The following is a 57,671-nucleotide window of genomic DNA, read 5'->3' as shown; positions in this document are numbered from 1 at the left end:
GATCATTAAACAACCTGGACGATAATGACGTTTTAGTTGGTAAAGTTGTAAGATTAACTGATAAAGAAGCTATCGTAGACATCAACTTCAAATCTGAAGGTGTTATCTCTCTTAATGAATTCCGTTACAACCAAGGCCTTAAAGTAGGTGACGAGGTAGAAGTAATGGTTGACAAGAGAGAAGACAAAACCGGACAATTACAGTTATCTCACAGAAAAGCTAGAACGCTTAAAGCTTGGGATAAAGTAAACGAGCTTCACGAAACTGGAGAAATCGTTAACGGTTTTGTTAAATCAAGAACTAAAGGTGGTATGATCGTTGACGTTCACGGAATCGAAGCATTCTTACCTGGTTCTCAAATTGACGTTAAGCCAATTAAAGATTACGATCAGTTCGTAGGAAAAACTATGGAGTTCAAAGTTGTGAAAATCAACCCTGAGTTCAAAAACGTAGTAGTTTCTCACAAAGCATTGATCGAAGCAGATATCGAAGGTCAGAAAAAAGAAATCATCGCTCAGCTTGAAAAAGGTCAGGTTCTTGAAGGAACTGTTAAGAACATTACTTCTTACGGTGTATTCATTGACTTAGGAGGTGTAGATGGATTGATCCACATTACAGACCTTTCTTGGTCTAGAGTGAACCACCCATCTGAAATCCTAGAAGACGGACAAACTGTAAAAGTGGTTATCCTTGATTTCGATGATGAGAAAACAAGAATCCAGTTAGGTATGAAGCAATTAGAAGCTCATCCTTGGGATGCTCTTTCTGCTGACATGAAAGTAGGAGACAAAGTAAAAGGAAAAGTAGTAGTTCTTGCTGACTATGGTGCATTCGTAGAAATTGCTCCAGGTGTTGAAGGATTAATCCACGTTTCTGAAATGTCTTGGTCTACTCACTTAAGATCTGCCGGAGATTTCGTAAAAGTAGGTGATGAAGTAGAAGCTGAAGTATTAACTTTAGATAGAGAAGAAAGAAAAATTTCTCTTGGTATCAAGCAATTGTCTAAAGATCCATGGGAAAACATCGAAGCTAAGTATCCTGTAGGATCTCAGCATGTAGGAACTGTAAGAAACTTCACTAACTTTGGTGTATTCGTAGAGTTAGAAGAAGGTATCGACGGATTAATCTACATCTCTGATCTTTCTTGGACTAAGAAAATCAAGCACCCATCTGAGTTCTGCGCAGTAGGTGATAAATTAGACGTTGTAGTTCTTGAATTAGATATCCAGGCTAGAAGATTATCTCTAGGTCACAAGCAATTGACTGAAAACCCATGGGATAAATTCGAAACCAAATATGCTGAAGGAACTATCCACGCTGGTAAAGCCGTAGAAGTTCACGATAAAGGAGCTTCTGTTCAATTCGAAGATGCTGAGGTTGAAGCATTCTGCCCTTCAAGATTATTAGAGAAAGAAGATGGATCTAAAATCAAAAAAGGTGAAGATGCTCAATTCAAAGTAATCGAATTCAACAAAGAATTCAAGAGAGTAGTAGTATCTCACACAGGTATCTTCAGAGACGAAGAAAAGAAAAACGTTAAAGAATCTTCTTCTAGAAACGTAAGTTCTTCTTCTAACAACGAAGAAAGATCTACTCTTGGAGACATCGATGCATTAGCAGAGTTGAAAAGAAAAATGGAAGAAGGTAAATAATCTTTGAACCATTGATAAATAAGGAGCCGCTCAAATGAGTGGCTTTTTTTATGCGCATAGGGCAGGAGTGTAAAATGTAATATGACCTTCAAAAACAAAAACTATAGGGTAAAATAGAAAAAACTGATTTCTGTTGGTGTCGAAAATTTATATTCATTAAAATGACTTATGAATAGAAAATGTTTGTATTAAAAAAATAAATAATATGGCAAACATAAGGTGCTAGGCATAAATATAATTCAAAGTTCTCGATATTGAGAAATATGTAAATTGATTTTATAGTTATTTTTTTTATTTTTATGTGTTTATGGTTTAATTTTTACTATGAAAATTATTAAAGTTATGTGAATTATTTGTAGATTAGCGGCTTTAATAATGGATATGAAAAATAAATCTCTACCTATTTTATTTGCGGTATTTTCTGCATTTCCGGCAATATTGTTCGGGCAGGATAATGAAAAACTGATTAAAGATTATATTTCTCAAAATAAGATAAGGGAATATAAAAAATCTGATCTGAATAATATTATTGTTGATAATGTAGATCCTTCAAAATCATTGAATGGTAATGTTGTTAAATTTTTACAGACTTATAACGGTTTGCCGGTATACAGTTCTGTAGGAACAGCATTGATTCAGGACAATAAAATTGTTTACTACACAGATAATTTTGTAAAAGATTATACTGCATCTACATCAGGTACAGCTGCTATCAGTAAAAGTACAGCACTTCAAAAGATTGCTGAAGATCTGAAGAATCCTGATATTGCGAATTTCACTATTCTTGAGTATCTTGAAAAGACTCAGAAAAAAGCTACTTCAGCGAATCAAAGACTGGTATATGCAACTGATGAGAACGGAAACCTGCGTTTGGCATATGAATATACCTTAATGGAGCCAAAATCGCCTAATTACTGGAATATTGTAGTAGATGCCAATAATGGAAATATCCTGTTGAAAAATAATCTTACATTATCTTGTAATTTTCATCACGATGCTTATTCATCCGATGCAGAATATACCCACGCCGATCATTTTGAAAATACCTTGGCGGGGCCTCAGAATAATATAGCTCAGAATAATAATATTCCGTTGCTTTTACCTGATAATGCTTCATATAATGTGTTTCCATTGCCTATTGAGGCACCCACTTTTGGTTCAAGATCAATTATTAACAACCCTTGGATACTGAGTGCTTCTCCTGAAGGATGGCATTCTGACGGAACCAATCATTACACTATTACAAGAGGAAATAATGTTTTTGCCTATGAAGATTCGGCTGGAACAGCTTTAACAGCACCTGATTATCTTACAGGAACTCCGGCAGACGGAGGGGCAACAAGAAATTTTGATTTCCCTTTTAACATCAATGAAACTCCGTTAAACAACAGGAACGCTGCCATTACAAATTTATTTTATCTGAATAACAGAATTCATGACATTTTCTATAAATTTGGATTTACAGAATCTGCCAGAAATTTCCAGCAGAACAATTTTGGTAACGGACCTGTTGGAGGAGATGATGATTCTGTATATGCAGAGGCGCAGGATGGAAGCGGATTAAATAATGCGAACTTCTCTTCAGGGCAGGATGGTTATAATGGAAGAATGCAGATGTATCTTTGGTCTCCGGTTGGAAGAGTCTTTTTCTATAATGCACCAAGTGCGGCTGTAACTCGTACACCGGGAGCCGGAACTGCACAGTTCGGTAATCCATTACCTATGAACGGATTAACAGGAGATGTAGCACTTTCATCAATTTTAGATGGATGTACGGCTTTACCTGCAAGTTCATTGACTAATAAAATAGGACTGGTTGAAAGAGGAACATGTTCCTTTGCTATTAAAGTAAAAAATCTTCAGGATGCAGGAGCTAAAGCGGCTATTGTATATAATAACGTTGCAAATGGTGCTACTATAGGAAATATGGCCGGTAATGATCCGACAATTACGATTCCTTCGGTACTTATTAACAATGCAGAAGGAGAATATATCAAAACTCAGCTTGCGGCAAGTACCACAGTAAATGTTACCTTAAAAGGAAATATGACTCCTGACGGAAGCTTTGATAACGGAATCGTAACCCATGAATATGGTCACGGAATATCCAACAGAATGACAGGTACCGGATACAACTGTCTGAATTCAGGAGTAAGTAAAGAGCAGATGGGAGAAGGATGGTCTGACTTCTTTGCTTTAATGCTGACTAACAAAGCTGGAGACGATGCAACAGTAGCGAGAGGTACTGGTACTTATGCAATAGGACAGCCTATTACAGGTGGCGGTATCAGACCTGCAAAATATTCTACAAATTTAACGGTTAACGGATTTACATACGGAAATACCAACGGAATGGAATACAATAACGGATCAGCAATTGTTCCGGATGTACACTCAATTGGTTTTGTCTGGGCAACAATGTTATGGGATCTTCACTGGAAATATGTTGAAAAATATGGTTATGCTTCAGATGTATTATCAGCGACACCAAACGGAAGCACAAAAGTATTACAGTTAGTAACAGATGCTCTTAAACTTCAGGGCTGTAATCCTAGCTTTATTGATGGAAGAAATGCAATATTGGCAGCTGAGATGGCAACTACTCAGGGACAGGATAAATGTATGATCTGGGGAGTTTTTGCAAGAAGAGGTTTAGGAGTGAATGCATCAGCAGGCGCTAAAAATAATATCAATGATCAGGTTCAGGACTTTAACGTTCCGGAAGCATGTTTATTGGCTACCAATGATGTAAAGGCAGATAAGAACAATAATATTTCTATCTATCCAAACCCGGCTAAAGATGAGTTCTATATCAAATTCCCAAGCAATACTTTAGGGAAAGTAAGCGTAGAACTGTATGATATGTCTGGAAAGCTGGTTTCTTCTGAAGATAAAATTTCACCGGATGCTAAGAAAGCAATTTCTACAAGTAATCTTGTCAACGGAACTTATATGGTTAAAATCAAAGGACTTGGTTTTGAAGCTTCTTCAAAAGTAATGGTTAAAAAATAATTTACTTTTATAATTAATCTCAAAATCGCCACAAGCAAGCTTGTGGCGATTTTATTTATCTATCACCATAACACTTCAGATAGGTTTAATTTATATGTTGTACCTTTGCAGGCTGTTAAAAAATTATGAAGAAGAAAAATATACTAAAAGGTGTTTTATTTGTAGGAATTGGAGCTAGTATATACGGTATGTTGGCCACTTTTGTAAAAATGGCTTATCACGATGGTTTTACAACCTCAGAAGTAACTACTTCCCAATTCGTATTAGGTTTGACAGGACTTTTGATCCTCAACTTTATTCAGACCCTAACCTCAAAGCAGAAATTATCGCTGCCAAGTTCTAAAGAAGTAAGATTGCTCTTGCTTGCAGGAACTTCCTTGGGGGGAACAAGTTTATTCTACTATATTGCGGTACAATATATCAATGTTTCTATTGCTATTGTATTACTGATGCAGTCGGTATGGTTCAGTGTAGTGGTAGAAAGTATCCTTACTAAAAAATTACCCAACGCAAGAAAAGTGGTTTCTGTGGTTATCGTTTTGTTGGGAACAGTTCTGGCAACCAATCTTATTAATATGGAAATAGAACTAGACTGGCACGGAGTATTCTGGGGGCTTATGGCAGCCGCTTCATATACTTTGACGATGTTCACCTCTAATACGCTGGCTACTCATCTTCCGGTTTTCAGGAAGAGTATTATTATGCTGGCAGGAGGCTCAGTAGTGGTATTTGCATTTTTATTCTTTGCTCAGATAGGACCCATGTATTTTGATGGTTTAAAATCCTTATACCTGAATTTTACAGATAATACAGAACATATTCATCCCTTTAATTATTCAATATTCCTTACATATGGCTTTGTATTAGCCCTTTTTGGAACGATTATTCCACCCATCTTATTCAATGTTGGGTTTCCCAATGCAGGATTGGGACTTGGAAGTATTGTTTCATCACTGGAACTTCCGGTTTCCGTTACCATGGCTTTTGTTTTGCTGGGAGAGAAAGTATTTTTCATCCAGTGGGTAGGAATTGTCCTGATTCTTTTTGCAATTGTTTTGATGAATTTACCTTCAAAAAAAGAAAAAGATGTTTCAATGGCATAATTATATAAAAAATATTTAACTAAAAATAACAATTGAAACCGCTCCAAAAGGAACGGTTTTTTTAATTTTAATCCCTAAAATAAAGTCTCATGAAACATATCAGAAATATAATGACCGCATTTGCTTTGTCGGTCTCTGGTTTTATATTTTCACAGATAAAGCCTCTGGATGCAATGCTTTCTGATTATCAATATCCTTATGAAGTACATTTTCTTAGTTTCAGGTCTCAGGGTGAAAATTTGAAAATGGCCTATATGGATATACAGCCACAAAAATCCAATGGAAGAACTATTATGCTTCTCCACGGCAAAAACTTTAACGGAGCTTATTGGGAAAGAACGGCTAAAGATCTTTCTGCTAAAGGATTCCGAGTAGTGATTCCTGATCAGATAGGATTTGGAAAATCCTCAAAACCTCATGCGTACCAGTTTTCATTTTCGCAGCTGGCAGAAAATACAAAAGCAGTTCTGGATGAACTGAAAATAGATAAAGCCATAGTACTGGGACATTCAATGGGAGGAATGATAGCGACCAGATTTACATTGTTATACCCTGAAAAAGTACAGAAACTGATTCTGGAAAACCCGATCGGATTGGAAGACTATAAGACTTTTGCAGCCTACCAGACCATAGATCAGGCCTATCAGTCTGAACTTAAAAATACAGCGGAAACCTATAAAAATTATCAGCTGAAATTCTATTACGACAACAAATGGAAGGAAGAATACCAACCCTGGCTTGACTTAATTGCAGGATGGACACTTCATAAAGAGTATCCTCAGGTAGCCTGGGACGCAGCACTTACTTCGGATATGATTTACAATCAGCCGGTATGTTATGAATTTAAAAATATTAAAGTTCCCACATTGCTTATTATTGGAACAAGAGACAGGACAGCAATAGGAAAGGACCGGGCACCTAAAGAACTTCAGCCGAAAATGGGTCAATATCAGGAATTGGGAAAGAAAACCCAACGTGAAATTGCAGGTTCAAAGCTGGTAGAGATTGATAATGTAGGTCATCTTCCTCATATAGAAGTATACCCGAAATTTTTTGAAGCACTGTACAATTTTATACAGTAAAAGAATAAAAATATTTGAAACATTAAGTTTAATAAAAAATAGTTAAACTTAATGTTTCTTATTTTCAAGGAAGAATAAAGTACAAACTCCAATTCCTGAAAACAGTACACAGGAAATTCCCAGATTCTGTATAAATCCAATACTTACCAATCCTAAGCCTATCAGAACATAATAAATTAATCCTAATAAAGCACCGGCACTCCCTGTTTCGTTCTTATAATGAATCAATGCAGTACTTAAAATATTGGGAATCGCAATGCTGAATGCCATCACAATGAAGAAATAGGGAATAATAAAATAAATTCCTGTACCTGCCAGAATCCAGATAAAAACAGAAGCAGCTAATGTGGAAAATGTACTCATTTTAATTAAATATTCAGGATGTATATTCTTCAGTAACAGAAATCTGTTAAGCTTTGCTCCTGCAAAGGTGCCGCAAGCCAGTATTATACTGCTGTATCCAAAAACATAAGAGGAATAATGATTTTCTTTAAAGATAAATGGAGCGAGTGAATAGTATGAAAATAACAGAACATTAAAGCTCATGATCAGCAGGCAGCACCTGATAATTTCCTGGTCCCGAAACATTCGCATAAGTAAGCTCACCAAAACCTTCAGGTTAATTTCCTTTGTGAAATGATGAGTTTCTGAAATTTTTTTTCTGGAAAGTATTAAAAAAATTATACTTATGATAAACAATGTAATAAATACACCTTGATGTCCGCCGGAGGAAGCCAGTATTGAACCTGTAATCATTCCTATTACTGGACTTATGGATAACCCGATTCCGATCCAGGAAAATACTTTACTGAGATTATCTTTGTCAAAAGTGTCTCTTAAAATGGTCTGCGTCACAATGGAACCTACAGAAATTCCAAATGCAGAAATAATTCTCGCTCCAAGAAGGATTATAAAATCAGGAGCAAAAACAGCAGTCAAAGTTCCGATTCCATAGGTGATGAGGCCGTATTCCAATGATTTTTTCCTTCCGATCCTGTCACATTGCACTCCCCAGAATGCCACACCCAGTGCAAATGCTATAAAATATAAACTGATTGTTAAGGTAACTGCTTCTTCATGTACTCGAAACTGTTCCTGTACCATGGGCAAAACAGGGCTGTAGATGGTTTCCACAAACTGCGGAAGCATCACAAGAACCGTCAGCAGCCAGATAGGATTTGTCTTTTTCATTTTTTTTTCTGCAAAGTTTCCAAAAAATACTGTATATTTATAATGATATAAAAACAAAAAATATCAGAAATAGGACATGGCTGTGCTGAAACAAAATCAATACTTTGATGCAGATTCAATACCGGAAAAAGTAATTGGAATAGCTTCTGACATGGTGATGCATGATTCTGGTTTTCATTTCCATACAACAAAAGCCCAATTGTTATATGCGCCATCCGGCTGTATGACGGTTACAACTTCTGACAGACAGCTGGTTCTTCCTCCGTTCAGGATGCTTTGGATTCCTGCCCGTGAAGTTCATCGAGTGAATTTCAGAAATATTGTGGCCTACAGATCCATTTATTTTGATGAAGATTATTCCAAAAAGTATATAAAACCGGATCTGAAAGTTCTTCATGTCAATACCTTGTTAAAAGAAATTATAGAAAGGATTTGTTGTTGGGAATGGTCAGCTCTCAAAAATGATCAAACCAATCTTTTAAAAGTATTCTGGGATGAAATGCAAAGGGCTCCGGAAGAAAAACTGACACTTACAATGCCACAGGACAGACGTTTTAAAAAAACAGTTGAAGAATGGACACAACGTTATTCCATGCCTCCAATGCTGAAAGATCTTGCAGCAAAAACCGGAGCAGTGGATAAAACAATCAGTCGTATTTTTAAAAAAGAAACCGGACTATCTTACCAGGATTGGAGACAGCAATGGAGGTTGCAAAGGTCTATTGAGCTTTTGGTGGAAGGAAATTCAATAGGAGAGGTGTCGCATATCCTGGACTTTTCATCAGACAGTGCTTTTATTGAGTTTTTCAAAAAACAGACAGGCTCAACACCTTTGCAGTATCTTATGAAGAATGAATAGTCTTTGTGCAGCTTATAAAAAGTACGATTGTGAACCGTGTCAAGGTTTACAACCTTGACACGGTTGGTGTCATACAATATTTCTTGTCCTATGAAAAGTATGATTCATAGTAAATTTCATAAAATTGTACTACCAATACAATAATTTTATGAAAACGATTAATACAAATAGTGTTGAGAATTACATGCATATACTTGAGGTCAACACTACTGCAGATAAAGTATATTATGCTTTGACTTATGAAATTCCTCTTTGGTGGACTGAATTGTTTGAAGGTTCCTCTTCCAAGGTTGGAAATCTTTTCACTATAAGATTTGGAGATCAGATTCACAAAACAATGCGGGTAGAGGAATTAACTCACAATACAAAAATTGTGTGGCTGGTTGAAGACTCATTAATTGCTCTTCCCGAATTAAACAACCAGACAGAATGGATCGGGACAACAATTGTCTGGGAAATAAAGGAAAAGAAAGAAATTATTCAGATAAAACTTACTCATATCGGCCTGAATCCGGATATTGAGTGTTATGAGATCTGCTCGGGTGGCTGGCTGCAATTTCTTGGCAGTCTGAAAAAGTTTCTGGAAACCGGAAAAGGAACTCCCTATAAAAAGTAAAAAAATATTGAAAAAAAAAGAGACTGTTTATAAGTAAACAGCCTCTTTTTGTATGTATTGTTGTCTGAATTATTTCTTCTTGTAAGCAGCGTCTTTGATTCTTGCTTTCTTACCTCTAAGGTCTCTGAAGTAGTAAATTCTAGCTCTTCTAACTCTACCTCTTCTATCAACTTCGATTTTTTGAAGTGCAGGCATGTTAATAGGGAATACTCTTTCTACACCTACATCACCACTCATTTTTCTGATAGTGAAAGTTTTTGTAGAACCAGTACCTCTTAATTGGATAACTGTTCCTTTGAAGAACTGAGTTCTGGTTTTTTGTCCTTCCTTAATTTCGTAATACACAGTAATTGTATCACCTGCTTTGAATTCAGGGAATTCTTTTTTCGCAATGTACTTGTCTTGTACGTACTTTAATAAATCCATTATTAATAAAATAAAATGTTAAAGCTAAGCAACTTACACGTTCTTCGTCAGAGGTTGAATAACAGGTTGCAAATGTACAAAATAGTTTTTGAATATTCCAAATATTTAATGTACTAAAAACTATAATTTTTTCATTCCGGTTTCGCTAAAAAATTAACGGTTTCTTTAAAGTACCATCAGACAGAGTTTATATGGGAATTCTACTTTTGCCCGAAGTAAAAAATCCAGATAACAGTTTTTTAAATTCCTGATTCACAACTTAAAACTATATGTTATTTTAAAATTAAAGCTATTATGAAACATTATTTTTTCTTTTTTTGTTTCGCGGTCCAGATGGCTTTCGGGCAGGCTTTGTATCCTTATTTACAAAACCCGACTCCGAATTCTATGATCGTCAATTGGAAAACAGCTTCCAATAATGAAACAACCTTAATCTACGGAGATTCTCCGGCAAATCTGAACGTGACAGTAACCGGAACTACCAATATCTTCTCGGATACCGGATACAACAACAATTATTATTATCACACCGCAAAGATTACCAACCTTCAGCCGAATACCAAATATTATTATAAGATCAAAACCGGAACCAGTGAGTCGGCCGTTTATAATTTCAGAACACTTCCTTTACCAGGACAGGCTGTAACTGCCAATGGAAAGATCCGTTTCCTTATTATGGGAGACAACCAGATCAAAGCAGAACCGAGGTATGATACACTTACTTTGAATGCCTATAAAAAACTAAAGGAAAAATTCGGGGCTACATCAGATCCTTCCGATAATATTGCGCTTACTTTTATGGTAGGTGACCAGGTAGACGTAGGTACATTGGACCACTATGAAAATGTTCACTTTAAAAAGAATATCAAATTATCACCTTATCTGCCTATTCAGACAACGGTAGGAAACCATGAAACCTACGGAACGATGGGAATGAATTCTTACTATGCCCATTTTTATATTGATGAAATCAGTTATAAAGGGATAAGTTCTGGAAATGAGAATTATTATGCCCAGCAGGCAGGAAATGTATTGTTTGTAAGTTTAAGTTCCGAACATACCGGATCAGCACAGCAGACATGGCTTCAGCAGATCTTAACGGCAGCCAACAATGATTCTACAGTAGACTGGATTATTTCTTTGAGCCACAGACCATATCAGGCTGAGCAGTATGTAGGCGATATTTCTACCTGGGTAAGAGAAAATGCTGTACCGCTTCTGGTAACTTCTGACAAATATCTAATGCATGTAGGAGCACATCACCATCTGTATCACAGAGGACAGCTTAAAAATACACCAAATTATCAGATTATTTCCGGAGGAACAGCCTGGGATCAATATTGGGGAATGTCTAATGAACAGGATTTTGATGATGTTCAGAAAACTTTGACAGACTGGACCTATCAGATAGTGGAAGTAGATGTCCCAACCGGAAAAGTAGATGTTGAATGTTATTCAATAGGCGGAGTTTACAACAAGAAAAACAATGTATTGGTAGATTCTTTTCACAGGTATAAAAATCAGCCTAAACCGGCAAAACCCTCCATTACAAATACATTCTCAGGTCCAATTACATTACCTTTAACATTGAATGGAAGTACGTTTTCATCTTCTAACGGAGAACTTTTAAATACAACACAGTTCCAGATCAGTAAAGCCTCAAATTTTTCTGTGATTGAGAAAGAATTTTACCGCGATTTTGAAAACTGGTTCGGAAAAGACGGAAACGGAACTCCGGATAAAACCAAAAACCTGAATGATGGAGTAGACATCACAAAAGCAACACTGGCTGCGAATTCTATTCCCAACGGAATCTATTACGTAAAAACACGTTACAGAGACAGAAACCTGGAATGGAGTGACTGGAGTGATGTGAAGCAGTTCGAAATTACAGGAAGTGTGGTTTCAAATCCTACATTTACTTTAAACAAAACAGAATATGCCCAAAATGAAGCAATCACCGCTACATTTACAGGCGGTCCGGGAAATCAGCAGGATTGGGTAGGAATCTATAAAAAGGGACAAACTCCGGCATCTGCCAATTCACAAGGTTATATTTATACAAATGGACAGACTGCGGGAACAGTAACGTTCAATAATGGTCTGGCTAATAAAGGTCAGTATTTTGCAGGATTCTTTGCCAATGGAGGATATACGGAAATCACCCCTAGGAAAAACTTTTATGTAGGACCCAAAGTACAGTTACAGACTACCGCTGATACGTATCCCGTAGGAGGAACGGTTGTCATCAATTTTACAGATGGTCCCAATTTACAGAAAGACTGGATCGGAATTTATAAAATGGGACAGACTCCGGGAACGACTGCCTCTATCAAATGGAGTTATGTAACAACTGCAGCCGGAACATTGAATTTTACAGGACTTCCAAAAGGATATTATTATGCTCAGTATTTGTTGGAAGATGGATATAACGGAATCGGAGAGAAGGTATTCTTCAAAGTAGGAGATATTGTTACAGATCTTTGGATCAACAAATCGGTATATACTTTGGGTGAAAATATTACAGCTTCATGGACGGATTCTCCGGGAATCATCAAAGACTGGCTGGGAATCTATCCTCAAAGTGTTCAGATACCCGATGATAATTTTGTTTCTTATACCTATTTTGATGGGGTAACTCAGGGAACAAAAACCATTCAGGGAACAGCGGTACCAGCAACACCAGGAAATTACTACATGGTAATGTTTACCAATGATTCCTATACAGAAGTTTCAAACAGAGTACAGTTTCAGGTGGCTTCACCTACTTTGGGAACTGAAGAAACAAGAAGTACAGAGAAAAATGTAGTGTTGTATCCAAACCCAACCAAACCTGGGCATCCTACTTTTATTAAAAGCGATTATCCGATTGAAAAAATAGAACTGGTTTCAGCTTCAGGAGAATTATTGTACGTTTCGAGAAATATCAATAACCAACGCTTTTCTTTGGTAAATGAAAATCTTCCTGCAGGCGTTTATTATGTAAAAGTACACGGAAGAAAACTGTTTACTTTAAAGCTGATTATTCAGTAAAGGAACACTTAATACAATTGTAATAGAGAGACTATCAGAAATGATGGTCTCTTTTTTATTTGTTGTGTTTTGAATGTAGTTTCATGATTGTTAGATGTTTAAATACATGAGGGTGGTGTTTTGAAAAAAAGTAAAATTCACTACTATTTCCGTTCACCGGATATCCCGGAAAATTTATTAAATTTAGCCAACAGAAAAATCTAATATTTCATGATAGATAAAAGAGTAAAAAATGCAAAGGAGGCCATCGAAGGAATTAATGATGGAATGACACTGATGCTTGGCGGATTCGGACTTTGCGGAATTCCTGAAAACTCAATCAATGCTTTGGTAGAAAGTGATGTGAAAGATCTTACCTGTATTTCAAATAATGCAGGAGTGGATGATTTCGGATTAGGATTACTGCTTCACAAAAGACAGATCAAGAAAATGATCTCTTCATATGTAGGAGAAAATGCTGAGTTTGAAAGACAGATGCTTTCAGGGGAACTGGATGTAGAACTTACTCCGCAGGGAACTTTAGCTGAAAAATGCAGAGCTGCCCAGGCCGGAATTCCGGCATTTTACACACCGGCAGGTTACGGAACTGAAGTAGCGGAAGGTAAAGAGGTAAAAGAATTCAAAGGAAAACCTCATATTCTGGAGTATGCTTACGATGCAGACTTTTCTATCGTAAAAGCCTGGAAAGGTGATCATGCCGGAAATCTTATCTTCAAGGGATCTGCAAGAAACTTCAACCATCCAATGGCGGGTGCTGCAAAGATTACCATTGCTGAAGTAGAAGAATTGGTAGAACCGGGACAATTAGATCCAAACGAAATTCATATTCCGGGAATTATGATTCAGAGAATCTTCCAGGGAGAAAAATTTGAAAAAAGAATTGAGCAGAGAACCGTAAGAACTAAAGAATAAGCTCAAACAATAAAAATAAAAGCGCTGAATATTTCATCAGCGCTTTTTTTATGCTTGAGGAGTAAGTGTTTTTCTTTCTCCGATCTGTTGCCTCCACATGGCGTAATAAAGTCCTTTTTCGTCAATAAGACTGGCGTGAGAACCGGTTTCTACAACCTGCCCGCGTTCAAGAACATAGATTTTATCCGCATGCATAATCGTACTCAAACGGTGTGCAATAAGGACAGTGATCTGCTCCTTTTCTTTTGAAATGTCCTTAATGGTTGTGGTAATTTCTTCTTCTGTAATACTGTCCAGAGCAGAAGTAGCTTCATCAAAAATTAGCAGATGAGGTTTTCTTAAAAGAGCTCTGGCAATGGCAATTCTTTGTTTTTCACCGCCGCTCAGTTTCAGACCACCTTCACCGATAACGGTTTCAATTCCTTTTTCGGCTCTTTCCAGCAATGCGGTACAGCTTGATTTTTGAAGAGCAATTGCCAGTTCCTCCTCAGTAGCTGAAGGATTAACGAAAAGCAGGTTTTCTTTAATAGTTCCCGCAAATAGCTGGGTATCCTGCGTTACAAAACCAATCTGGTTTCTCAGTTCATCAAAATCAAATTCCTTTCCATTGATTCCATTATAAAAAATATTCCCTTCCTGGGGTCTGTACAATCCCACCAGCAATTTCACCAGGGTACTTTTTCCGGAACCGCTCGGTCCTACAAAAGCAATGGTCTCACCGTTTTTAAGGTCAAAAGAAATGTTATTTAAAGCTTTGTACTGAGCAGACTGATGCTTGAAAGAAACATGTTTGAATTCCAGTTCCTCAATAGCTCCGATTTGTTTCGGATGAATAGGTTTTTCTTCTACTTCTTTTTTCATCAAACGGTCAAAATTCTGAAGAGAAGCTTCTGCCTCACGATAAGAAATAATAATATTTCCAATTTCCTGCATAGGCCCGAAAATAAAGAAACCATAAAACATCAGAGATAAATACTGACCTGGCGTGACAATATTTTTAAAAATTAAAAATAAAAGGGTCAGAGTAATCAACTGCTGAAGAAAATTAACCATGGTTCCCTGAATAAAACTCAGAGAACGGATGCTTTTCACCTTTCTCAGTTCAAGGCCAAGAATCTTATACGTATTGTTATTTAAACGGATCACTTCCTGATTGGTTAATCCTAAACTTTTAACAATCTCAATGTTTCGTAGGCTTTCAGTAGTGCTTCCGGCTAAAGCTGTGGTTTCAGTCACAATATTTTTCTGAATCACTTTTATTCTCTTGCTCAATAAATTGGTGACAATGGCAATAAAGAAAATACCACAGATATAAACCGGCATAATAGACCAGTGTAAGCGGATCGCATACACGGAAACGAAAATAATACTTACCAGAATTCCAAAGAATATATTGATGAAATTTGTGATGAATTTGACCGTATCTTCTCTTACCTTCGTCAAAATAGATAAGGTTTCACCACTTCTCTGATCTTCAAATTCCTGATATGGCAGCGCCATAGAGTGCTTTAAACCGTCTGTAAATATTTTCGCTCCAAACTTTTGAGTGATCACACTTACTACATAATCCTGAAAGGCTTTGGCAATTCTGCTCACCATTGCTGTTCCGATAAGCAGTCCCAAAAAATAAAAAGCTCCGTGATATACAGAACTTCCGTATAAATATTCATTCAGGTTTCGGGGCAATAGCTTTTCTTTATCAAAAAAGTTGGGATGAGTAACCAGCTGATCAAGGATATTTCCTGTGATCGCCGGAGCAAATAAAGAAAAAACCTGGTTGATAGTAGCCAAAAATAAAGAGATGATTATCAGCCACTGATAGGGTTTAAGATATCTAAAAAGTATTTTCATTCTGTTAAAAAATAATGAAACAAATTTACAGATATTATTTTAACTAACAGTGTTAATTGTTGAATACAACAAACCCCTTTTGTATTCAAGTGAAAATAATTAAATTGCAGTCTAAGTTTTTATTATGCTTACAAAAGAACAAATTGCCAAAAGAATTTCAAAAGAACTGAAAGATCGTTATTATGTAAACCTGGGAATTGGGATTCCTACTTTGGTTGCCAACTATGTTCCGGAAGGTATTTCCGTAGAATTCCAGAGTGAGAATGGAGTTTTGGGGATGGGACCTTTCCCTTTCGAAGGAGAAGAAGATGCTGATATTATCAATGCCGGAAAACAGACTATTACTATTCTGGAAGGAGGTTCATTCTTTGATTCAGCCTTCAGTTTCGGGATGATCCGTAGTCAGAAAGTAGACCTTACCATTCTTGGTGCCATGGAAGTTTCAGAAAACGGAGATATTGCCAACTGGAAGATTCCCGGGAAAATGGTAAAAGGAATGGGTGGCGCTATGGACCTTGTAGCTTCTGCTGAAAATATTATCGTTGCCATGATGCACGTAAATAAAGCAGGCGAAAGCAAAATCCTTAAAAAATGTACACTTCCCTTAACTGGCGTAAACTGTGTGAAAAAAGTAGTTACTGAATTAGCTGTTCTGGATGTAACTCCGGAAGGATTCAAGCTGGTAGAAAGAGCACCGGGTGTTTCAGTAGAAGATATTATTAAAGCAACAGAAGCTGATTTGATTATCGAAGGAGAAATTCCTGAAATGCAATTTTAATCTGATACAATATAAAAGTTCCGGCCTCACAAAGTGAGGCCGGAACTTTTATATAAGTGACATCGGAACTCGCCGCGTTAAAAAACTAATTCCTGTGAACGGTAAGAAAATTCTTCTGTCCGAAGCGCGAGATCAATTCAGAACCGATTAATAAATAAAGAATTCGCGCAAGTTGAGAATTTTTAGAGAACAGGACTTATTTTTAGTGAAGAAATCCAGGTCTTGAACTTTTGTTTCTTTTGTTTGACTACGTCGAATCTTCGATTTCAAGACAAAAGAAATTAGAGTAAAAAAAGCTGTTTCATCATTGAAACAGCTTTTATATCTAAATGGTTGGTATGCAAATCTAACATCTCATTTATTTCCCATCCTGAGCACCAAATACCTTCTGCAGAATACTCGTAGTTCTCATAGCGGGTGTATTCCTGATTCCGCTTTCTTTGTCTGCCACCATTTTAAAAACTCCGTTTATGGTTTCTGTAGTAACATATTCATTAAGGTCTGTTGTTACTGCCTGTCCTGTAAAAGTATTATATTTTGAAATCAGATTTTTCCAAAGTGTATCAGCACCTACTTTACCTAAAGAAGCTTTTACTTTAGGTTGAAAGGCATTGAATAGTTGAGTCTGGGTTTTTCCCTGCAGATAGTTGGTTGCTGCATTATTACTTCCTAATAAAATGTTTTTAGCATCTGTAATAGTCATAGAAGTAATAGCGTTTGTAAAAATAGGTGCAGCTTCTGTTACGGCATCTTCAGCCGCTCTGTTTAATAATTTTATTCCTTCATCAGCAAGGCTTCCCATTCCGATTGAACGTAGAGTTGTATCAATTTTTCTTAATTTTTCAGGCATTAAAATCTTTACCGCTTCATTTTTGAAAAACCATCTGTTACGGCCAGTTTTTTTACTCCATCCGTTACACCCATGCTTAAAGCCTCTTTTAATCCTGAAGAAATCTGACCGGAAGTAAGGTTTCCAAGGTTGGAAGATGAAGGGTTGGAACCAGAAGTTGTAGTGGTAGTTTTAGCAGGAACTGCTGTGGCATTATTTTTTACCGGAACATTCAGATCTACACCGGTTTTATCTTTAACAGCAGATTTTATGATATCAAAAATTTGTGCCTGAGCTGAGAAAGAAAATAATAAAGCGGTTGCCAGAAAAATGTTTTTTTTCATCCTGTTTTTTTTATAAATTTAACCCTTTAATTTTTTTAAGGCGACTAAATTGATCAAAAAACACGCCATAATACACTGTATTGAATAGAATAATTTCTAGACAGAATGGTGAACAACTGTAAATTATTCATTTTATATGAATCTAAACAATTGAAAGTATTTAATTTGTTTTTAAAAAGGTTCAAAGAGTTTTTAAAAATAATTATCTTAGCTCAAACCTTAACCACATCCAATGATACGGACTTTTTTAGTATTTTTTGTATTGATTTCAAACGTGATTTTTGCTCAAAATAAATTAAATGTAATTCCTTACCCTCAAAAAGTTCAACTTTTACAGGGAGAATTTTTAATTCCCAAATCCTTCGTATTAAATGGGAATCTTCCGAAAGAAGAAACGGATTATTTCAAAAAAAGAATAGGCTCACAGTTAAAATTTCAATATGCCCAGAAAGGTAGTGATATTTATTTAACGAATTCTATAATTCCTCCTGCTTCGGGAGGAGAAGCTGAACAGAAGAAAGAATACTATTCGATAGAAATTTCTCCAAAACAAATTCATATTAAGTCTTATACTAAACAAGGGTATTTTCTGGCGCTACAGACATTGGCTCAGATTTTCGAACAATATAAAGAGGTAGGGAAAATTCCTGCTATGAAGATCGAGGACCAGCCTAAATTTGCCTGGAGAGGAATGCATCTGGATGTCTCCCGCCATTTTTTTACCGTGGATGAAGTAAAACAGTACATAGACTATCTGGCGATGTATAAACTGAATATTTTCCACTGGCATTTAACGGATGATCAGGGATGGAGAATTGAAATCAAAAAATATCCAAAGCTTACTCAGATCGGCTCAAAACGTAAAGAATCCATGATTGGAGCTTATGTAGATAATACTTTTGACGGAAAACCTTACGGACCTTATTTTTATACACAGGAACAAATAAAAGATGTAGTAAAATACGCTCAGGACAGACACATTACTGTTGTTCCGGAAATTGAAATGCCGGGACATGCATTGGCAGCTTTATCAGCATATCCTGAACTGGCATGTACCAAAGGACCTTTTGAACCTGCTACGAAATGGGGCGTTTTTGATGATGTTTTCTGCCCTAAAGATGAAACCTTTGCCTTTCTTGAAAATGTTTTGGATGAGGTCATCAAATTATTCCCTTCACGATATATTCATATTGGCGGTGATGAGTGCCCGAAAACAAGATGGAAGGAATGTGCACACTGCCAGGAACTGATTAAGAAAAATAATTTAAAAGATGAACATGGTTTGCAAAGCTATTTTATTCATCGGATTGAAAAATATGTTAACAGCAAAGGCCGGAAAATCATTGGCTGGGACGAAATTTTAGAAGGTGGATTAGCTCCTAATGCAGCAGTAATGAGCTGGACAGGTGTGAACGGAGGTATTGAAGCTGCAAAATCAAAACACTTTGCTGTAATGACTCCTGGTTCTTTCTGTTATTTTGATCACTATCAGGGAGATCCGCAGTCTGAGCCTAATGCTTTTGGAGGATTTACTCCTTTGGAAAAAGTCTATTCCTACAATCCTGTCCCTTCCGAACTGAATGCAGAACAGGCACAATATATTATGGGAGTTCAGGCTAATCTGTGGACGGAATATATTTTAGATTTTAAACAGGTACAGTATATGATTTTCCCAAGATTAATGGCGCTTTCTGAAGTGGGATGGGGAACATCGGATCCTAAAAATTATAAAGAATTTGAAAACAGAGTGATCAGCCAGTTTAAAGTTCTGGATGATATGAAGGTAAATTATGCGAGAAGCATTTATAATATTACAGGAAAAGTAATTCCTTCCAATAACGGAATTGCTTATGAGCTTTCAACTTCGCAAAATCCGAACGGTATCCGATATACGCTGGACGGAACAAACCCTTCTATCCATTCTGAGAAGTATCAGAACGCAGTTCAGATTCCTAATTCTTTAACAGTTAAATCAGCCTATTTTCAAGACGGACAATTAAAGAGTGCTGTTTCTTCGCAGCAATTTATAATTTCAAAAACCACAGGAAAAAACATAACCCTAGAGCAGCAACCGAGTGAAAACTATTCTTTTGGAGGAGCTTTCACCTTAGTAGACGGAATTATAGGAAATGTAAAACAGCTGGGTAAAACATGGCTGGGCTTTCAGGGGAAAGATGTGGTGGCAACCATAGATTTCGGTCAGAAAACAGCTTTTTCAGAAGTGTATTTCAATACCCTTGAGAATAAAGGAAGCTGGATTCATCTGGCTAAATCTGCTAAAATTTTTGTTTCTGACGATAATAAGAATTTTAAACTGATAAAAGAAATCGAAACCTCTGAAATTCAGAAAGCCAATGGAAAAATTAAAGTGAATGTAGGAACGCAAAATGCGAAATACCTGAAAGTAACTATTGAAAATGCTGGTATTATTCCGGCAGGAAATCCCGGAGCAGATTCCAAAGCATGGTTGTTTGTTGATGAAATTGGTGTAAATTAGAATAAAAAAATGCAGGACGACACTATACTTTCTTCCGAATTCTCATCGTCGCCAGACCTGGTAGAAAAGCTGTATCAGTATGGTACAACCAAAAATTACCATGAAGGAGACATTATTTTAGATGAAAATGCTTCCATTCGTTCCATTCCTATCGTGATGAAAGGAATGCTGAAAGTGATCAGAACAGAAGAAGACGGACGTGAAATTTTATTGTACTATATCAAAGCCGGAGAAAGCTGCATCATGTCTTTTCTGGGGGGCATGCACAATGAAAAAAGTATCGTAAAAGCGGAAATTGAAGAAGACGCGGAAATACTGTTCTTACCGATAGATAAAGTATCTTTATTCATCAGGGAACATCCGGAATGGCTGGACTACATTTTCAGATTGTACCATAAAAGATTTGAAGAACTACTGGATATTATCAATGCCATTGCTTTCAAAAAAGTAGACGAAAGACTTCTCAATCTGCTGCAGAAAAAATCCGGACTTACAGGTTCTGAAACCATTAATACCACTCATGAGCAGCTGGCTAACGAGCTGGGAACGGCAAGGGTAGTGGTTTCCAGACTTCTCAAACAGCTGGAAGAAGACGGAAAACTAAAATTGGGCAGAAATAAAATCACTCTTTTGAAAACCCTCAACTCATAATATTCCCCTCAATCACATAAAAGAAAGACATATTCTCCTCCTCCGGATAGTTGGCAATAATTCAAAAAAAAATGATGAGCTGGCCAACCTGTCATTGCGAACCAAAGGTGAAGCAATCTCCTTATGTAACAAAAGTAGCTGTAGGCTTCATCCCACATTCCCATTTTTGCATCAGAATTATTTGAATAGAAATGGAAATTATAGGATATACAGCCGCAATTTTAATTGGAATTTCTCTAGGTTTAATAGGAGGTGGAGGAAGTATTCTCACTGTTCCCGTCCTTGTTTATCTCTTTGGTGTCGATGCTTTTCTGGCAACAGAATATTCACTCTTTGTAGTGGGAATTAGCAGTTTGGTAGGCTCTATGTCGTACTTTAAAAAAGGATTGGTCAACTTTAAGATGGCGTTGATATTTGGAATTCCATCTGTTATTTCCATCTTTCTGACCAGAACATATCTTCTTCCTTTGATTCCTCAGGAAGTATTTAGAATACAGGGTTTTAGTGTTACCAGGAATATTTTTTTATTATTGGTTTTTGCAGGCTTGATGATTCTGGCTTCCTATAAAATGATAAAAAAAGATTCCTCAAAAGAACCTTTAGAAAGTATTCCGAATAATAATAACGCTTTTCTGGCAGCCGGACAGGGTTCTGTAGTCGGTGTCCTGACCGGATTGGTAGGAGCAGGAGGCGGCTTTATGATTATTCCGGCATTAGTCAATCTTTTAAAGATTCCCATGAAGATTGCAATAGGAACTTCATTGGTTATTATTTCTCTCAATTCTCTGATCGGCTTTTTTTCTTCTGTAAACCACATGAAAATAGAATGGAAACTTCTGATTTCTATTACAGCCATTGCCATAGCAGGAATTATAATAGGCTCACAATTATCCAGAAAGATTGACGGTAAAAAGCTTAAACCTGCATTCGGGTGGTTTATCCTGATCATGGGCATTTATATTATTACGAAAGAAATCTTCCTTTAATTTTCTTATGTAACAAAAGTAGCTGTACAGGAAAAAGGAAAGCAGGAAATTTGTATCAGATAAAAGAATAAAAAATAAAATATAATGAAAATAGAACAGATTTATACAGGATGCCTTGCTCAGGGGGCTTACTATATTACCTCAGCAGGAGAAGCCGCAATTATTGATCCTTTAAGAGAAACCCAGCCCTATATTAACAGACTGAAAGAAGATGGAGTAGAATTGAAATACATCTTTGAAACTCATTTTCATGCAGATTTCGTAAGCGGACACCTGGATTTAAGTGATAAAACCGGAGCACCAATTGTTTATGGCCCGACAGCCCATCCAGAGTTTGATGCCATTATTGCAGAAGATCAGCAAATATTTACCATAGGAAATAGTAAAATTAAAGTTCTTCATACACCTGGACACACCCTTGAAAGCTCATGCTATCTGCTGATTGATGAGAATGGTGATGAAAAGGCTCTTTTTAGTGGTGATACCTTATTCCTCGGAGATGTAGGCCGTCCAGACCTCGCGCAGAAAGCAGCAAATATGACCCAGGAAGAACTGGCAGGACTTTTATATGATAGTTTGTATAATAAGATTTTACCTTTACATGATGATATCATTGTTTATCCCGCTCATGGAGCCGGTTCAGCATGCGGTAAAAACATGCAGAAAGAAACGGTAGATACATTGGGAAATCAAAAAAGAACCAATTATGCCCTGAATCAAAAGGACAAACAGAGTTTTATAAAAGAAGTGACAGATGGACTTTTACCTCCGCCAGCTTATTTCGGAATGAATGTGATGATGAATAAGAAAGGATACAGTAGTTTTGATGAAGTTCTTTCAAAAGGGTTGCACGCTCTTTCTCCAGAACAATTTGAGGAAATTGCTGAAGCTTCAGGTGCTTTGATATTAGATGTAAGAAATAACCGTGATTTTGCCAAAAGTTTTATCCCGCAGTCCATTAATATAGGATTGGACGGTGATTTTGCCCCTTGGGTAGGAGCTTTAATTGCTGATGTCAACCAGCCTATTCTGCTCGTTACTGAAAAAGGATCTGAAGAAGAAGCGGTAACGAGGTTAAGCAGAGTAGGATTTGATCATATTTTAGGTTTCCTGGATGGAGGTTTTGAAAGCTGGAAAAAGAGCGGAAAGGAAACAGACCTTGTCAACCGTATCTCAGCAGAACAGTTTGAAACTGAAATCAAAGAAAAAGAAGCAAAAATCATTGATATAAGAAGAGAAAGTGAATACAATGCAGAACATATTCATGACGCATACAGCAAACCTCTGGCCTATATCAATGAATGGATTCATACGATAGAGCCAACAGAACATTTCTATATGCATTGTGGAAGCGGCTACAGAAGTACAATGGCAGCAAGTATCCTGCAGGCAAGAGGATACAGAAATTTTTCAGAAATTGAAGGTGGATTTAATGCAATTGCCTCTACAAATGTTCCTAAAAGTGATTTTGTGTGTCAGACTAAAATTTTAAATACATTAGATTAAAAAAATGCTGGAGATTATAAAAGAACCCTGGCCGTGGTATATTGCAGGTCCGTTGATTGGGCTTACTGTACCTGCCTTATTAATTATGGGAAACAAATCATTTGGAATCAGTTCCTCACTGAGGCATATCTGTGCCGCTTGTGTCCCTGCCAATGTGAATTTTTTTAAATACGACTGGAAAAAAGAAGCCTGGAATCTGTTTTTTGTCCTGGGAATTTTCTTCGGAGGAATGATTACTGCTCATTTTTTGGTAAACCCGAATGAAATAACAGTGAATCCCGATCTGAAAGCTGAACTGGCAGGCTACGGAATTACAGATTACAGCAATCTGGTTCCGTTACAGCTGATGAATTTCGAAAACCTGTTGACCCTTAGAGGATTTATCTTGATGGTTGTGGGAGGATTTTTGGTTGGTTTCGGAACAAGATATGCGGGCGGATGCACCAGCGGCCATGCCATTATGGGACTTTCCAACTTACAGTGGCCGTCTTTGGTGGCAACAGTCTGTTTCATGACCGGTGGATTTTTAATGGCAAACTTTATACTGCCTGTCATACTTTCGCTATAAGTATAATTTAAAATGAGAATTACATTATGATCAAAGAAAAAGAACACGATATACGCCACCAGGATGCTGTTTGTGTAAACGAAAGTACCCTTACTCACAAATGGTATCACAACCTGAAATATCTTGCTGCAGGAATTATTTTCGGAATTATTTTCGTGAAAGCAGAGGTGATCAGCTGGTTCAGAATACAGGAAATGTTCCGTCTGCAGTCTTTCCATATGTACGGAATCATTGGAAGTGCTGTATTGGTAGGAATGATTTCAGTAGGACTGATTAAAAAATTCAAAATAAAAACAATTTATGGAGAACCTATTACACTTACCCCTAAAAAGTTTAATAAAGGTCAGATTTATGGTGGACTGATTTTTGGCTTTGGCTGGGCGATTACAGGAGCCTGTCCGGGGCCTCTTTTTGCTCAGATCGGAACAGGAGCTTTTGCAGTATCTGTTACCCTGCTGAGCGCTGTGGCCGGAACATGGGTATATGGATATTTCAGAGATAAACTGCCTCATTGATATCTTATCTTATAAAAAAGACTGCAGAAAATAATCTGCAGTCTTTCTTTCTAAAGGTTTTAAACATACATATTAATTAAAATAACCATTATAAAAATAGTAAAAAACAGCAAAGGAAAATAGTGAGAAAACGATACAATTTTCAATGGATTTTTTTAAGATATTTGCTTTGTATTAAATAATTCTTACGTACAATGAACAATAACCGAAGAAGTTTTATCAAAAAACTGGGAATTGCAACTGCAGCACTTACCATTAACCCTTTAGAGCTAATGGCCGGAGAACTGCCTGAAAATAAAAAAAACATCAATAAACCTATCGTACTTTCCACCTGGAACTTTGGGTTAAAAGCCAATGAAGAAGCATGGACTATCCTTCGAAAAGGAGGACGGGCTTTGGATGCCGTAGAAAAAGGAGTACGTCTTGTAGAATTAGATCCAAAAGAAAGAAGTGTAGGATATGGAGGCCGTCCGGACAGAGACGGAAGAGTGACGCTGGATGCCTGTATCATGGATGAAAATTATAATATCGGTTCCGTAGCATGCCTGGAACATGTTAAAAACCCGATTTCGGTTGCAAGAGCCGTAATGGAAAAAACACCCCACGTGATGCTGGTAGGTGACGGTGCATTGCAGTTTGCCCTTTCACAGGGGTTTAAAAAAGAAAATCTTCTTACTTCTGAATCAGAAAAAGAATGGAAAGAATGGTTAAAGACCAGCCAATACAAGCCTGTTGCTAATATAGAAAACCATGATACCATAGGAATGATTGCTTTGGATGCACAGGGAAATCTTTCGGGAGCCTGTACTACCAGTGGAATGGCTTTTAAGATGCACGGCAGAGTAGGAGATTCTCCAATTATCGGAGCAGGTCTGTTTGTTGATAACGAAGTAGGAGCAGCTACGGCAACAGGTCATGGTGAAGAGGTTATAAGAACGGTAGGAACACATCTTGTGGTAGAGCTGATGAGACAGGGCAGAAATCCTCAGGAAGCCTGTAAGGAAGCCGTGGAGAGAATTGTTAAAATTAATCAGCGAAGAAACAAAAATCTAAAAGATATTCAGGTAGGGTTTATTGCCATCAATAAACAGGGAGAATATGGTTCTTACTGTATTCAGGATGGATTCAGCTTTGCCGTGTATGATCAGAAAGGAAATCGTCTTGAGAAACCTGAATTTGCTTTGAAATAATTAAAAAATTCAGTAGGAATGGGCTTTAGCCCATTTGAACACATCAAAGATAATTATTGGCTTTAGCCAAAACATAAAATAAATATGAAAAGAACGATGATTGCTTCCTTATTTCTGATTATTGCATGTAAGGAAGAAAAAAAGGAAGTTAAAACAGATATCACACAACCACAGACAGAAGAAAAAATAGTTTTGCATAATGAATCCAATGACGCTGAAGCTGCTCAAAAATGGTTGGAAAAAAGCATCATCGATTATTTTAAAGCAGACATCGGAAATGAAGAAAAGAATATGCAGAAGATCACCACAAAAGACTATTTCGAATATAAAACTGATGCAACAAATGTAGATATGGATGTGGATGGAAGTCTTACAGAAAAAGAATTTCAGAATAAATGGAAGTCCAGGTTTGATACTGATAAAGCTGGAGTCGGTATAGGATTTCTCATTTCTGCACAGGATTGGGATACAATAGAAATCGGCAGTTGTGATTTAAAACTCTCCTCAAAAAATGAATATATATTCAATGTAGTATTGACTGATAATAGTTTTAAAGCCAAATATCCGTCAGTAGTAAAAGTAGTAAAAGAAAACGGTTCTTTTCTGATTGCAGATGTACTGCAGGACGAACCAAAATAAAATTTAATAGATAATACAATGTCAAAAATAGAGATAGCCTGCTTTAATCCTGAATCAGCAGTAATAGCTTTTGAAAATGGGGCAGACAGAATAGAATTATGTGACGGTCTCAGCGAAGGAGGAACTACTCCGGATTTCGAAACCATGAAGAAACTCCGTGAAAAAATCAATATCCCGATTTTTGTGATGATCCGCCCAAGAGGTGGTGATTTTACGTATTCAGATTCAGAATTTGAGCAGATGAAAAATGATTTGATCCAATTAAAATCCTTACATGCAGATGGTTTTGTATTCGGTATTCTGGATGAAAATGATGAGGTTAATATAGAACAGAATAAAGCTTTGGTAAAATTGGCAGCGCCACTTCCATGTACTTTTCATCGTGCTTTTGACCGCGCTGTAAGTTTGGAAGAATCTTTGGAAAAAGTAATTGAATGTGGTTTTTCAACCATTCTTACTTCCGGCCAGAAAACGAATGTATCTGAAGGAAAAGAAAACCTTAAGAAACTGGTTGCACTCTCCGGTGGAAGAATAGAAATCCTTGTTGGAGGCGGACTTCGCGCATCCAATATTGAAGAAATAAGAGCCGTTACAAATGCTGCTTACTTCCATTCTTCAGCCATTACGGATGGTGGAGCTTTCGCTAATGCAGATGAAGTGGCTGCTCTGAAGGGCAGGTAGTATGATATGCACTTAGTTTGTCATTCCAGGCGCAGCGGGAATCTAAACCAATAAAATAGAGATTCCTTCGTGCCTCGGAATGGCAAAATCACTGGTATTGTAACAATACAAACAAATTTATTGATGAATAGAACGATCCTTTTTGCTTTCATTTTCACACAGAATCTCCTTTTTGCACAGTTTTCACAAAGAAGCTTGTCTTCAGAGAACTGGCAGTTTAAAAATTCAAAAGATCAAAAATGGCTTCCTGCGAAAGTACCTGGAACTGTTCATCTGGATTTATTGGATAATAAGATCATTCCTGATCCTTTTAAGGATGAAAATGAAAAGAAAGTACAGTGGATTGAAAATGAAGACTGGGATTATCAGGCAGCATTTACAGTCTCTTCCCATGAATTAAAGAACGATAATATTGATATTGTTTTTAACGGATTAGATACATTTTCCGAAATCTATCTTAATGGTCAGCTGCTGAAGAAAACAGACAATATGTTCAGAAAATGGACAATTCCTGTAAAGCCATATTTGAAATCGGGTAATAATACATTGCAGATTAAATTTAAATCTGCCGTGAATACCGGAAAAGAATTAGCAAAAAAAGTTCCGTTTACAATGCCGGAATCACCCAGAAGCTTTGTAAGAAAAGCACAATACCAGTTCGGATGGGATTGGGGACCAAGACTGGTTACTGCAGGAATATGGAAAGACATTCAGCTGGAATTCTGGAATAATGCTAAAATTATTACCGTCAAAGATATTCAGAAGAAAGTTTCTGACACTTCTAATGACTTGCGCTTTGACGTAGAAATTTATGCTCAAAATGCCGGAGATTATACCTTGGATCTTAATACAACTCACCAAAAAATATCTTTAAAAAAAGGAAACAATACAATATCAGTTCCTTATGAAACAAGCGGGATGAAGCTCTGGCAGCCAAACGGACGTGGTGAAGCTCATCTCTGTGATTTTGAAGTAAAGCTGTCAAAAGATCAGAAAAATATTGATGCTAAAAATATCAGGATAGGATTAAGAACAGTTGAATTAGTACAGGAAAAAGACGAAAAAGGAAAATCTTTCTATTTTAAAGTGAATGGCCAGCCGTTATATATCAAAGGAACGAACTGGATTCCGGGAGACAGCTTTTCTCCGAGAATGACCAAAGAAAAATATCAGAAACTGATTAAAGATACCAAAGATGCCAATATGAATATGATCCGTATCTGGGGCGGAGGTATTTATGAAGACGATGAATTTTACAAAGCCTGCGATGAAAACGGTATTTTAGTCTGGCAGGATTTCATGTTTGCAGGAAGCTTTTATCCGGCAGATGAAGCCTTTTTAAACAACGTAAAAGAAGAAGTAAAAGATCAGGTCAACAGGCTGCAGAATCATCCATCCATTGCTTTGTGGTGCGGGAATAATGAAATTGATGAAGCCATTGTCAACTGGGGATATCAGAAACAGTTCAACTATTCAGAAAATGATTCATTACAGGTCTGGAAAGATTATAAAAAACTCTTCCATGAGGTAATTCCCAATGCATTGGCTGAAAACCTGAAGTCTGATAAAAATATATACTGGCCAAGCTCTCCCTCCATTGGCTGGGGACATAAAGAAAGCCTTACAGAAGGAGATTCCCATTATTGGGGCGTTTGGTGGGGCGAACAGCCATTCGAAATTTACAACGAAAAAGTAGGCCGTTTCATGTCTGAATACGGTTTTCAGGGCACGCCAAGCCTTGAAACCACAAAATCAATGTTTTCCGGAATTCCGGATTTAAACCTTCAGAATCCAACCATAAAAGCCCATGAAAAGCACACCCGTGGCTGGGATATTATTAATGAATACCTGAAGCGTGATTACAAAATTCCAACGGACTTTGTACAATACAACTATGTTTCACAGCTCTTGCAGGCAAGAGGAATGCAGATCGCTATTGAAGCCCATCGCCGTGCAAAACCTTATAATATGGGAACGCTGTATTGGCAGCTTAACGATTGCTGGCCGGTGGTTTCATGGTCTTCTATTGATTACCTTGGAAACTGGAAAGCCTTCCATTATCAGGCGAAAAGAAGCTTTGAGCCTGTGTTGGTGTCCATTGCTGAAACCGATAAAAGTTATGATATTTATCTGATCAGTGATCTTGTGAAAGAATTTAATGCAGATATCAAATTTGAACTCATTGATTTTAAAGGAAAAATACTTTGGAAAAGCAATCATTCAGATAATATAAAAGCTGATGTAAGTAAGATAATACGAAGTATCAGTAAATCAGAACTGGGTCAGTTTGATTTGTCTAAAGCTGTTTTAAAGATCAGTTCTGAAAAAGATACAACATTTGAAAAGCTGTTCTTTTTTAATAAACCAAAAGATCTGAAACTTTTAAAACCTGAGATTAAAATCAGAAAAATATCACCAACAGAAATTGAAATTTCAACAGATATGCTGGCTAAGGACATTTATTTGATTGGTGATACCCATTTCAGCGATAATTTTTTTGATCTCTTACCCGGAACTCCCAAAAGAATAATTCTCTCAAAGCCTTTGGAAAAAGTTGAATTAATGAGCTTTTGGGATGTGATGAGTAATGAAAATTTATAAATGGTAATGGCTAACTTTTATTCTTATAAAATTTGATTGAATTACCAAAAAATGGTAACTTTGATGTATTAAGTTTAAAATCAAAATCATATGGGACGTAATACGTCAGTTTCTTTAGGTGATTATTTTGAAGATTTTGTAGATCATAAGATTGCCGAAGGACGATATAAAAATGCAAGTGAAATGATCAGAGCTGGTTTAAGATTACTTGAAGAAGAAGAAAATAAAATTCAAATTCTTAAAAATGCTATTCAGGAAGGTATTGAAAGCGGAATAGCAGCTGATTTTAATCCGGAAAAACATTTGGCCGCATTAAAAGCTAAAACAAAAAGGTAATGGCTCAATTTACTTTTACCAATAAAGCGGTTGAGGATATCACTAAAATTTATGAATATACTTTAGAATTTTGGTCAGAATTTCAGGCCGATAAATATTATGGTGAACTCATTTATTTTTGTCAGATGCTTGCGGAAAATCCTAAGATTGGAAAATCCTATCCTGAGCTTAACTATGATATTTTTGGCTTTTTATCAAACAAGCATATTATATTTTACAGAATTATTGGAATAAAAGAAATAGAGATTGTTAGAATTCTTGGTGCTGAAGTAGATTTGAAAAACAGGATGAAAGATTAAGCTATTTGATAATTTAAGCAAATCCTGGATCTGAAATAAACAGGTTTATGGATTCAATAAAAAAGCAAGTCTGCTAAAGCTTTGAGAAGAGAGTCTTAATATCGGATTTATACTCAAAAAAATATAAATTATACCCTTCCAACTCAAAAATCAGCCGTAAATTTGCATTATATTTCTTTATAGTTATGGTAAATTTTGTTCTGATTGCAGTGTGTATCATTGCAGGAATGGTATTCAAAGCAACAAAATCTATCCACCCCGATGCTCATAAGGGTATCAATACCTGGATTCTTTATCTTGCTCTTCCGGCAGTTTCGTTTAAATATCTGCCTAAAGTAAAATGGACAACAGAGATGCTGTTCCCCATTGCAGCAACATTTTTAATTTCTGTGTTCTGCTTTTTCTTTATGATGTTTTACAGTAAGAGCAGGGGATATTCAAGGCGGTCCAGAAGTACTTTGGAATTGGCAAGCGGATACAGTAATACTTCATTCATAGGATTTCCCTTAATCAGTGCCTTTTATGGTGAAGGGCTTCTGAGTATTGCGATTATCTGTGACCAGACAATGTTCTTTGCCCTTTCAACCCTCGGAATTATTGCTGCAGTAAAAGGAGGAAGTAAATCCGGAAAAGTAAGTGCAATATTCATTGTAAAAAGGTTGGTTACGTTTCCTCCGTTAATTGGATGTATTTCCGCTTTGGTGTTGTCGCAGTTTATTGACTTTACTGTTGCAGAGCCTTTCTTTGATAAACTAGCTGCTACGGTAAGCCCGTTAGCCTTATTTTCGGTTGGATTACAGTTGAAATTCAACGGATGGAAAAAACTGATTCCCCAGATGTCGATGTCGATGCTTTATAAATTGATTCTGGCACCTGCAATTGTTTTGGGAATGGCTTTATTATTGGGAATAAAAGGAAATGTGGCAAAAATTACAGTATTTGAAGCAGCAATGCCAACATTGGTTACCTCAAGTATCATCGCAGAACAGTTCAGGCTGAACACAAAATTAACCAACCTTATCATCGGAGTCAGTATTATTGTAGGATTTATTACCTCTGCATTCTGGTATGAGATTACAGAACTTCTTTTTTAGTCATTCATGAATCCTTTCTTCGATCCTTTCTGAATTTGTGTTGTTCTTTTATCCGCACACTTTGTCATTCCGTAGGAATCCAATCTGTGGTGTTTGATAATATAGTTTTTTTGATAATAAGGTTTTGCAAACTGAAATGTTGAGATTCCTACGGAATGACATAATGAAAACGGAGAATGTAGCGTTTAAATGTCTGTTAAAGGAGTACAAAAGAATCTCCACAAAGTTGCAGTTCTCTCAGGAAAAATTTAATTTTACACTTTAAATATTTCCCTTGCAATACGCTCAAATTGTTTTACCCCTGAATTTAAAAGGATCTTTCACATATAAAGTTCCCGAAGAAATGATATCTGAAATCCAGCCCGGAATGCGTGTTCTGGTGCCGTTTGGAGGAAAGAAAATCTATACAGGAATCGTTTTTGAGCTTCATGATAATATACCAGAAAACTTTGTCGCCAAGGAAATTATCAGCATGCTGGATGATCAACCGATTCTTCCTCAGGGACAAATTGATTTCTGGAACTGGCTTTCGGAGTATTATCTGTGCAGTCTGGGGGAAATTTACAGGTTTGCATTTCCTTCTTCTTTGAAATTGGAAAGTGAGACCTATTTAAAATTAAAACCAGGAGCTATCATAGATTTTGAAAACCTGGATGTTAATGAAATGTATCTTATTCAGGCTCTGGAAGTACGGCAGCTGATTAATCTGACAGATATAGAAGCGTTTATTCCTAAAAAAGATATCATAAAAACCATCAATTCTCTTATTGATCTTCAGTACATTGAAATTGATGAGAAAATTGCCGAAAAGTATAAAGCGAAGGAAGTTGCTTATGTAAGAATTAATGATGAGGTTTTGGGCAATCAAAATCTTACGGATATTCTTTTGAAACTGAATAGAGCACAAAAACAGAAAGATCTTTTCCTTCTTATTCTGGAAAAACAGACGGAACATCCGGATGTTCCCATCAAAAAATCTGAACTGTTTGAGGAAGGTTATTTTGGAAGTTCCCACTTCAAACCTTTGGCAGACAAAGGTCTTGTGGAAGAATACTTTATGCAGAAAGACAGGATTGAAAGCTATGAAGGAGAAATCGAGGAGCTTGAAGAGCTTTCCGAACAGCAGAAAACAGCAAAAGCTGAAATTGATGAGGCTTTTGAAGAAGGGAAGAATGTCCTGCTTCATGGCGTTACTTCATCAGGGAAAACCCATATCTACTTAGAGAAAATTGATGAATGCGTCCGCGACGGAAAGAATGTTTTGTTTTTGCTTCCGGAAATTTCGCTTACCAAACAGATCACCCAAAGATTAGAGAAAAAATATGGCAGACAGATTGGTTTTTATCATCAAAAACTGACTGATTTTGAAAGAGTGGAAGTATGGAGAAGAATTAAACAGAACGACATCCGTATTCTGATCGGAACCCGTAATGCATTATTTTTACCTTACCAGAATCTCGGGCTTATTATAGTAGATGAGGAACACGATTCTGCGTACAGACCAAGGGAAGTTTCACCTTATTTTAATGCTAAAGACGCTTCTCTGGTTTTAGGCAGGCTGTATAAGGCAGGAGTTATTCTGGGATCAGCAACGCCTTCTGTCGAAAGCTACTACAGTGCCAGAAAAGATAAAATGAAATACATCTTTCTGAATGAAAGATTCGGGAATGTTAATTTACCGGAATACGAACTGATCAATTTCAAGGAAGCTCAGGAATCTAAAAAGGTGTCCGGAAATTTCTCTCTGAAACTTATTGAGGAGATAAAGAAAACAGTAGATGAAAAGAATCAGGCGATTGTTCTCCATAACCGTCGTGGCTATTCCAATGTCATAGAATGTGAAAGCTGCGGCTATGTGAACTACTGTTCCAATTGTGATGTGGTAATGACGTATCACAAAGCGGCAAATGAAATGAAATGCCACTATTGCGGACAAAGAGCTTCAAAACCGAAAACCTGCCCGAAATGCAGTTCTGAAAACCTGAACGAAAGAGGAGTTGGAGTAGAGCAGATTCACGAAGAAGTTTCCAGACTGTTTCCTGAAAATGAAGTAGACAGAATGGATGTCGATTCCATGCGTAAGAAATTTGCCTACGAAAAATTGTACGAGAAGATTGAAGAACGGGAAACAGACATTATTGTAGGAACACAGATGATTTCAAAGGGATTGGATTTTGATCATATTGAGCTGGTTACGATTCCAAAAGCGGATTCCTTATTATATGTACAGGATTTCAGAGCGGAAGAAAGAGCGTATCAACTGATCACGCAGGTTTCTGGAAGAGCCGGAAGGGTTTCCGGAAAAGGTAAGATTCTTATTCAGACCTTTAATCCTGATCATTCTGTATTTCAGCTGATCAAGATGAACAATCCTGCAAAGATCTATAAATATATTCTTACAGAACGTCAGAAATTCCATTATCCGCCTTTCACCAAGCTGATCATGATTGAATTGAAACACAGAAGAGAGGATAAAGCAGACCGGGCATCACAGTTTCTGGGTTCTATCCTCAGAAAATATCTTCCTGAAGAATGTGTTTTAGGTCCGGAAAGAGCACCGATTGCAAAACTGAATAACTTCTATCAGTTCCAGATTATGCTGAAGCTTCCCCGTGGGAAAAACTATGAAAAATTCAAAAGCATGGTTTTGATAAGTTTGAAAGAATTTGATGAAATTACTGCATATCAAAGCATTAAAAAAGATGTTTTTGTTGATTTTTAACAATTTTTAACAAACTTTACACTCTTTTATAATGGAGCTGTGGTCCTTTATATAACAATAATTTCTACTTTTGGACGTTGATTAAGTGTTTGGCTCTTTTAATGAATGATTTAACCTTTCGTTTTTTACAGAGTCAAAACTATAGAACAAAAAGAAGATAGATGGTAAATTTCAGAAAATATATTTCAAGTGCGGCGGTGTTGGCTTCTGGTCTTTTCCTGGCTCAATCTACCGTTTCTACCGTTCTTTATTCTCAGAATTATGACAATCAGAAAAGCAGTTTAAACCTGCCTTCACCCGTTACTACAATGGTGGAGAAGACTGTTTTGTCAGCAAAAGAATTGGTAGACATTAATGTAAACACAATGATGGCGGATCCTGTGCTGAAAAATGCAACCTGGGGATTCGTAGTGTACGACCCGAAAACGAAGAAGATCATCTCTTCGTACAACGAAAATACTCCCTTAGTTCCTGCTTCTACAACCAAATTACTGACAACGGAAACCGCATTAAATATGCTGGGTGAAAACTACCGCTGGATGACTCAGCTGGAGTATTCAGGAACGATAGATGAAAACGGAGTTTTGAATGGAAATCTTTATGTGATAGGAAGCGGAGACCCTTCTTTGGGAACAAACAAAGCAGGTGCAGCATCTTATAGAGATATTATTTCAGATTTCGTAGGCGGCGTTTCAAGAGAGGGAATCAAAAAGGTAAATGGTGATATTATCATTCAGACAGCGCTTTTCAAAGGCAATATTTCAATGCTTCCGGAAAATGTTGTATGGTTGGAAAACAATAACTATTATTTACCGGCAGGAAGTACCCGAGATATCAACCCGGCGAACGAAAAACTGATTGTCAAAAAAGGAGGTTTCTCCACAGAAAAGAAGTTTTTCTATGTTTCCCCTTACAATCATCAGATGGTATATGCTGATAAATACGAAGGAAACGGAGCTTTAACAACCAAAATTCCTGATGCACCGGCTTACCTTGCCAACTCTTTCAGAACAACATTGGTAAAAAGCGGAATCCCTGTTACCGGGAAAGTTACTCCCAAAATGACAGATGCATCACCGGAAAACAGAAAAATGCTTTCAGCGTATAAATCACCAACTTTAAACGATATTATTTATTATACCAATCAGCACAGTGATAATTCATTGGCAGAAGCTTTGCTGAGAACAGTAGGATATCAGAAAATGGGTGACCAGACTTCAGAATCCGGAAGAATAGTAGTGACTAATCACCTTAAAGATGCCGGTTTTGATATGACCGGACTCAACTATATTGATGGGAGCGGACTTTCAAGAAGTAATAATGTAACTCCTATTTCGCAGGTGAAGTTTCTTACTTCTCTGATGGATCAGAAATACTACAGATCTTATCTGACCTCTTTACCCATCGGAGGACAATCCGGAACACTCAAAAGAATGTTTAATGTAGGAGGGAACGGACAGGTTTTTGCTAAAACAGGAACTTTGAACAAAGTGAAAACATTAGCCGGTTATCTGAAAACCAATTCAGGAAAGACACTGGTTTTTTCTTTGATGGTAAATAACTATTCCGGATCAGTAGATATGGTGAAGAAAAGAATGGAAAAAATTCTTGAACCTGCACTGGATCTTTAAAAAAATTTTATTTTATATATTATAACAGCCTTTTAATCATGAATTAAAAGGTTTTTTTTATATTTGATTAAATTTTTCAAAACATGACAAAGTTGTACCTTTTGGTGTTGGGATTTTTATTGTCTCAACAATTTTATGCCCAGAAGCAAAGGCAAAATACGGATATGAAAGGATTAATCGAGAAAGAGAAAAAATCCTTCACCCAAAAGATGAATATCGGGAATATCAATCCCAATACCCTGAATTACGACTTGCAGTATCAGAGAATGGACGTGAGCCTGGATCCTGCGGTATATAATATCTCCGGATCAGTGACTTCTCACTTTAAGCCTAACCAAAATATAGGAAGCATTTATTTTGATCTTTCCAATTCATTAACGGTTTCCCAGGTGAAATATCATGGAACCAACATTACAAGCTTTCAGCAGCTTCCTTCAAAAGAACTGAAGATTGATTTTCCTGCTTCTATTCCTGCCAATACATTAGACTCTCTTACTATTTACTATGCAGGAGCACCATCCACCAGTAATGATGCTTTCAGAACTGCCCTCCAGAGCGGAACTCCGGTACTCTCCACTTTGAATGAGCCTTATGGTGCTCAGGATTGGTTTCCTACCAAGCAAAGTTTAAATGATAAAATTGAAAGATTTGATTTTAAGATTACAACTCCCTCCAATTACAGCGTCGCAGCCAATGGAAAACTGATGTCTGAAACCTTTCCTACAGGAAACACTAAACTTACGTTCTGGAGAACAATGTATCCTACACCGGCTTACCTCATTGCGCTCTCCATTACCAACTTTGTTAAGCTTACTGATACCATCGGAAATCCTCCTTTTCCTTTTGTGAACTATATCTATCCTTCCACAAATTCAAATGCCACCAGCATAGCCAATATTAACTGGACCAAGCAGGTGATGAATACTTTTGAAACTTATTTTGGCTCTTATCCTTTCCGTAATGAAAAATACGGACATATGGAATTTATGTTTGGTGGCGGAATGGAACATCAAACCATGTCTTCTATGGGAGGTTGGGGCAGACAGCTTATCGCCCATGAACTTGCTCATCAGTGGTTTGGGGATAAAGTAACCTGTGATGCATGGAATGATATCTGGCTGAATGAAGGTTTTGCAACTTTTGGAGAACATCTTGCCAATGAAAAACTATTGATGACCAATACAGAATTTTTGAATTACTTACAAGGTCAGTCCAATTATATTACCGCAAGTACAACAGGAAGTGTATATGTTCCGGATTCCGGACTTTCCAGCATCAATAGAATATTTGACAGCAGATTGTCTTACGCCAAAGGAGGATATGTACTGAGAATGCTGAAATGGATCTTAGGTGATGCCGTATTTTACCAGGCGCTTAAAGATTATCATGCAAGACCGAACCTGGCGTACAGCTACGCACGTACAGCTGATTTTAATGCGTCTTTGCTTCAGTCTACCGGGACGGATTTTACAGAATTTTTCAATGACTGGGTTTATGGAGAAGGATATCCTACCTACACCATCAAGTGGATGCAGGGTGGAAATCAGGCTTTATTTAAAGTTTCTCAGACACAAAGCAGTGCTACCGTTGGCTTTTTTGAAATGCCTTTACCTATTAAAGTGACGGGAACTTCAGGGCAGACAGCTTACTTTGTTCTTAATAATACATCCAATAACCAAAGCTTTTTACAGTCGGTAACATTCCCGATCGCAAGTGTTCAGTTTAATTATGAATACCAGATTATTGAGAAAAACTCTACAGTTGTTCAGGATAATACCTTAAGTATTTCTTCTGTGGAGAAAGAAGATTTTGGTTTGTATCCGAACCCTGCAAAAAACGAAATTAATCTGAAAGGAATTAACAGAGCTATAGATTTTACAATTCATGCTATAGACGGAAAGCTGGTTGGAAAAGGAACGTATCAGCCAGGTAAAGCGATTGGAATTGCAGAATTGGTTCCTGGAGCTTATTTCATTACAATTGATGAAAAGAATATTAAATTTATCAAACATTAAAATTTTAAATAAATATAGATATTGTCCTACTGTATTTATAGACTAATAGTGTTGAAAAGTGAAACCTTATCAATTTTTTAGATTTAAACTTATAAAAGGTTTTATTTTACTGCCTTTTTAGTAAATTAGCACATCTAAAAAATTACTAAAAATGATCTCTGAAAAATACCTTCAACATTTACAGAACGAACTTCAGAATATTGAGAATGACGGACTTTACAAAAGAGAAAGAATCATCACTTCCCAACAGAGCGCAGAAATAGAAGCTAATGGAAAAAAGCTATTGAACTTCTGTGCCAATAATTATCTGGGATTATCCAACCATCCGGAAGTAATGAAAGCATCTCAGGAGATGATTCAGTCTCATGGTTATGGAATGTCTTCTGTTCGTTTTATTTGTGGAACACAGGATATTCACAAAGAATTGGAGAAGAAAATCGCTGATTTCTTAGGTCTTGAAGATACTATTCTCTATGCTGCTGCATTTGATGCGAATGGTGGAGTTTTTGAACCCCTTTTTACAGAAGAAGATGCTATTATTTCAGATGAACTGAACCACGCATCAATCATTGATGGTGTTCGTCTTTGTAAAGCAGCCAGATACAGATATAAAAACAATAATATGGAGGATCTGGAAGCGCAGCTGATTGCAGCTTCTGAAAAGAACCACCGTTTTAAAATTATTGTTACAGACGGAGTGTTTTCTATGGACGGTATTGTTGCAGATCTGAAAGGAGTTTGTGATCTTGCCGATAAATATGATGCTTTGGTGATGGTAGATGATTCTCACGCAACAGGGTTCATCGGAAAAACAGGCCGTGGAACTCATGAAGCTAATGAAGTAATGGGTAGAGTAGATATCATCACTTCTACCTTAGGAAAAGCTTTAGGAGGAGCTTTGGGAGGATTTACTTCCGGTAAAAAAGAAATCATTGATATGCTGAGACAGCGTTCAAGACCTTATCTGTTCTCCAACTCTTTAGCGCCTGGTATCGTAGGAGCTGCATTAAGAGTACTGGATATGATTTCAGATGATACTTCACTTCGTGATCAAGTAATGGAAAATGCAGAATACTTCAGAACGGAAATGAAAGCGAAAGGATTCGATATTCCTGAAGGTGATGCTGCTATTGTTCCGGTAATGCTTTACGATGCACCGCTTTCTCAGAAAATGGCCGAAAAGCTAATGGATGAAGGAATCTACGTAATCGGATTCTTCTATCCTGTAGTACCGAAAGGAAAAGCAAGAATCAGAGTACAGTTATCTGCTGCCCATACCAGAGAGCATCTTGATAAAGCGATTGCAGCTTTTGAAAAGGTTGGAAAAGAATTAGGAGTGATCTCTTAATCATTGAATTGATTACAACAATGAAAATATAATGTTCGGCTCGGGCAGCTTCGCTGCCCCGAGCCGAACTATTTTTTATATAAATCTGTTTTTGATTGGGTTTTCCTGATCAAAAGAAATTTATTTTTAACAATTATATAATAAGCTTATCTTTGCTTTTAATTTTTTCTGAATGCTTTATACAATAATCAAAGCGCTGCACATTATTTTTATGGTAAGCTACTTTGCGGGAATTTTTTATCTCGTAAGGATTTTCGTCTACTATAAAGATACCGATGAATTTCCGGAAGAAAAAAAGAAAATTCTGAGAGAGCAGTATACTTTTATGGCCAGAAGGCTTTGGAACATTATCACAGTTCCTGCGGGAGTCATTATGGCCGTTTGCGGACTGGTGATGATCTTTTTAAATCCGGGATTAATGAAGATGGGATGGTTTCATTTAAAACTGACATTCCTTATCGGACTTGCCCTTTACCATTACTGGTGCTGGAAAAAAGTGCTTCACTTAAAAGTTCTGAATGGAAGTACACTGCCCATTGCCAATATCAAACTGAGACAGGCTAATGAAATTGCAACATTCATTCTGTTTCTGGTAGTATTTACCGTTATTTTAAAATCGATGGTAATTGAATACTGGTGGCAATTAATCGCAGGATTTTTCGTTCTTGTATTTCTGATTATGATGACAGTGAAACTGGTTAATAAAAATAAAAAAAACAAATAATTGTGGAGTAGATGTATTTCAAATACATTCATCCTTTCTACATCTTATAAAAAACTATGATTGCAATTTTAAAGAAAGAACTTTGGAGTTACTTTGGAAACTGGAGCGCATGGGTGATCATTGCCGCCTTTAGTTTGATAGCGACTCTTTTCCTGTTCTTTTTCGACAACGATTCTAATATTTTTGAGATCGGAATGGCCTCACTGCAGAGCTATTTCGTATTGGTTCCATGGCTGTTGATGTTTATCATTCCGGCACTTTCCATGAAAACTTTTGCGGAAGAACAGCAAACCGGAACATTAAACTGGCTTTTCTCACAGCCGTTGAAAGTTTCAGAACTGGTGACAGGTAAGTTCCTTTCCGTATGGATTGTTGGGATTTTATGCCTTATTCCTTCCCTGATTTACCTTTATACGGTATATGTTTTGGGAGTTCCTGCAGGAAATATTGACCTTGGAATGACCTTTGGAAGCTATATTGGACTGATTATCTTAATCGCTGCATTTTCAGCAGTGGGAATTCTGGCTTCTTCACTATCTCAGAATCAGATTATGGCTTATCTGCTGGGTGTTTTCATGTGCTTTATCATGTATTTTGGAATCGAACAGCTGGCAAGTTATAAGTTATTGGGAGGTGCGGATTTTATCCTTCAGAATATTGGCTTCTATCAGCATTTCTTAGGCTTTACAAGAGGGCTTATTGATTTTAAAGATGTAGCTTATTTTGTACTTGTTATCGGTGCTTCATTAGTATTGTCTAATCATTTTATTAACAAAAAGAAGTAGAATCATGAAGAAGTTCAATGCTAAATCTCCATTAGGAATTTTCTTAATTGCAATTATTCCTTTGGTTATTATCCTGACCTATTCGGGAATCAGATTAGACTTAACAAAAGAAAAAAGATATACCCTTTCTGATAACACCATCAAAGTATTGGAGTCTGTTAAAAAGCCTCTGACGGTTGAAGTGTATCTGGAAGGAGACTTTCCGGCAAGTTTCAAACAGCTGCAAAGCGAAACGAAATTCATGCTGGAAGAATTCAGAAAAATTAATCCGAAGATCGATTTTAAATTTATCGATCCGATTAAAACAAAAATGTCTCAGGATACTTTGATGGCCATGGGAATGCAGCCGTCTATTCTTCCGGATGTAAAAGATGGAAAGATCTCACAGATCACTCTTTTCCCTTATGCGGTGATTAAACATGGGAATGACGGAGTTTCCATCCCGTTGGTGGTTCAGCAGGCAGGAATTGATGCCGATCAGCAGTTGACGAGATCCATTGAAGGATTGGAATACAACCTTATCTCCAATATCAAAAATATTGCAGCTGCTAAGAGAAAGAAAATCGGGATTCTGGTCAACCATGATGAGCTGAACCCGGATGAATTCCAGGGATTTGTACAGCTGGCCATGGAAAACTATGATGCAGGACCTATTATTCCTAAAAATCAGACAGAGCTTTCATTAGAAGATGTTCCGTTATTAAAGCAGATGAGTGCTTTGGTGATTGCAAAACCGAGAAAAGCTTTTACCGATAATGAAAAAGTAATTTTGGACCAGTACATCATGAATGGAGGAAAAACCCTTTGGATGATTGATGCAGTAAATGCTGAAATGGATACTTTAACACGATCAAAAAAAGTAATGCCTTTCCCGGTTGATATCAATATGACCGACTTCTTTTTCAATTACGGATTGAGAATCAATCCTGCTTTGGTAAAAGATGTTAAAAAGTTTGCCCTTTTAAGACTGGTTACAGGAGAAGTGAGTGGAAATCCTCAGTACACAAGCTTACCCTGGCCTTATTATCCGCTTGGAATTGCTGAAAATAATAATCCGGTTACCAAAAATATCAACCCTGTAAAATTTGAATTTCCGACTTCCATCGATACATTAGGAGGAAGAAAGAATATCAAAACAAAAGTTCTTTTCGAATCCAGTGAAAGAACATTACTGAAACAGGTTCCGAACTATGTGGATCTGAAAGAAATTGCAAGTGTAGACAGCCTTGGACAAATGGAAAAGCCAAGTACACCGAAGATTTTCGCTGTAGCATTGGAAGGTAAGTTTAATTCTGCCTATGCATCCAGAATTGAAAGAAAATCTTACCCTGGGTTCAAAACATCCAGCCCGGAGAATAAAATGATCGTTATTGCAGACGGAGATGTAGGAAGAAACAAAGTGATCAAAGGAAAACCGCTTCCATTAGGTGTAGATTTGTTGACAAATGAACAGTTTGGAAACGAACAGTTCCTTAGAAATGCTTTGGATTATCTGTTAGACGACAGCAATCTGATGGAACTGAGAAACAGAAACATTGAGGAAAGGCTTCTCGACAGACAAAGAATCACCGAAGAAAAATCCACCTGGCAGTGGCTGAATTTACTGCTTCCATTGGCCATTATCGGTCTTATCGGAGGATTGTTCTTCTGGTTAAGGAAAAAGAAATTTGGATAAAATATAAAACTCCCGAAAGAGAAATCTTCCGGGAGTTTTGTTAACATTGAAGTAATAATAAAAATCTATCTGGACTTCAATTTTTTATTCTCTTCTTTTAAAGCTTCCACCTGTTCTTCCAAAACTTTAATATAGCTCTGCAAATTTTCTACAATGGAATCCGGAATACTGTGGAAGTTGTTGAAATAGCTGCCTGCATTATCGTTAAAAGTAGTATTGTCATGATTATTATGGACAATAGCTGTTTTTCTTTCTTCTTTGATATCTTCTACAGGAACATCAAGCGCTTTAGCAAGCTTTTCCCATTCATCATCATATATTCGTACTTCATCATTCTCTTTTCGGGAATAATTGGAGACATCTGTGGATATTATTTTAGACATATATTCTTGTGTGTAGCCTCTTTGCTTTCTTAGATTCTTTAGCTTTTCCATAACGACTTTTATATTTGTGTCTTTGTACAAATATAATAAAATGGAACAAGGTTTTAAACCTATTTTGGAAATGATTCTGATCACTGGTTTTGTTACAGAAAAGAGAAAGACTGTTTCCAGCCCCGGAAACAGTCTTTATTATTTTTTTGATCTTTATTCAGAACTCAATTATTGCCATTTGCAAAAATTAAGCTCTTCCCTTTCATAATTTTGATATGAGTGTTGTATAAAACATGTAAATAAATTACTGCTGGTAGGCTTCCTTCGGGAGTAAGGCTGCTGTTTTGTAATAGCTGATATCGGTAGGAATCTGTGCCTGAAGATCCTGGAAAGTATCATAATCATAATGAATCCAGTTTTCTTCATGATCAGGATCAGGGGTTTTGTCTACCGCCAGTTCCAGTTTTCCGTCTTCCTGATAGCTGCATTCTATAGCGGCATATTTTTCTCCGTTTTCGTCGTTGGTATACCAGCATTTTATGGTTCTTTCAAGCTGTGGCTGATGGGTTTCGTTATCAATTACCTGTGAACAGATGAAGTTTTCAGGATCGTCTGTTTTGAAAACGGTTTTAGAAATGAGGGGCAGATCATCTACAGATAAAGAATATAATTTATTGGTAGAAATAATAAAGCCATCGGCAGTTTCTTTTTTTTCGATATCAAAAAAGTCAGATTTTTCTTTAAGATAATCCACTACCTTTGCCTCGTCTTCCCGGTCACTTAGAAAATAATTGATGTTGTAAACACTGTCTTCGTTGATAAATTCAATTTCTTTCAGGAAATCAGAACCTTCCTCATAATAATACAGATGATATTCGCTCAGCTTCACAGCTTTACTTTTGGAAATAATCTCTCCAAAAATGTTTTTGTACACTTTTCTCATTTTTAATCATGTTAGTTTATTTCATCTATTAGCTTAAGTGGTGTGGCAAAGATAAGTTTTCTTTTTATCTTAACTTGAAGTATGAAGTAGTATTTATTTCGTAAGTATTCTATATGTCCTTTATAAAATCCTCGTATTCGTAATAAAACCTTTCGAAACCGTCCATTTTGTCCACAAAAAATTCAAAAATTTCTTGCCATGTATTTTTATTAAAAATGGAGATATTATGTTTTTCAACCCATATTCTGCTGATTATCTTGCCGTTTTCAAGAGTAAAATATTCTTCTTTTTGAAAATCTCCGATAAAATCTTTTAAAATATCTTCCAGAGACCAGATCTTTTCGTAGTAGGCATTTCGGAAGATTTCATCTTTCATTTCGATATCCAGAGAAACTTCTGCTTTTTTTTTGTCGGCAGAAAATTTAAATGCCATGTCCTTGATTTTGGTATCGTAAAGAATCCATTTCCTCGGAAATGATCTTCCAAAAGCTGTCCAAAATTCCTTTTTTAGTTGCTGTGCTTCTTGTTTGCTGAACATATCGCAAACATAATGATTTAATAGGAGAAAGGCAATATTGTGGTATCTAAAACCGTAAAATTACGGATAAACAAACATACCTTTTTACCCTTTTATGATGTAGATTTCCTGTCCTTTTTCAAATATTAAACAATTTTCGTATTTTTGCTTTAATGCTTTCAAAAAAATCTCAATATGCGTTTAAGGCGCTTTCATATCTTGTAGAAAAAAGAAATGAAGGTCCGATTCTTATTTCTGAAATTGCGGAACATAAAAAGATTCCTTTAAAGTTTTTGGAAAACATCCTTCTTGAATTGAAAAAAGCGGACATCCTCGACAGTAAAAAAGGAAAGGGTGGAGGATACTTTTTCAAAGAAAATCCGGAAAATGTAAAACTGGCGAAGATCATTCGTCTTGTCAATGGTCCTATTGCCATGCTTCCCTGTGTAAGTTTGAATTTCTATGAAAAATGTGATGACTGCAATGAAGATCATTGCGGGCTTCATGATGTGCTGATAGAGGTTCGCGATGCTTCCCTGAATATTCTTGAGAAAAAAACTTTAATGGATCTGGTAGATTAACCCGGTCCTTTTTTTTTGAATTAATAGTCTACTTGTTTTGTAGGATAAATATTTTATCAGATATTTGCACTACTTCAAATGAATAAACTATGATTTCAAAAGAAGAGGTAAACCCATTACAAAAGCTTACGCCCCCTAGTACTGAAGTGCATTCAGTGGCTGAATGTATTATATCCGGAAAAATTTCCTCGCAAAGAACTACAGAAAACAGATTGTCATTACATGTCTTTGTTGTCAATCATGCTGATGATGAGACAATATGGATTAAAACGGTTTTGTGATATGGTGATTTCAAGAAAAATTCAGGTAAGGTTGAATGTGCTTTTTGTGACGGCTGCTATTCTGTCCATTGTTGTTTTTTCAATGTACGAACTGGGATATCTGGAAGAATTGCAGGGTATTCTGGCCAAAGATCATTATATTTTTTACTGGATGCTTCTGGTAGGTGTTTTTGCAGAAATTGTTGCAGGTTCTATGGGAATGGGGTATGGAGTCATCTGTACTACAACGCTTATGCTTCTCAATATTCCGCCGCATATTGTAAGTGCAAGTATTCATTCTGCAGAAAGTTTCACCACTGCTGCAGGAAGTCTCAGCCACATCAAATTGAAGAATGTAAGCAAAAGCCTGGTAAAGAAACTCGCTATTCCAGCTGTAATTGGAGCTGTCATTGGAGCTGTAAGCCTTACTTATCTTGGAGAATATTATGCGAAAGTAACTAAAACATTCATTGCTTTTTACACTTTATACCTTGGATTCCAGATTTTATCAAATGTATTTAAAGAAAAACAGAGTAAAGCCCTGAAAAGAAAAACCAACCTGACCAGACTGGGTGTGATAGGAGGTTTTATAGATTCTTTTGCTGGTGGAGGCTGGGGACCTTTGGTAACCGGAACACTGATTAAAAATGCATTCACTCCAAGATTTGCCGTAGGAAGTTCCACAGTAGCCAAATTTATTCTTACTTTAACAGCTGCCATCACTTTTTTCCTGACCCTGGGAATCCAGCATTGGAATATCATTCTGGGACTTTTGATTGGCGGAATCATTACCGCTCCTTTTTCCGCAATGCTTACTGCTAAGCTTCCCGTCAAAAAAATGTTTGTGATTATCGGAACTTTGGTGATCGTAATGAGTTCTATAACTATTTATAAATCAGTTTTTAATTAAAAATTATGCGTGGTGTGGAAAAATAAAAGGGTTAAAAAGATATTCGGCTTTGAAAATATTTTACTTTTACATCACTAAATATTAGAACATGAATTTACATATCATTGCACTTTTTAAGTTTAATGAAAATTATCTGATGGACGCTGTAGAGCTGTTTCAGAATCTTGTGAAAGAAACAAGAAAAGAGGAAGGCTGCCTGCAGTACGATCTTATTGAAGATAAAGATAATAAAGGAACTTTCTTCCTGATCGAGCTTTGGGAAAGTGTTGAGCATCACAACATGCATAACGGTCAGGATCACCTTTTAGATTTCCGTAAAGATGCATCCAAAATCATGGAAAGCTCAGTGGAAGTTTATAAAGGATTTAAGATATACTAAGACATAGAGAAAAGATAAAAGGCGGTTTCAAGAATCTGAAACCGCCCTTTTATTAGAAAAAATAGAAAGTATTAAAATAGAAAGTTTATTTTACGATAAGCTTTTTCGTCTCCGAATAGCCACCGTAAGTAATTTTTACAAGATAATTTCCTGAAGGGAGCGTAGAAAGATTCAAATCCTGTTTGTAGAAACCTGCCTGATTAGCCAGTTCAGCTGTATATACCTTTTTCCCGGTAAGATCATAAACTTCTACATTCCCTTTGTTGCCTGCTTTTTCTTTAACATCAAAAAGAACCGTTACTTTTTTATCCGCGGTAGTAGGGTTAGGATAAATACCGAAAGAAGCTTTTTTTCCTACTTCAGTAATTCCTAACGTTTCCGTGATCTTTTTGTATTTGAAATACATATTTCCTGTACTGGCACCACCATTGGTAGTAAAATACATTCTGTAGTAGTCATTTCCTTTTTTTACGTAGTATACCACATCACTTTTTACTGTACCGATTCCTTTCCATGAATGTCCTACAGTAGTAATAGCTGAAGAGAAACTTGTACTGGCAGGAATAGAATTGGCTGCTGTTTGCTGTGTTTCAGGCTGTACCATTGCTACTTTTACGGTTGGACTCTGGATCGCTCCGGAAAGTGGGTACATCTGTACTCCCATATAGAATGTATAATATTTTGTGAATACAAAATCCCATGCTGTTCTGGAAGGCTCCAGATTAGGAACTTTTGCTCCGCTATCAAAAGAGAAATAGTTGAAATAAGAATCATCTGTACCGTTAGCAAGCGTTCTTGTTTCCGTAGCTCCCCATGAAGTACCATTCCATTTTGAATATCTGAAAGTATATCCTGCAAAGGCATCTTCAATAGCAAACTTAATATAAGCTCCTGAAGCATATTTTAAAACAAAAATAGCTTTCCCCTGAATATGGTGATTCATTGGGTTGTAAACTCCCCATCCTGTTGAAGGGATATTAGGATTTGGAGAGGTCACTGGCCCCTGCTCGAAAGCTCCCTGACTCCAGTCAGTGGTCTGATCCGGATTATAAAGAGGGGCTCCCCATGAAGCTTCATTGCTGATGCTGATATTATCCCAATCGGCTAAATTGGTGGAGGCGGTGTACACTTCAATATCTTTAGCATCATTAACTCTGGATCCGAATGCGTAGTTTGAGTTTCTGTAAAAAGCAATATCCCACGTATTGGCTGGCTGAGAAATCATATTACCATCTGCAAGGTTTACAAACACTCGGTTTTGATATCCGCTTCCCATAGTCATGTTTACCTGTGAATATCCCAATGCATCAGTCTGCGCCAAAACAGTCTGCTGAACAGACATTGCGAATACTGAAGCCAATAATAGTTTTGTTTTCATAATTTATTTTTTAAATCCTTATTTGGAATGATTCCACAAAAATATATAATTATTTTTAATCAGTCTAAATAAAAACATGATTTTTATCGTGTTTTTATGTTAATCATACCAATGCATAACAAAATTAGAGTGAAGAAAAAGCCGGTAAGATTTTCCTACCGGCTTTAAAAAAGGCAAATAATAGTCTGATAAACCTTATTTTTTGATGAATTTTGACTGGATTGTTTTTCCTTCCGCAGTTTCAATATTCATGTAATATACACCAGATTGAAGGGTGCTGATATCAAATCTTTGTCCGGTCAGCTTGCCTTCTGCTGCTTTTTGTCCCGCTGCAGAATAGATCTGAATGTTTTTAGGATCTTTTTTAATAATAAATTCTAAGGCTGACTGATCAGAATTTAAGGCAAACCTGAAATTTTCTGTGGATTTATTGTTGTCTGATATACCTAAAGAAGCAGTGGTATTATAAACGACATTATCTACCTGAATGGCTACGTGAGTAGCGGTAGGAGTGAACTTAAATACAATGTATGAACCTGTGGATGCCGGAATATTCACACTGATATTCTGAACTGTGCCAATAACCGATACATTAACAGGGCTTCCTACAGGAACGAAAGTTGACATATCTGCAGGATTAGACGCTACGCCTACCTGAATGCTTCCAGGACCAGGAGATGGAGACACTAATGTAGTGTCAAAAGTTAAAGTTTTATTTCCTGTTGGAGTTTCAATCTGTGGAGTAATCAGATAAGAAGAACCTGTTGCGTTGTTTCCTGCATACGACTGGACAAATCTGTTAGAATCTCCTGCTACAATCATTCTTGGAGGTACAGGAGGAAACTCACCGGTTATGGGTGCAACGATGGCAGACCATCCAGACTGTGGGAAAGTAGTATTCCCTGCTGTAAAATTGTTGAAATTTTCATTGATGTTAGATACCTGAGCATTAGCCGTTAAGGCTGTAAATATCAGAGTTCCTAAAAGTAATTGTAATTTCATAAGATTATTTTTATTTAGAATTATTACACAAAAATATATAATTATTTTTAATGAGTCTAAATAAAGTTTTATATTTGTCGAAAATTTGTACCCTTATGAAGAAGAAAGTGCTTTCCGTTCTATCATTATCCGTGGCCTTATGGATGAATGCGCAAGAAAAGGATTCTCTTTATCAAAAGAAAATTGAAGAAGTTGTTATTACAGGACAGTACATGCAGCAGTCCATTAACAAATCCATCTATAAGGTTGATGTTATTGATGCTGAGCAGATTAAAAATATGGCAGCAACGAATGTTGCCGAGGTTTTAAATCAAAGTCTTAATATACAGATCACTCCGGATACGCGTTCAGGAAATTCCACGGCCAATATCATGGGACTTAACGGTGATTATGTAAAGATCCTTATAGACAATATTCCGGTAGTAGGGGATACAGGACTGGGAAGTAATATAGACCTTACCAAAATTACCCTAAGCAATATCGAAAGAATTGAAATTGTAAAAGGAAGCATGGGGGTTGAATATGGAAACGGAGCTGTTGCAGGAGTAATCAACATTATTACCAAGAAAACCAATACAAAGAAGATCAGTGTAAGAGGCTCATTGCAAGAAGAAACAGTGAGAGACAACTATGATCTTAAGAAAAAAGGAAACGGAAGGCATATTCAGAACCTTAATGTAGATTATAATATCAGCAATGAATGGTTTGCCAGCATCAATTTCAATCATAATCAGTTTATGGGATACGAAGGGGAAAGCAAAGGTTACAAATATTTCGGACAGGATAACCAAAGAGGGTATGAATGGAATCCGAAAGATCAGTATGATGCCTCTGCATTGTTGAGATATACAAAAAACAAAACCACATTCTTTTACAAGTTGACATATCTTAACGAAAAATTCAATTTCTATAATCCGGAGGTCAACAGAAATCCTCTTAATGACGGATTAGGCGGGGTTGCCTACGAAAGCAGAGACAGAAGATACAACACAGACCGCTGGATTCATCAGTTCAATATTCAAACTAATCTGGGACATATCCGATACATGGGGGATTTTTCCTACCAGAACCAGGACAGGAAATATTACGACTATAATTACGATATTCCGAACAGACAAATAAAGAGTCGTCAGGACGAAAAGTCTTATTATAAAACAGATGTCATCTACTCAAGAGGGATGTTCAGCAACTTCCTGGATAGTAAAGTTTTTGATTTCCAGTTGGGGTATGAATTAGACTACACCAATGGTTATGCCGCTTTAATTGCCGGAGACTTCTTTGGTGAAGCGGTAAAAAGAAAGATCTTTACCTATTCCAATTTCCTTTCTGCAGAATGGAATGTTTCAGACAAATTCTCTTTAAGACCTGGAGTAAGACTTTCCCTCAGTGAAAATTTTAATAATCAGTACAACTATTCATTATCAGCAAGATATAAAACTTCTGAAAATTCAAATCTCCGGGCAATTGCAGGATCAGCAAACCGTTTCCCGAAATATGATGAACTGTACACGTATTTTGTGAACCTTAATCATGATGTACAGGGAAATCCGGATTTACATCCTGAAAAAGGCTTTTCCGCAGGCCTTTTCTGGAACCAGAATTTTTCAGCAGATAACGGATGGAAAATTGCATACGGAGTAGATGCATTATATCTGGATGTACGTGACAGGATTGAAATGGTGATGGTAAAAGAACCTTCTACCTACAAATACATGAATCTGGATACGTATAAAAATCTATTATTCTCCGCTAATATAGATTTCAGAAAAGATCGGTTTGCCCTGTCTTTAAGGGGATCTGTAAATGGAACATCGGTATCCGTGAATGATTTGAAATCTTCTTCCCCAACAGATTTCCAGTATCTGGTACAGGCGGGAGCTTCAGCAACTTATAAACTGAAAAGTACCGATACCAATTTTGCCCTTTATTACAAATTCACGGGTCCGGACAGAATGTATGTGTCAGATGGAGCGAGCGGATTCCGACTTGGGAAAGTGGATGGTTTTCATATGATGGATTTCATTGTGAGCCAGCCTTTCTGGAATAAGCATTTTGAAATTTCTGCAGGGGTAAAAAATATATTCGATGTAACAAGACTAAACTCTACAGCAGTGGCAGGTTCAGCCCATACAGCGGCGAATGGGTTTGTTAATTTATATTATGGCAGAAGCTATTTTGCCCGATTAATGTTTCAATTTTAAATAATAAGTTACGATTATGAAGTATTTAAAAATAGTATCTGTTCTTTCGATCATGGCTGCCACACAGTCTTGTCTTTCTGCTGATGAAGATCCGGTTTCGGTTCCTCCTATGACAGGATCTGAAGTAAGTGTGCAAATTGGTGGTCCTACAGAACCTAATCAGGTCTGGATTGATTTAAGTGATTATACCAATCCGGCTGTCAATAACAGAACAGACTGGGATCTTGGTTTTTATAGCGGTGATGCGTACAGAGTGATTATGAATAGCTCTCTTGCCATGACGGTGATTAAAATACCGAACGCTTCAGATATCAGTAAAGTAAAAGAAGCTGATATATCAAGTCTGAAAGACATTGCTCAGGTAGGAACATTTGATGCTGCCAATATGAAATATGTTGACAATCCTAATGGTGACTTCCTGAATCAGACTTCAGGGATTGATGCCATCAAAGAAAATGATGCCGATAATCCTGTATATCTGATCAATCTTGGTAGAGAAATACCTTCTGCAGCCAATATCGGAGCAGGTTCCGTTTCTCTGTCCGGAGATCCGAGAGGATGGAAAAAAATTCAGATACTGAGAGCTCAGAATGGATACAAAATACGCTATGCTGAAGTGAATGCAGCAGAAGCAGACGTAAAAGAATATATCATTACCAAAGATACAGAATACAGCTTCTCGTTCTTCAACCTGAAAAAAGGAACACCTGTAAAAATTCAGCCTAAGAAGAAAAAATGGGATCTGGCCTTCACAACGTTTACCAATGAAGTGTTCATGGGACCTGCAACCAGTGCAGGAAGCTATTTTTATGCGGATTTTGTAACAACCAATACCCTTAATGGAGTAGGAGCTTATCAGGTGACAGTTACAGGAAGTCTTGATGCTGCTTACAATGCATTTAAACTGAAAGATGTAGAACCTGCAAAATTTGTTTTCAATGACCAGAGAGCGATTGGTGATAAATGGAGAACCACTACCGGTACAGCATCCAATCCTGTGCCTTTCGTGTATGCAGACCGTTTCTTTGTATTGAAAGATGCTGAAGGTTTTTATTTCAAGCTGAGATTCAATACCATGAAAAACACAAAAGGAGAAAGAGGGTACACCAATTTTGAATTTGAACCTTTATAAATAATCAAATAATAGTAGATCATGAAAAAATTCATCCTTGCAGCTTCTGTTCTTGTAGCAGTATACTCATGCAAAAAAGCAGAGGCAGGAGCAAAAGAAAATACTACAGAAGCTTCTTCTGAAGCACCGGAAACCAATAATAAAATAGTAACACTAAACGGAGGAATTACTGAAATCGTAGCTGCTTTAGGCCACGAAAAAGAAATCGTGGGAACTGATGTTACCAGCACCTATCCTGCCTCATTAAAAGCTACAGCGAAAGATTTAGGTCACATGAGATCCATGACAATTGAGCCGATCATGGCGGTAAACCCAACATTGATTCTGGCTTCTGATAAAGATATCAATCCTGAATTAATGGGGAAAATTAAATCTTCAGGGATTAAAACTGAAGTTTTTAAACAGGAATACACAGTTGAAGGAACTAAAAAACTGATAGAGCAAGTAGCAAAAGCAATCGGAAATACAGATTATCAGAAATTAAACGATAAAATTGATGCTGACTTAAAGCAAGTACAGCCTATCGCTAAAAAACCAAAAGTATTATTCATCTATGCCAGAGGGAACATGCTGATGGTAAGCGGTAAAAATACTCCAATGGCTTCATTGATCGCCCTTGCAGGCGGAGAAAATGCAGTGTCAGATTTTGAAGATTTCAAACCATTGACCCCGGAAGCCGTTGTAAAAGCTAATCCTGATGTATTATTCTTCTTCGAAACCGGTTTACAGGGTGCGGGAGGAAACGAAGGAGCGCTAAAAATGCCGGGAGTATCTCAGACCAATGCAGGTAAAAATAAGAAAATTATTGCGATGGACGGAGGTTTAGTATCAGGTTTTGGACCAAGAGTAGGAGAAGCAGCAGTAGGATTAAACAAACTTTTAATTGAAAGCACGAAGTAAACTATACTTTTATCTTATTATAAGTGCGGTACTGCTTATCATTATAGCAGTGCTGTCTCTTAATACAGGAGTTTATGATTTCGGAGAAAACTCTCCGTTCAGGGCGCTGTGGCAATTGATAAAAGGAGATTCCGGTTTATCATTGAGTGATAAATATGTGATTTGGGACGTAAGAGCAGCCAGAATAATCATGGCCATTTTAGTAGGAAGCATGTTGTCGGTTTCAGGAACGAGTCTTCAGGGGCTTTTCAGGAATCCTCTGGCAACGGGAGATTTAATAGGACTTACCTCAGGAGCAACCTTGCTGGCGGCCATTGCGATTGTTTTAGGAGGACATTTCAAAGAATATCTTCCTGAAGCTGTACAATTTTCACTGGTAGGAATAGCCGCTTTTATCGGTTCTTTCTTATCCATGATGCTGGTGTACAGAATTTCAACAAGCGGAGGGAAAACCAATGTAGTGATGATGCTGCTTACCGGAGTTGCCATTACAGCTATCGGGTTTTCGATAACCGGATTTTTGATCTATATTTCAAAAGATGAACAGCTCAGAGATCTTACTTTCTGGAATCTGGGAAGCCTTGCCGCAGCAACATGGACGAAGAATATCATTCTCGCCATTGTGATTACCATCGCCTACATCATTTTATTACCCAAAGGAAAAGCCTTAAATGCAATGATGCTGGGAGAAAAAGATGCACAGCATCTGGGAATCAATGTGGAAAGGCTGAAAAAGCAGATCATTATCACCGTTGCTTTAATGGTGGGAACCTGCGTGGCATTCTCGGGAACAATTGGTTTTGTAGGTCTTATTATACCTTATATTTTAAGGCTTTTATTCAAATCCAATTATGCTTTTATTTTGCCTTTATCAGCAATATGCGGAAGTATTTTGTTACTGATGGCAGATACCTTCAGCAGAAGTATTGTAGCTCCTTCAGAACTGCCGATCGGAATTTTGACAGCCTTAATGGGAGGTCCTGTTTTTATCGCTATTTTGGTTAAATTTAAAAAATCACTGTAATGATCAAGGCACGCCAGATAAATTATAAACACAAAGAATTCAGGATTCTGGATGGAGTAGATGTCTCTCTGGAATACGGTGAATTTCTCGCCATTGTGGGGCCGAACGGAGCAGGAAAATCAAGTCTTCTGAGTGTATTGGCGGATGAGGTAAAATCTCTCAATAACAAGGTTTTGTTTAAAAATAAACCTATTAAAGAATGGAATATCCAGGAACTTTCAAAACACAAAGCCAAGTTTTCACAGCATAACAGCAATGATATTCCGCTTGAAGTGAAGGACGTGATCATGATGGGAAGGTATCCCTATTTCGATGCCCAGCCCGGAAAAGAAGACCTGGAAGCCATGAATGCAATGATGTACGAAACTGATATTTTTCATCTCAAAGAAAGAGAATACAACACCCTTTCAGGAGGAGAAAAGCAGCGCGTACATCTATCAAGAGTGATGGCGCAGCTTGAAAATAATATCGCCCATAAGGTGGTTTTTCTGGATGAACCTTTGAATAATTTAGATATAAAACATCAATACAAAGCATTGGAAATTATCAAAAATTTCACAAAAAAAGCCAACAGTGCCATTGTTGTTTTACATGATCTGAACCTTGCTGCCCGGTTTGCAGATAAGATTTTATTAATGAAATCAGGACAGGTTTCCGCCTATGGAACTCCACAGGAAGTTTTTACTGAAGAGAATATCAGCAATGCTTATAACTTTCCCTGTACCATCTGCGGACATCCTATTACCAATAACCCAATGATCATTTTTGGATAACCATGGAAAAAGAAGAACTTAAAATCCTCGCTCAGAATCTTGCCAATCCTCAGGGAGAAAAAGGCATTGAGATCGGTGAAATGATGAATGCCACGAATATCAGCATGACATTAGAAACGATCAGAACACTTTCGATAGATGACGGCCAGCAAATCCTTGAAATAGGACACGGGAATGCCGCACACCTGAAAAGTATCATGAGCCTTGCCAAAAACCTCAGATATACAGGGATTGATATTTCTGAAACCATGCACAATGAAGCCAAAAGGCTCAATAAAGAATTTGAAAATCAGACAGAATTTGTTTTGTATGAAGGGAAGAAGTTTCCTTTTCAGGATGAAACTTTTGATAAAATATTTACCGTAAACACAGTCTATTTCTGGGAAAATCCGGTGGAATTCTTAAACGAGATCTGCAGGATTCTAAAAGATGACGGAACATTCGTTCTGACATTCGGACAAAAAGAATTCATGGAAAAACTACCGTTTACGGAATATGATTTTACCTTGTACAGCAACAGCGAAATGGAAGAACTGATCTCAAAAAGTCATTTTAAGAGAATGAAAACTTCAGAAAGAGAAGAAGATATAAAAAGTAAAACAGGAAACGAAACCCTACGAAGAATATATACAATTTTAACCATAAAAAAGTAAAGTAATGAGCACATTAGTTAATGACTTAAAAGAAAAATGGGAAGCTCTGAAAGCAGAAAATCCACATATCAGAATAAGAAATGCAGCAGCACAGTTAGGAGTAAGTGAGGCAGAATTATTGGCAACAAGCATTGGTGAAGGAGTTAGTGTCCTGAACCCGGATTTTCACGGAATCCTTACAGATGCTGAGCAATTAGGAAAAGTAATGGCTCTTACCCGTAATGATGAATGTGTTCATGAAAGAAAAGGAACGTACCTGAACGGAGATTTCAGCAGTCCTCATGCACAGCTTTTTGTGGGGGAAGATATTGATCTCAGAATTTTCCTTAACCATTGGAAATTTGCTTTTGCTGTACTGGAAGGTGATAAGAAAAGTCTTCAGTTTTTCGGAAAAGACGGATTGGCACTTCACAAAATTTATCTGACGAAAGACAGTAATGAAGCTGCTTTCGATGTGATTGTAGAAAAATTCAAATCAGAAGATCAGAATCAGGTGCTTGCGTTTGAAGCAGCAGCTCCAAAACAGGCGGAAAAAGCAGATTCAGATATTGATGTGGAAGGCTTCAAAAAAGCATGGACAGAACTGAAAGACACTCATGATTTTTTCATGATGACAAGAAAATACGGCGTAAGCAGAACACAGGCTTTACGATTGGCTCCGGAAGGATTTGCTAAGAAAATCGATAATGCCAAAGTAGTCAACATCCTTGAAGATGCTTCTGAAAAGAATACTCCGATCATGGTTTTCGTTGGAAACAGAGGAATTATCCAGATCCACACAGGAAATGTGAAGAAAACACTTTGGCATCAGCAATGGTTCAACGTGATGGATCCTGATTTCAACTTACATCTTGATGTAACGAAAATTGCAGAAGCATGGATCGTTAAAAAACCTACTGAAGACGGAGAAGTAACCGCTATCGAAGTATTCAACAAAGAAGGTGACTTTATTGTTCAGTTCTTCGGAAAAAGAAAGCCTGGAATTCCTGAGCTTCAGGAATGGAAGGATCTTGTAGAAGCTTTAGAGAAATAATAATTAGATGATTTGAATGAGACCGTTTTGTTTGTAAAATTCAAAGCGGTCTTTTTTATGAAACGATCTGCAAGTGCCGGAATATTTGTGTAATTTGTGACTAAATATAAATAAAATGAAAAATATTTTCATAGCGATACTGCTTGCCGGTGTCTGTGCATTGAAGGCACAGGACTTAAAAGCATATCAGTTTTATGATAAAAAAGGAAAAGAAGTAAAGACAGAAAAGCTGGTAAAAGAACTGGCAGATTATGATGTGGTCTTTTTTGGTGAAAATCATAACAGTTCTATCAATCACTGGCTTCAGCTTAAAATTACGGAAGCTTTGTTTGCGAAAAAGAACGGTCAGCTGATCTTAGGAGCAGAAATGTTTGAAAGGGACAATCAGGCTCAGCTGGATCAGTATTTAAACGGGAAATTTGATGCTAAAACATTCAAAGATTCTGCCCGTTTATGGAACAATTATGCAACAGATTACAAACCTTTGGTAGATTTTGCCAAGGATAAAAAACTGAATTTCATTGCAACCAATATTCCAAGGAGATATGCCTCTCAGACTGCAAAAGAAGGTCTTGAGTCCTTAAATAAATTAAGCGAAAAAGAGAAAACCTACATTGCCCAGTTGCCAATTAAAGTAACGTTAGACACTCCGGGATATCCTGAGATGAAAAAAATGATGGGAGATCATGCAGAAGGAACAAAAGTGATGAATTTCATTTCAGCTCAGGCTACAAAAGACGCTACAATGGCGGAATCTATCCTGAAAAATTACCAGGCCGGAAAGACCTTTATCCACTACAATGGAAACTATCACAGCAAAGAATTTGGTGGAATTTATTGGTACATCAAACAGAAAAATCCTAACCTGAAAATGGCAGTAATCTCCGTTTTTGAATCAGACGATTCTGAACTGAAAGTTCCGGCTAAAGACTATATCCCGACAGACTTCAATCTGATTATCCCGGGAGATATGACGAAGACTTTTTAAACTTTCAACAGTTAGAGTGAAAAATATTCAATAGAAACGGGCTTTAGCCCGTTTATTTTTTATATCAACTTCCATTGGCTTTAGCCTAAACATAATTATTGAATACCTTTTAATCATTTTTACTTCACAATATTTACCTTTGTATCAGATTCAAAAACATATGAAAAAAATCTCTATCCTGCTGATCTTTTTTATCGGGCTGTTCAATGCACAAAAACTTACTTCCAATGAACTTTCCATCATCAATCAGGGAGATGTTAATAGGGCGTTGCCTATCTATCAGACAACAGATGCCAATCAGCATAAAACCTTGCTGAGTATTTCTTCAGAAGCAGATCCTCTTGATCCTAACACTGCTGTTCTGGTAAAAAGGATGAAAGAATCTCTTCTTTCAACAGATGGTGGAGTAGGCATAGCAGCTCCACAGGTGGGAATCAACAGAAAGATTATCTGGGTGCAGCGTTTTGATAAA

At 36.9% G+C, this 57,671-nt stretch carries 51 protein-coding genes (2 of these 51 only partly in view); 41 read left to right on the top strand and 10 right to left on the bottom strand.

Features of this window, described 5'->3' with window-relative positions; genetic code table 11:
- From rpsA to C8D70_RS11095, 4 genes are all read left to right on the top strand, one after another.
- Positions 1-1,652 carry the 3' portion of a 30S ribosomal protein S1 gene (gene rpsA, locus C8D70_RS11110; RefSeq protein WP_076597121.1) on the top strand. The gene continues 139 nt to the left of window position 1, outside the view, so the window shows 1,652 of its 1,791 coding nt (coding positions 140-1,791); its start codon lies off the left edge, out of view; the stop codon is at positions 1,650-1,652.
- A gap of 381 nt (positions 1,653-2,033) precedes the next feature.
- Positions 2,034-4,664: a T9SS-dependent M36 family metallopeptidase gene (locus tag C8D70_RS11105; protein ID WP_228408015.1), complete on the top strand. Its 2,631-nt coding sequence runs from the start codon at positions 2,034-2,036 to the stop codon at positions 4,662-4,664.
- Positions 4,665-4,789: 125 nt separating this feature from the next.
- The gene (locus C8D70_RS11100) at positions 4,790-5,767 is read left to right on the top strand and encodes an EamA family transporter (protein WP_076597119.1); all 978 of its coding nucleotides are present in this window, start codon (positions 4,790-4,792) and stop codon (positions 5,765-5,767) included.
- Between the two features lie 110 nt (positions 5,768-5,877).
- Positions 5,878-6,849: an alpha/beta fold hydrolase gene (locus tag C8D70_RS11095; RefSeq protein WP_410493709.1), complete on the top strand. Its 972-nt coding sequence runs from the start codon at positions 5,878-5,880 to the stop codon at positions 6,847-6,849.
- A 48-nt stretch (positions 6,850-6,897) separates the two neighbouring features.
- Here C8D70_RS11095 and C8D70_RS11090 read toward each other — a convergent pair whose 3' ends face one another.
- Positions 6,898-8,040, bottom strand: coding sequence for an MFS transporter (locus C8D70_RS11090; protein WP_110367366.1), 1,143 nt, complete (start codon positions 8,038-8,040; stop codon positions 6,898-6,900).
- A 76-nt stretch (positions 8,041-8,116) separates the two neighbouring features.
- On the opposite strand from C8D70_RS11090, the gene C8D70_RS11085 reads away from it, so the two are divergent.
- Together C8D70_RS11085 and C8D70_RS11080 are read left to right on the top strand one after the other, a co-directional pair.
- Positions 8,117-8,899, top strand: coding sequence for an AraC family transcriptional regulator (locus C8D70_RS11085; protein ID WP_110367354.1), 783 nt, complete (start codon positions 8,117-8,119; stop codon positions 8,897-8,899).
- A gap of 148 nt (positions 8,900-9,047) precedes the next feature.
- Positions 9,048-9,515 (top strand): SRPBCC family protein, encoded by a 468-nt coding sequence (locus tag C8D70_RS11080; protein WP_110367353.1) that lies wholly within the window; start codon positions 9,048-9,050, stop codon positions 9,513-9,515.
- A 69-nt stretch (positions 9,516-9,584) separates the two neighbouring features.
- On the opposite strand, the gene rplS is transcribed toward C8D70_RS11080, so the two are convergent.
- A complete protein-coding gene (gene rplS / locus C8D70_RS11075; protein WP_002980648.1) occupies positions 9,585-9,941 on the bottom strand; it encodes a 50S ribosomal protein L19 in 357 nt (118 codons plus the stop codon).
- 294 nt (positions 9,942-10,235) lie between these two features.
- On the opposite strand from rplS, the gene C8D70_RS11070 reads away from it, so the two are divergent.
- Entirely contained in the window at positions 10,236-12,974 is a 2,739-nt protein-coding gene (locus C8D70_RS11070; protein ID WP_110367352.1) for a fibronectin type III domain-containing protein, read from the top strand.
- Between the two features lie 210 nt (positions 12,975-13,184).
- On the top strand, positions 13,185-13,886 hold the full coding sequence (locus C8D70_RS11065) for a CoA transferase subunit A (protein WP_110367351.1): 702 nt from the start codon (positions 13,185-13,187) through the stop codon (positions 13,884-13,886).
- 48 nt (positions 13,887-13,934) lie between these two features.
- Here the strand turns inward: C8D70_RS11065 and C8D70_RS11060 are convergent, their stop codons facing one another.
- Complete coding sequence (locus tag C8D70_RS11060) at positions 13,935-15,737, bottom strand: ABC transporter ATP-binding protein (protein ID WP_076597114.1); 1,803 nt, start codon at positions 15,735-15,737, stop codon at positions 13,935-13,937.
- Positions 15,738-15,861: 124 nt separating this feature from the next.
- On the opposite strand from C8D70_RS11060, the gene C8D70_RS11055 reads away from it, so the two are divergent.
- The gene (locus C8D70_RS11055; protein WP_076597113.1) at positions 15,862-16,515 is read left to right on the top strand and encodes a CoA transferase subunit B; all 654 of its coding nucleotides are present in this window, start codon (positions 15,862-15,864) and stop codon (positions 16,513-16,515) included.
- A gap of 358 nt (positions 16,516-16,873) precedes the next feature.
- On the opposite strand, the gene C8D70_RS11050 is transcribed toward C8D70_RS11055, so the two are convergent.
- Together C8D70_RS11050 and C8D70_RS21200 are read right to left on the bottom strand one after the other, a co-directional pair.
- Positions 16,874-17,458: a DUF4197 domain-containing protein gene (locus C8D70_RS11050; protein ID WP_262509786.1), complete on the bottom strand. Its 585-nt coding sequence runs from the start codon at positions 17,456-17,458 to the stop codon at positions 16,874-16,876.
- Positions 17,374-17,688 (bottom strand): DUF4197 domain-containing protein, encoded by a 315-nt coding sequence (locus C8D70_RS21200; protein WP_262509785.1) that lies wholly within the window; start codon positions 17,686-17,688, stop codon positions 17,374-17,376. Before C8D70_RS21200 ends, C8D70_RS11050 begins: the two co-directional genes overlap by 85 nt.
- Before the next feature lie 232 nt (positions 17,689-17,920).
- Between C8D70_RS21200 and C8D70_RS11045 the strand changes: the two genes are divergently transcribed.
- The 20 genes from C8D70_RS11045 (at position 17,921) to gldG (ending at position 42,151) form a co-directional block, all read left to right on the top strand.
- Positions 17,921-20,185, top strand: a complete 2,265-nt coding sequence (locus C8D70_RS11045; RefSeq protein WP_110367350.1) for a family 20 glycosylhydrolase — start codon at positions 17,921-17,923, stop codon at positions 20,183-20,185.
- A gap of 9 nt (positions 20,186-20,194) precedes the next feature.
- Positions 20,195-20,836 carry a Crp/Fnr family transcriptional regulator gene (locus C8D70_RS11040; RefSeq protein WP_076597110.1) on the top strand — a complete coding sequence of 214 codons (642 nt, stop codon included), beginning with the start codon at positions 20,195-20,197 and terminating at the stop codon, positions 20,834-20,836.
- 191 nt (positions 20,837-21,027) lie between these two features.
- Positions 21,028-21,822: a sulfite exporter TauE/SafE family protein gene (locus C8D70_RS11035; RefSeq protein WP_076597109.1), complete on the top strand. Its 795-nt coding sequence runs from the start codon at positions 21,028-21,030 to the stop codon at positions 21,820-21,822.
- 84 nt (positions 21,823-21,906) lie between these two features.
- On the top strand, positions 21,907-23,328 hold the full coding sequence (locus C8D70_RS11030; protein WP_110367349.1) for an MBL fold metallo-hydrolase: 1,422 nt from the start codon (positions 21,907-21,909) through the stop codon (positions 23,326-23,328).
- Between the two features lie 4 nt (positions 23,329-23,332).
- On the top strand, positions 23,333-23,896 hold the full coding sequence (locus C8D70_RS11025; RefSeq protein ID WP_076597107.1) for a YeeE/YedE family protein: 564 nt from the start codon (positions 23,333-23,335) through the stop codon (positions 23,894-23,896).
- A gap of 26 nt (positions 23,897-23,922) precedes the next feature.
- Positions 23,923-24,411 (top strand): DUF6691 family protein, encoded by a 489-nt coding sequence (locus C8D70_RS11020; protein WP_110367348.1) that lies wholly within the window; start codon positions 23,923-23,925, stop codon positions 24,409-24,411.
- A 194-nt stretch (positions 24,412-24,605) separates the two neighbouring features.
- A complete protein-coding gene (locus tag C8D70_RS11015) occupies positions 24,606-25,601 on the top strand; it encodes an isoaspartyl peptidase/L-asparaginase family protein (RefSeq protein ID WP_110367347.1) in 996 nt (331 codons plus the stop codon).
- Between the two features lie 84 nt (positions 25,602-25,685).
- Positions 25,686-26,240 (top strand): hypothetical protein, encoded by a 555-nt coding sequence (locus tag C8D70_RS11010; protein WP_228408014.1) that lies wholly within the window; start codon positions 25,686-25,688, stop codon positions 26,238-26,240.
- Between the two features lie 18 nt (positions 26,241-26,258).
- Positions 26,259-26,921, top strand: coding sequence for a copper homeostasis protein CutC (locus C8D70_RS11005; protein WP_110367345.1), 663 nt, complete (start codon positions 26,259-26,261; stop codon positions 26,919-26,921).
- A gap of 123 nt (positions 26,922-27,044) precedes the next feature.
- Positions 27,045-29,522 (top strand): beta-mannosidase, encoded by a 2,478-nt coding sequence (locus tag C8D70_RS11000; protein ID WP_110367344.1) that lies wholly within the window; start codon positions 27,045-27,047, stop codon positions 29,520-29,522.
- A 90-nt stretch (positions 29,523-29,612) separates the two neighbouring features.
- Positions 29,613-29,858, top strand: a complete 246-nt coding sequence (locus tag C8D70_RS10995) for a type II toxin-antitoxin system ParD family antitoxin (RefSeq protein WP_110367343.1) — start codon at positions 29,613-29,615, stop codon at positions 29,856-29,858.
- Positions 29,858-30,157, top strand: coding sequence for a type II toxin-antitoxin system RelE/ParE family toxin (locus C8D70_RS10990; RefSeq protein WP_110367342.1), 300 nt, complete (start codon positions 29,858-29,860; stop codon positions 30,155-30,157). The genes C8D70_RS10995 and C8D70_RS10990 overlap by 1 nt, the downstream gene beginning before the upstream one ends.
- 185 nt (positions 30,158-30,342) lie before the next feature.
- Positions 30,343-31,251 (top strand): AEC family transporter, encoded by a 909-nt coding sequence (locus C8D70_RS10985; RefSeq protein ID WP_076597101.1) that lies wholly within the window; start codon positions 30,343-30,345, stop codon positions 31,249-31,251.
- Positions 31,252-31,525: 274 nt separating this feature from the next.
- Entirely contained in the window at positions 31,526-33,973 is a 2,448-nt protein-coding gene (gene priA / locus C8D70_RS10980; protein ID WP_110367341.1) for a primosomal protein N', read from the top strand.
- A 161-nt stretch (positions 33,974-34,134) separates the two neighbouring features.
- On the top strand, positions 34,135-35,604 hold the full coding sequence (gene dacB, locus C8D70_RS10975) for a D-alanyl-D-alanine carboxypeptidase/D-alanyl-D-alanine-endopeptidase (RefSeq protein WP_076597099.1): 1,470 nt from the start codon (positions 34,135-34,137) through the stop codon (positions 35,602-35,604).
- A gap of 83 nt (positions 35,605-35,687) precedes the next feature.
- Positions 35,688-37,619 (top strand): M1 family aminopeptidase, encoded by a 1,932-nt coding sequence (locus C8D70_RS10970; protein WP_110367340.1) that lies wholly within the window; start codon positions 35,688-35,690, stop codon positions 37,617-37,619.
- A gap of 151 nt (positions 37,620-37,770) precedes the next feature.
- Complete coding sequence (gene kbl / locus C8D70_RS10965) at positions 37,771-38,967, top strand: glycine C-acetyltransferase (protein ID WP_076597097.1); 1,197 nt, start codon at positions 37,771-37,773, stop codon at positions 38,965-38,967.
- Positions 38,968-39,139: 172 nt separating this feature from the next.
- Complete coding sequence (locus C8D70_RS10960) at positions 39,140-39,691, top strand: CopD family protein (RefSeq protein WP_076597096.1); 552 nt, start codon at positions 39,140-39,142, stop codon at positions 39,689-39,691.
- A 56-nt stretch (positions 39,692-39,747) separates the two neighbouring features.
- Entirely contained in the window at positions 39,748-40,476 is a 729-nt protein-coding gene (locus C8D70_RS10955) for an ABC transporter permease (protein WP_076597095.1), read from the top strand.
- 4 nt (positions 40,477-40,480) lie between these two features.
- Positions 40,481-42,151 (top strand): gliding motility-associated ABC transporter substrate-binding protein GldG, encoded by a 1,671-nt coding sequence (gldG, locus tag C8D70_RS10950; protein ID WP_076597094.1) that lies wholly within the window; start codon positions 40,481-40,483, stop codon positions 42,149-42,151.
- 65 nt (positions 42,152-42,216) lie between these two features.
- Here the strand turns inward: gldG and C8D70_RS10945 are convergent, their stop codons facing one another.
- The 3 genes from C8D70_RS10945 to C8D70_RS10935 form a co-directional block, all read right to left on the bottom strand.
- Positions 42,217-42,585 carry a helix-turn-helix domain-containing protein gene (locus C8D70_RS10945; RefSeq protein WP_110367339.1) on the bottom strand — a complete coding sequence of 123 codons (369 nt, stop codon included), beginning with the start codon at positions 42,583-42,585 and terminating at the stop codon, positions 42,217-42,219.
- A gap of 244 nt (positions 42,586-42,829) precedes the next feature.
- The gene (locus tag C8D70_RS10940; RefSeq protein WP_110367338.1) at positions 42,830-43,468 is read right to left on the bottom strand and encodes a hypothetical protein; all 639 of its coding nucleotides are present in this window, start codon (positions 43,466-43,468) and stop codon (positions 42,830-42,832) included.
- A gap of 109 nt (positions 43,469-43,577) precedes the next feature.
- Positions 43,578-44,006 (bottom strand): DUF4268 domain-containing protein, encoded by a 429-nt coding sequence (locus tag C8D70_RS10935; RefSeq protein ID WP_110367337.1) that lies wholly within the window; start codon positions 44,004-44,006, stop codon positions 43,578-43,580.
- Between the two features lie 152 nt (positions 44,007-44,158).
- Between C8D70_RS10935 and C8D70_RS10930 the strand changes: the two genes are divergently transcribed.
- From C8D70_RS10930 to C8D70_RS10915, 3 genes are all read left to right on the top strand, one after another.
- Complete coding sequence (locus C8D70_RS10930) at positions 44,159-44,566, top strand: RrF2 family transcriptional regulator (RefSeq protein WP_076597090.1); 408 nt, start codon at positions 44,159-44,161, stop codon at positions 44,564-44,566.
- A gap of 222 nt (positions 44,567-44,788) precedes the next feature.
- Positions 44,789-45,736 carry a sulfite exporter TauE/SafE family protein gene (locus C8D70_RS10920; RefSeq protein WP_228408013.1) on the top strand — a complete coding sequence of 316 codons (948 nt, stop codon included), beginning with the start codon at positions 44,789-44,791 and terminating at the stop codon, positions 45,734-45,736.
- Positions 45,737-45,824: 88 nt separating this feature from the next.
- The gene (locus C8D70_RS10915; protein ID WP_110367334.1) at positions 45,825-46,115 is read left to right on the top strand and encodes a putative quinol monooxygenase; all 291 of its coding nucleotides are present in this window, start codon (positions 45,825-45,827) and stop codon (positions 46,113-46,115) included.
- A gap of 85 nt (positions 46,116-46,200) precedes the next feature.
- Here C8D70_RS10915 and C8D70_RS10910 read toward each other — a convergent pair whose 3' ends face one another.
- Together C8D70_RS10910 and C8D70_RS10905 are read right to left on the bottom strand one after the other, a co-directional pair.
- Positions 46,201-47,493: a T9SS type A sorting domain-containing protein gene (locus tag C8D70_RS10910; RefSeq protein ID WP_110367333.1), complete on the bottom strand. Its 1,293-nt coding sequence runs from the start codon at positions 47,491-47,493 to the stop codon at positions 46,201-46,203.
- Positions 47,494-47,688: 195 nt separating this feature from the next.
- Entirely contained in the window at positions 47,689-48,495 is an 807-nt protein-coding gene (locus C8D70_RS10905) for a T9SS-dependent choice-of-anchor J family protein (protein ID WP_110367332.1), read from the bottom strand.
- 95 nt (positions 48,496-48,590) lie between these two features.
- Here C8D70_RS10905 and C8D70_RS10900 point away from each other — a divergent pair, with 95 nt between their 5' ends.
- The 9 genes from C8D70_RS10900 to C8D70_RS10860 form a co-directional block, all read left to right on the top strand.
- A complete protein-coding gene (locus C8D70_RS10900; protein WP_110367331.1) occupies positions 48,591-50,696 on the top strand; it encodes a TonB-dependent receptor plug domain-containing protein in 2,106 nt (701 codons plus the stop codon).
- Between the two features lie 16 nt (positions 50,697-50,712).
- On the top strand, positions 50,713-51,828 hold the full coding sequence (locus C8D70_RS10895) for an HmuY family protein (RefSeq protein ID WP_228408012.1): 1,116 nt from the start codon (positions 50,713-50,715) through the stop codon (positions 51,826-51,828).
- Between the two features lie 21 nt (positions 51,829-51,849).
- Positions 51,850-52,728, top strand: a complete 879-nt coding sequence (locus C8D70_RS10890) for a hemin ABC transporter substrate-binding protein (RefSeq protein WP_110367329.1) — start codon at positions 51,850-51,852, stop codon at positions 52,726-52,728.
- Positions 52,712-53,752: a FecCD family ABC transporter permease gene (locus C8D70_RS10885; protein WP_110367328.1), complete on the top strand. Its 1,041-nt coding sequence runs from the start codon at positions 52,712-52,714 to the stop codon at positions 53,750-53,752. The genes C8D70_RS10890 and C8D70_RS10885 overlap by 17 nt, the downstream gene beginning before the upstream one ends.
- On the top strand, positions 53,752-54,525 hold the full coding sequence (locus C8D70_RS10880; RefSeq protein ID WP_110367327.1) for a heme ABC transporter ATP-binding protein: 774 nt from the start codon (positions 53,752-53,754) through the stop codon (positions 54,523-54,525). The genes C8D70_RS10885 and C8D70_RS10880 overlap by 1 nt, the downstream gene beginning before the upstream one ends.
- A 2-nt stretch (positions 54,526-54,527) precedes the next feature.
- Positions 54,528-55,178, top strand: coding sequence for a class I SAM-dependent methyltransferase (locus tag C8D70_RS10875; RefSeq protein WP_110367326.1), 651 nt, complete (start codon positions 54,528-54,530; stop codon positions 55,176-55,178).
- Between the two features lie 4 nt (positions 55,179-55,182).
- Positions 55,183-56,211: a hemin-degrading factor gene (locus tag C8D70_RS10870; protein WP_110367325.1), complete on the top strand. Its 1,029-nt coding sequence runs from the start codon at positions 55,183-55,185 to the stop codon at positions 56,209-56,211.
- Between the two features lie 115 nt (positions 56,212-56,326).
- Positions 56,327-57,199 carry a ChaN family lipoprotein gene (locus C8D70_RS10865; RefSeq protein WP_110367324.1) on the top strand — a complete coding sequence of 291 codons (873 nt, stop codon included), beginning with the start codon at positions 56,327-56,329 and terminating at the stop codon, positions 57,197-57,199.
- 160 nt (positions 57,200-57,359) lie between these two features.
- Positions 57,360-57,671, top strand: the 5' portion of a protein-coding gene (locus tag C8D70_RS10860; protein ID WP_076597077.1) for a peptide deformylase. The gene runs 324 nt beyond the window's last position; the window shows 312 of its 636 coding nt (coding positions 1-312); its start codon is at positions 57,360-57,362; its stop codon lies off the right edge, out of view.

Source organism: Chryseobacterium sp. CBTAP 102 (assembly GCF_003201365.1).
Taxonomy (GTDB): domain Bacteria; phylum Bacteroidota; class Bacteroidia; order Flavobacteriales; family Weeksellaceae; genus Chryseobacterium; species Chryseobacterium candidae.
The sequence above is the reverse complement of the archived record's forward strand: the minus strand, read 5'-3'. Positions and strand labels throughout refer to the sequence as shown.

Bases quoted from the DNA above. Each gene is read 5' to 3' on its own strand.
- C8D70_RS11105 (WP_228408015.1), top strand. From the start codon at position 2,034: ATGAAAAATAAATCTCTACCTATTTTATTTGCGGTATTTTCTGCATTT.
- C8D70_RS11100 (WP_076597119.1), top strand. From the start codon at position 4,790: ATGAAGAAGAAAAATATACTAAAAGGTGTTTTATTTGTAGGAATTGGA.
- C8D70_RS11095 (WP_410493709.1), top strand. From the start codon at position 5,878: ATGACCGCATTTGCTTTGTCGGTCTCTGGTTTTATATTTTCACAGATA.
- C8D70_RS11090 (WP_110367366.1), bottom strand. From the start codon at position 8,040: ATGAAAAAGACAAATCCTATCTGGCTGCTGACGGTTCTTGTGATGCTT.
- C8D70_RS11085 (WP_110367354.1), top strand. From the start codon at position 8,117: ATGGCTGTGCTGAAACAAAATCAATACTTTGATGCAGATTCAATACCG.
- C8D70_RS11080 (WP_110367353.1), top strand. From the start codon at position 9,048: ATGAAAACGATTAATACAAATAGTGTTGAGAATTACATGCATATACTT.
- rplS (WP_002980648.1), bottom strand. From the start codon at position 9,941: ATGGATTTATTAAAGTACGTACAAGACAAGTACATTGCGAAAAAAGAA.
- C8D70_RS11070 (WP_110367352.1), top strand. From the start codon at position 10,236: ATGAAACATTATTTTTTCTTTTTTTGTTTCGCGGTCCAGATGGCTTTC.
- C8D70_RS11065 (WP_110367351.1), top strand. From the start codon at position 13,185: ATGATAGATAAAAGAGTAAAAAATGCAAAGGAGGCCATCGAAGGAATT.
- C8D70_RS11060 (WP_076597114.1), bottom strand. From the start codon at position 15,737: ATGAAAATACTTTTTAGATATCTTAAACCCTATCAGTGGCTGATAATC.
- C8D70_RS11055 (WP_076597113.1), top strand. From the start codon at position 15,862: ATGCTTACAAAAGAACAAATTGCCAAAAGAATTTCAAAAGAACTGAAA.
- C8D70_RS21200 (WP_262509785.1), bottom strand. From the start codon at position 17,688: ATGAAAAAAAACATTTTTCTGGCAACCGCTTTATTATTTTCTTTCTCA.
- C8D70_RS11045 (WP_110367350.1), top strand. From the start codon at position 17,921: ATGATACGGACTTTTTTAGTATTTTTTGTATTGATTTCAAACGTGATT.
- C8D70_RS11040 (WP_076597110.1), top strand. From the start codon at position 20,195: ATGCAGGACGACACTATACTTTCTTCCGAATTCTCATCGTCGCCAGAC.
- C8D70_RS11035 (WP_076597109.1), top strand. From the start codon at position 21,028: ATGGAAATTATAGGATATACAGCCGCAATTTTAATTGGAATTTCTCTA.
- C8D70_RS11030 (WP_110367349.1), top strand. From the start codon at position 21,907: ATGAAAATAGAACAGATTTATACAGGATGCCTTGCTCAGGGGGCTTAC.
- C8D70_RS11025 (WP_076597107.1), top strand. From the start codon at position 23,333: ATGCTGGAGATTATAAAAGAACCCTGGCCGTGGTATATTGCAGGTCCG.
- C8D70_RS11020 (WP_110367348.1), top strand. From the start codon at position 23,923: ATGATCAAAGAAAAAGAACACGATATACGCCACCAGGATGCTGTTTGT.
- C8D70_RS11015 (WP_110367347.1), top strand. From the start codon at position 24,606: ATGAACAATAACCGAAGAAGTTTTATCAAAAAACTGGGAATTGCAACT.
- C8D70_RS11010 (WP_228408014.1), top strand. From the start codon at position 25,686: ATGAAAAGAACGATGATTGCTTCCTTATTTCTGATTATTGCATGTAAG.
- C8D70_RS11005 (WP_110367345.1), top strand. From the start codon at position 26,259: ATGTCAAAAATAGAGATAGCCTGCTTTAATCCTGAATCAGCAGTAATA.
- C8D70_RS11000 (WP_110367344.1), top strand. From the start codon at position 27,045: ATGAATAGAACGATCCTTTTTGCTTTCATTTTCACACAGAATCTCCTT.
- C8D70_RS10995 (WP_110367343.1), top strand. From the start codon at position 29,613: ATGGGACGTAATACGTCAGTTTCTTTAGGTGATTATTTTGAAGATTTT.
- C8D70_RS10990 (WP_110367342.1), top strand. From the start codon at position 29,858: ATGGCTCAATTTACTTTTACCAATAAAGCGGTTGAGGATATCACTAAA.
- C8D70_RS10985 (WP_076597101.1), top strand. From the start codon at position 30,343: ATGGTAAATTTTGTTCTGATTGCAGTGTGTATCATTGCAGGAATGGTA.
- dacB (WP_076597099.1), top strand. From the start codon at position 34,135: ATGGTAAATTTCAGAAAATATATTTCAAGTGCGGCGGTGTTGGCTTCT.
- C8D70_RS10970 (WP_110367340.1), top strand. From the start codon at position 35,688: ATGACAAAGTTGTACCTTTTGGTGTTGGGATTTTTATTGTCTCAACAA.
- kbl (WP_076597097.1), top strand. From the start codon at position 37,771: ATGATCTCTGAAAAATACCTTCAACATTTACAGAACGAACTTCAGAAT.
- C8D70_RS10960 (WP_076597096.1), top strand. From the start codon at position 39,140: ATGCTTTATACAATAATCAAAGCGCTGCACATTATTTTTATGGTAAGC.
- C8D70_RS10955 (WP_076597095.1), top strand. From the start codon at position 39,748: ATGATTGCAATTTTAAAGAAAGAACTTTGGAGTTACTTTGGAAACTGG.
- gldG (WP_076597094.1), top strand. From the start codon at position 40,481: ATGAAGAAGTTCAATGCTAAATCTCCATTAGGAATTTTCTTAATTGCA.
- C8D70_RS10945 (WP_110367339.1), bottom strand. From the start codon at position 42,585: ATGGAAAAGCTAAAGAATCTAAGAAAGCAAAGAGGCTACACACAAGAA.
- C8D70_RS10940 (WP_110367338.1), bottom strand. From the start codon at position 43,468: ATGAGAAAAGTGTACAAAAACATTTTTGGAGAGATTATTTCCAAAAGT.
- C8D70_RS10935 (WP_110367337.1), bottom strand. From the start codon at position 44,006: ATGTTCAGCAAACAAGAAGCACAGCAACTAAAAAAGGAATTTTGGACA.
- C8D70_RS10930 (WP_076597090.1), top strand. From the start codon at position 44,159: ATGCTTTCAAAAAAATCTCAATATGCGTTTAAGGCGCTTTCATATCTT.
- C8D70_RS10920 (WP_228408013.1), top strand. From the start codon at position 44,789: ATGTCTTTGTTGTCAATCATGCTGATGATGAGACAATATGGATTAAAA.
- C8D70_RS10915 (WP_110367334.1), top strand. From the start codon at position 45,825: ATGAATTTACATATCATTGCACTTTTTAAGTTTAATGAAAATTATCTG.
- C8D70_RS10910 (WP_110367333.1), bottom strand. From the start codon at position 47,493: ATGAAAACAAAACTATTATTGGCTTCAGTATTCGCAATGTCTGTTCAG.
- C8D70_RS10905 (WP_110367332.1), bottom strand. From the start codon at position 48,495: ATGAAATTACAATTACTTTTAGGAACTCTGATATTTACAGCCTTAACG.
- C8D70_RS10900 (WP_110367331.1), top strand. From the start codon at position 48,591: ATGAAGAAGAAAGTGCTTTCCGTTCTATCATTATCCGTGGCCTTATGG.
- C8D70_RS10895 (WP_228408012.1), top strand. From the start codon at position 50,713: ATGAAGTATTTAAAAATAGTATCTGTTCTTTCGATCATGGCTGCCACA.
- C8D70_RS10890 (WP_110367329.1), top strand. From the start codon at position 51,850: ATGAAAAAATTCATCCTTGCAGCTTCTGTTCTTGTAGCAGTATACTCA.
- C8D70_RS10880 (WP_110367327.1), top strand. From the start codon at position 53,752: ATGATCAAGGCACGCCAGATAAATTATAAACACAAAGAATTCAGGATT.
- C8D70_RS10875 (WP_110367326.1), top strand. From the start codon at position 54,528: ATGGAAAAAGAAGAACTTAAAATCCTCGCTCAGAATCTTGCCAATCCT.
- C8D70_RS10870 (WP_110367325.1), top strand. From the start codon at position 55,183: ATGAGCACATTAGTTAATGACTTAAAAGAAAAATGGGAAGCTCTGAAA.
- C8D70_RS10865 (WP_110367324.1), top strand. From the start codon at position 56,327: ATGAAAAATATTTTCATAGCGATACTGCTTGCCGGTGTCTGTGCATTG.